The sequence below is a fragment of the Streptomyces sp. NPDC006430 genome (genome assembly GCF_040612395.1).
Taxonomy (GTDB): Bacteria; Actinomycetota; Actinomycetes; order Streptomycetales; family Streptomycetaceae; genus Streptomyces.
In genome coordinates this window covers 56,730-112,339 of sequence record NZ_JBEXQA010000015.1, presented here as the reverse complement: position 1 = coordinate 112,339, position 55,610 = coordinate 56,730, and the positions used below count along the sequence as shown (strand labels likewise).

Below are 55,610 nucleotides of genomic sequence, written 5' to 3'. Positions count from 1 at the left end.
TTTCGAGTCGGGACGACAGGATTTGAACCTGCGACCCCTTGACCCCCAGTCAAGTGCGCTACCAAGCTGCGCCACGTCCCGATGCCCGCTGACCTGGGGTTTCCCCTGGTTGAACGCGCAGGAGAACAATACCGCACTTCGCGGGGTGGCCGCGCACCCGTTCCCCCGGCCGGGTCGCACGGCGGAGGCACTTGACCTCAACCAGGCTTGAGGTTGCACGATCGGTGCATGACACAGGCAACTACGGACACGGGGTTCCGCTACGAGGACCTGGGCCAGCTCATGGGGCTCATGACCGGGGCCGAGAAGCACGGGCCCGCCGCCACTTCCACCCTCGACGTGCTGTGGGTGCTCTACGACCGGGTGCTGCGCGTGGAGCCGGCGACCGCCGCGGACCACGGGCGGGACCGGTTCCTGCTGTCCAAGGGGCACGGGCCGATGGCGTACTACGCCGTGCTGGCCGCCAAGGGGTTCTTCCCGGTGGACTGGCTGAGCGGCTTCGGCTCGTACGAGTCGCCCCTCGGGCACCATCCGGACCGCACCCTGGTCCCGGGTGTGGAGATCGGCAGCGGCTCGCTCGGGCACGGTCTGCCGCTCGCCGTCGGCGGTGCGCTCGGGCTGCGGGCCCAGGGGCTGGACGAACCGGCGGTGTGGGTGTTGATCGGGGACGCCGAGCTCGACGAGGGCAGCAACCACGAGGCCCTCGCTTACGCCGGTTCGGTCGGGCTGGAACGGCTTCACACCGTGGTGATCGACAACGATTCCGCCACCCACGGTTGGAGCGGCGGGATCGCCTCCCGCTTCGAGGCCGCCGGCTGGTCGGCGGTGACCGTGGACGGCAGGGACCACGCGGCACTGCACGCCGCCTTCACCGCACCGCACCCGGGCCGGCCGCACGCCGTCGTCGCCCGCGTCGAGAAGAAGCAGTAGAAGAAGCCGTAGGGAAGCAGGAAGCAGGGGGAGTCATGGACACCATGCGGGAACGGTTCATTTCGGTCACGTCGCGCGAGCTCGACGAGGACCCGCGGCTGGCACTCGTGCTCGCCGAGATCACCATGGACGGGTTCCGACCCGCCCTACAGCGCCACCCGGAGCGGGTGGTCAACGTCGGGATCCGGGAGCAGCTGCTGATCGGAGTGGGCGGCGGGCTCGCCCTCACCGGCCTGCGGCCGATCATGCACACCTTCGCCAGCTTCCTGGTGGAGCGGCCGTTCGAGCAGGTCAAGCTGGACTTCGGGCACCAGGGCACCGGTGGGGTCCTGGTCAGCGCGAGCGGGAGCTACGACTGGCCGGCCGGTGGGTTCACCCACATGGCGCCGGGTGACGTGGCCCTGATGGACACCCTCGACGGCTGGACCGTCCACGTGCCGGGGCACCCGGACGAGGCCGAGGCGCTGCTGCGCCACGCGTACGCCGCGGGGGACGAGAAGGTGTACGTGCGCCTCTCGCAGCAGGCGAACGTCGCTCCGCACCCGGTGGACGGCCTGCGCGTGCGGACCGTACGGGAAGGGGGCGCGGGTGTCGTGGTCGCCGTCGGACCCCTGTTGGACCACGTCCTCGCCGCGACGCAGGGGCTGGACGTGACGGTGCTGTACGCCACCACCGTGCGCCCCTTCGACGATGCGGCCCTGCGCGCGGCCGTCGGCCGCGCGACGACCGACGTCGTCCTCGTCGAGCCGTACCTCGCCGGAACCTCTGCCGCGGCCGCCGGCCGGGCCCTCGTGGAGGTCCCCCACCGCATCCTCGGCCTCGGTGTCGGCCGGGCCGAGCTCCGCCGCTACGGGACGATGGAGGAGCACGTCGCCGCCCACGGCCTGGACCCGCACTCCCTCCGCGAGCGGATCAGCAGCTTCCTGGGGTGAGACCCGCGGAAGCGCACCGACCGTCCTCCCGCGCGTGGATGATGCCCACCAGTTCCGCCGCCAGGGTCTTGACCTTAGCCAGCCCCTCCAGGCCCCACCGGCGCGGCTCCACGTCCACGGCGCACACGGCGCCCAGAACGATCCCCCGCCGGTCGGTCAGCGGCGCACCCACGTACGAGCGCACCCCGTATTCGTCCACCACCGCGTTGCCGGCGAAGCGCGCGAAGTCCCGTACGTCCTCCAGCACCAGGGCCCGGCGCCGCACCACCACGTGCGGGCAGTACCCGTGGTCCCGGGGCAGCACCCGCGCCGGGTACCCGCTCGCCGCGGCGCCCGGGGCGTGGTGCAGCCCGGCGAAGAACTGCCTTTCCTCGCCGACGAAGTTGACCCCGGCGTACGGGGCGGCCAGTACGTCGGCGACCTGCCGGGCGAAGGCGTCGAGTTCCGTGTCCGCCCTCTCCCCCAGGCCCAGTTCGCGCAGGCGGACGGTGCGCGCGGGCGCTTCCCGGTCCACCGGCGTGAGCAGTAGGTGTCCGGTCGACTCGTAGTAGGTCATCGCGGTTCCCCCCCATTCCAAGACTTCGCTGACGTGACTGTCCTAGCCGTGAAGAGCAGGTGGTGGACCAGGGCGGCGAGCGTCCCCGTTCCGGAGCTCGTCAGCCGTGCGTCGCACCGTACGACGGGGACGTCGGGCCCGAGCCCCGCTGCCTCGCGGACCTCGTCGGCGGTGTAGCGGTGCCCCTCGTCGAACTCGTTGACGGCGACGATGAACCCGATGCCGCGTCGCTCGAAGAAGTCCACGGCCGGGAAGCAGTCGGCGAGCCGGCGGGTGTCGGCGAGCACCACCGCGCCGAGCGCGCCCGCGCACAGCTCCTCCCACAGGAACCAGAAGCGCTGCTGTCCCGGCGTGCCGAAGAGGTACAGGACGTGCCGTTCGTCCAGGGTGATCCGGCCGAAGTCCAGCGCGACGGTCGTCGACGTCTTCGTCTCCACCCCGTCGAGCGGGTCGGCCCCCTCGCCCATCCCGCTGAGCAACTCCTCCGTGGACAGCGGCTCGATCTCGCTGACCGCACCCACGAAGGTCGTCTTGCCCGCCCCGAAACCACCCGCGACCAGGATCTTCAGCGTCGCGGGCAGTACGGCGGCGGGGCGGGTGTCACAGTCGTCGGCGTAGACCATCGAGCACCGCCCGCAGCAGGGTCTGGTCGTCGGCGGCGATGCATCCGCCGCCCGGGAACCGCGGCGCCTGCGCCGTGACGGCCCCGCATTCCATCAGATCGGACAGTAGGACCTTCACCACCACCGCCGGCAGCCGCAGCTGCCCGGCCACCTCGGCGACGGTAACGGCCGCGGCGCCCGCGCACAGGCGCAGCGCCAGGGTGTGTTCCGCACCGAGGGGGGCCCGCGGCCGGTCCCCCGTCGCGGTCACCAGTGACAGCAGGTCGAGCGCCACGGCCGGCCGGGTCCGCCCGCCGCTGGCCGTGTACGGGCGCATCACCCGGCCTGCCGAGTCGTCGAGCCACGGTGTGTCGCGTGGGGCTCCGGCGCCGTACGCCGCGCGGGCTCGCATCACTTCGGGTCGCCGGCGGGCCGCCGCGGCGGGGCCGCCAGGTAGGGGCGGACACTCTTGACCAACATCGCCATCTCATAGCCGAGCACGCCCGCGTCGGCCTCCCGGTCGGCGAGGACCGCCAGGCAGGTGCCCGCCCCGGCGGCCGAAACGAACACGAGCGCGGTGTCGAGCTCGACCACCACCTGCCGGACCTCCGCACCGTTCCCGAACCGGGATCCGGCGCTCCGCCCGAGCGAGTACAGGCCGGAGGCCAGTGCCGCCAGGTGGTCGGCGCTGTCGGTGTCGAGGCCGTGCACACAGGTGACGAGGCCGTCGGCGGTGAGCAGCACTGCGCTGCGCGTGTGCGGGACCCGCTGGATCAGGCCGCTGAGCAGCCAGTCGAGGTCCGAGAGCCGGCTGGTCTCCGTCGCCGTTTCGCCGCCCATGGGGGTGCGCTCCTTGCTGAGGTGAGGGGTCGGGGTCATACCTGCTTCTCCGACTGGGCGAGGCCGAAGCCCCGTTGGAAGGCGGCCATCAGGCCCGGGTCGTGCACGGGGACGGGCTGCTCGGGTGCGTAGGCGCGCATCGGGGCGGGGGCGTCCCGCAGTTGCGGGGCGAGGTGGTGCTGGGCCCGGCGCCGGGGCAGCGGCGGTCGGTCGCTGTCGGCCCGGGCGGCCGGCACGGACACGGGCGCGGGTACGGGTACGTGCGCGCGTGCGGGTGCCGGTACAGGCGCGGGCGCGGGTGCCGGTACGGGCGCCGGTGCCGGTACGGGCGCGGGTACGGGCGCGGGCGCGGGCGCGGGCGCGGGCGCGGGCGCGGGCCTCGGGGCCGCCGCTGGGAGGGCGGGCCCGGGCGCCGCGGGTGTCCTTTCGTGCACCGCCGGCCCCGGGTTCAGGCCCAGGCCCAGGTCCAGACCGAGGTCGAGCGTCGTCTCGGCGGCCGAAACCTCCTCGGGCCGCCTGAACTCCCCGCGCTCCCCGTGCAGTCCGGGCTCCCCCTGCCCCGTGTGCTGCTCCTGCTGCTCCTGCCGCCGTTCTCCTCCGGCTTCCCCCGGCCGCGTACGCGTCTGCCCACCCGGTGCGGGCCGCGCCGCCCACGTCGGTTGTGCCCGTGGCCGCGGGGCGACCCCCTCGGGCAGCGGCACGGTCACCCGTACGGGTTCCAACGGAGGTACGCCGGCCCCGTCCCCGGTCCCCCACGAGGTGGCCCGGGACCCTCCGAGGGCATCGGCCGCGCTGGGTGCCTCCGCCCCCAGCAGTTCCTGGGGCAGGACGAGCACGGCGAGCACGCCGCCGTAGATGTTGGACTTCAGCTCGACGGCGATCCCGTGCCGGCGGGCCAGCGCCGAGACCACGAACAGGCCGATCCGCCCGTCCGCCAGTAGGTGCCGGACGCTGATCTGGTCGGGATCGGCCAGCAGGCCGTTCATCCGGTGCTGCTCCGCGGCCGGCATGCCGAGCCCGCGGTCCTCCACCTCGACGGCGATGCCCGCGGTGACCCGTTCGGCGCGGACCACCACATCGGTGTCGGGAGCGGAGAACACCGTGGCGTTCTCGACCAGTTCGGCCAGCAGGTGCACGACGTCGGCGACGGCGTGGCCGCGGACGGTGCCGCCCGCCGGGGGCACGACCTTCACCCGCGTGTACTGCTCGACCTCCGCAACGGAGGAGCGCAGTACCTCGCTCAGGTCGATGGGCCTGGTCCACTGGCGCCTGGAGGCGGCACCGCCGAGGACCGCCAGGTTCTCGGCGTGACGGCGGATCCGGGTGGCGAGGTGGTCTACGTGGAAGAGCTCCTTGAGGAGGTCGGGGTCCTCGACCGTGTCCTCCAGCCCGTCGAGCAGGGAGATCTCGCGGTGCACGAGGGACTGGAGCCGGCGGGCGAGGTTGACGAAGACCTCGACCTTGCGGTCGCTGTCCGACGGGGCGGCTGGTCCGGCCATCCGCACGAGGGTCGCGTGCGCCTGTTCGCGGGCGCCGCGCAGCTCCTGGGAGAGCAGCCAGAACTCGTCCACCCGGGCCGGGTCGGTGCCGGGCGGCGGTGCGGTCGGACCGCCGCGGAGCGGGCGGGCCGGCGGTTCGCCACGCTCCAGCCGCTCGGCGGCGGTCCGCAGCTCCTGACGACCGCGCACGCTGGAGCGGCGCAGGGCTTCGCAGCGGTCGCGGACGGTCTTGGCGGCGCGCTGTGCCCCGAGCAGGGCGGCGGCCAGCGCGCCCGCGAAGAGCAGGGAGCAACCGGCCAGGACCGGCCACAGCCGGGCGTCCCGCTCCCCCGCACCCCCGCCCAGCTGCAGGGTGAAGATCACCGCGGCTGCGCCGCTGAGCCCGGCGGCGAGCGTGGGCAGCAGGGCGGCACGTACCAACTGGGGTCGTACCTGCCGGCCGGGACCGGGAGCGGCGTGTCTCGACGGGGCGTGGCGGGCGGCGCGGAGTCCGAACATCGGCGTCCTCTACGTGGGGCCCGGGTCCCCGGGGATTTCGGGGCCCGGTGTTGATCACCGGATACCCACGCTAGACCGCACTCTCACGCCCCTGACGGCCAGTTGGGGAACTTCACCGGGGTGCTTCCCGCTCCCGGTGGAGCGCTCGTACGAGAGCCCGAATCCGCCGGGGGCGCACGTTCACCACGGCCGCGCGCGACGCACGACCCCCCGGTCACGGGCCCGCAACTACGAGCCGACGGCCTCCGGTTCCTCGTGGGCCGCGGTCGGCGGGCGCCCGGTCGCCGCCGGGCGGCCCGCGGTGAGCGGCGCGGGCGGGGCCGCGGCCAAAAAGGGACGCCACCACGGCCTGCTGGCCGCGTCGGCGTCGCCCGGCTCGAACGGTTGGCCGGGGATGCTCACGTTGCTGCTGGGCGTAGAGCAGCGCCGCTGCGGGGCGCTGCTCGGACGGTCGTCGGCCGCGGCGCGCAGCCAGCGGGCGAAGGTCCTGCGCGCAGTTGCCGAAGGCCGCCACCCTTTGGCGGCCGGTCAACGTGGTCCGTGCAGTGTGGAGATGCGACTTCCCTGCGACCCGACCTGGAACCTGCAGTGACGCACGCAGCGAGCCGTCCGCAGCCAGCAGCCGCCGGGCCGGTAGGGGCCCTTGACCGCTGAGCGCCGCCCCACCCGCCCAGGGCAGGCGACCGCGGCGCAATTCACAGCGGTAGCCGTCTCACCTACTGTCGGCGATCGAGCCGGAGACCCTGGAGAGGTGAGACTTGGCGGGTGTTCCGCGGCTGGGCCATGCGATGGGGTCAACCGCGAGAAACGGCTCGCTGGCCACGGTCGCGGGGGTTTCCCCGGTGAACTCCATGACGTCTCGATGCAGGTGGGACTGGTCGGCGTAGCCGGCGTCGGCCGCGACTCGGGCCGCGCCTTCACCGGCGACCAGGCGGTGGGCGGCATGGTCGAAGCGGACCAGCTTCACGGCGCGCTTGGGCGGCAGACCGAGCTGCGACCGGAACCGGGACCACAGCCGCTTACGGCTCCACCCAACCTCGGCCGCGAGTCCGTCAACCCGCGCCACACCACGGCTGCCGACGATCCGGTTCCAGGCCCAGGCCACCTCCGGGTCCACCGGCGACCCCGCCCCGTACCGGCGGGCGAGCAACGCGTCCACGAACGCGAAGCGATCCTGCCACGACGAGACATCGCCCAATTGCTCGCAGATCTGGGACGCCTCCCGGCCCCACAGGTCGGCCAGGGACACGACGGTGCCGTCGAGGTCGGCGGGGGAGGCGCCCAGAACCGCGCGTGCGATCACCGGGGACAGGCGCACCTGCACGCACTCGACGTTCTTTCCCCGCGCGCGGACCGTGCCTCCGGTCCCAAGCCCGGGCCCGGCGACGAGGCTTCCCCGCTGCTGCCGCCCGGCGGCACAGTCAAGGACGGGCGAGCCTGCGCCGAACTCCAGGAGCAGCGTCACGGCCGGGTGCGGGACCATGCGGAGCATGTCCAGGTCACGGACACGGAACCCGGCCATGGTGAGACCGGCCACGCTGCTGGGACGCTGCGGGCACGCGACGTCCCAAACAGCCGCACCGTGCATGAAAGTCCTCACCGTCCCATGCTACGGAGGTAACCAGTTTCACCGGCGCGCCGTACGCCGGGACCGACCTGGATCCCGACATCGCGGAGTGCGCAGGGCCACCCCGACGACTACCGCTGACCGGACGTGAGTGAGCGCCGCCTCCTGCTGAACACGGGCAGCGTCGCGGCGGGCGCGTGGCCCTGAGCCTCGTCCTGGTGGGCACGCCGGCCGCCGAGGGCCGCCGTCACCCGTCCCCCCGTCTCCCGTCTCCCGTCGCGAGGCCGGCCGCGGGCATCACCGCGTGAACACTTCCCGCGGCCGGTGACGGTCCGCCACATGACCGCTGACCTGCGCGCGCGGGTCGGCGGCCCGGCAAGGGGCCTGTGCCGCGCCGCGCCGGGCGGCGGATACGGTGTCATGAAATTCGGGGGCGCTTATGTCGCAGAACACAGGGTGGGGACAGCACCCGGAGCAGGCCGTGCCGCAGTGGGGAGGCAACGGCTGGACGCCTCAGTGGGGAGGCGGCGCCCGGACGCTTTCGCCGCAGCCGGGCGTCATATCCCTGCGACCGCTCACGGTGGGCGACATACTCGTTGGCGCCTTCTCGGCGCTGCGCCGCTACTGGAAGCCGCTGGCCGGCGTCATGCTCGCCGTGCAGGGCGTCGGCGTCCTGTTGGTGGCCGCCGCGATCGGGATCGCCGTCGCGTCCGTACACGACCGCTTCTCCGCCGTTTTCGGCCTCCCGCCGGGCCAGGAGCCCGCCGGCGCGGACGTGGCGGCTCTGTTCCTGGCCTTCGTACCCGCCGCTGTGCTCCTGCTGGTCACCATGACGCTGGGCGCGGCGACGGTCAGCGCCCTGTGCCCCGCCGTCGTGCAGGAGGCCGTGTTCAGCCGCCCACGACCTTCCGCGCGATGTGGCGCCGCTGCTGGTCCCGACTCCCGTCGGTGCTCGGCGCCATGATGCTCACGGTCTGATCGCGGGCGGGCCGATGCTCCTCCTGTACGCGATCTGCATCCCGCTGATCGTCACGTCCTGGGACGGTTCCCGGCCGCCGGCCGCCTTGTTCGTACTGTTCCTGGGTCTCTTCGTCTGCCTGCCCGTCTCCGTCTGGCTCGCGACGCGGTTCAGTCTCGCGCCCGCCGCCGCCGTGTGCGAGGGGCTCGGCCCCGTCGCGGCTCTGCGGCGCTCCTCCCGGCTGGTCGGAGGTAACGTGATCGCCTCCGCGGCCCCTGCCACGGCGCTCGACCAGACGTGACGCGGGCGCTGCCGCTGGGACCCGGCACAGGTGGCAGTGCGGCGCCGCCCGCACGACACCGCACCGCACGTGCAGCCCCGCGCCGCGCCGGTACGGCGTCGGTCGCACGGTTTCCAGCGGCGGGTGGGGCGCCCTGGCCCGGTGTGCGGGTGGCCGACGTATCCGTGGCCGGTGGCCAGTCAAGATCGGCGGGATGGGAGACTGGCCGAGGGTGCGGAGAACAGAAGAGGACGAACACCATCGTGCGACAGCCACATCAGCGCAGAACTCTGGCGTCCCTGGCCATGGCGGCGCTGCTGGCAGCGACGGCGACGGCCTGCGCCTCTCCGCTGCGGGACCTCGGTCCGTTGCCCCCGCGCTATTCGGGCCCGCCGCTGCCTGCCGACACGGTGGTGTCGGAGATGACGTCGGTACTGGCGGCCGAAGGCATCACGGTGGAGAGAGAACCCTCGAACGCACTGGGGATGTGCCACGAACGGCTCTCAGGGCGGCATTCGCCGGAAACGGTCGACGCCGCCCTCAAGGCGGCCTTCGCGCGCGCCCGTTCCGAGCACGGCTGGCAGAGCGGCCCCGACCTGGGCAGCCAGACGCTCAGCCTCACGAAAGGCAACTGGACGGTCATGGCCGGCTTCCCAGGCGAACCGGTACAGGGCATTCAGGCGCCGGTCGTCCTGTCGCTGATATGCATGGACGGCGGCAAGACCTCCCCCACCCCGGCGCCACCTGGCCCACCGGCGCTCACCCCCGCACCGGCATCGTCTTGAAAGCAGCCCCGCCACAGGAACCAGCCGAGATCCGTAACCTCCTGTGCGGCAACCGCCGGACACCGCATCCGCCGACGCGTGACCGCGCCGGCCTGTGAAGGCGGCGCGTGTGGCGGCCACGGTAATCCGTCGGCGGGCCGGCACAGCCATCTGCTGTTCTGGGCGGCCCGCCGGGCCGCCGGCCGCCCTCCATCACGACCGGGGACGAGCAGCACAGAGGTAAATCGGGCCTCCGGACGGCTTCACCAAGCGTTGTGACCTGAGCGGACACCGCTGCGCAGGCCACCGGCCTCGCGTGATGGCGCGCCATCATGGTGCGCGGGTCTGCGCTGGTCACAGCGACTGTCCACGACCAGGGGACGGCCCCGGTCAGACCCGGGGCGGGAGCGCGGACGGGCCCGGACTGTCCCGGACGCCCGAAGACCTGGCGAGACACCCCGGAGCCGAAACAGCCTCCGTGCAGGCCGTGAAAGTCCCGGCCTCCGAGGAGGTTGTGATGTCCCAGCAGTCCCTGCTCAAGCCTTCGCGGCAGATACCGCGGAAGACGTGTTGAGCCGGCCGAGGGAACATTTGTCCAATCCACCGGCACGGGCCAGCGGCGACAGTGGGCTCATGACTGTTTCTGATGGCGGACCGTACGTGAACGGCGGCTCCGAGGCCACCGAAAGTTCCTCGCTGTCGCTGGACGACGGCGACATCCACGTGTGCCAGGACGGCCCCCGCGACGCCCCCGCACTCCTGCTCATCCACGGGTCCGCTTCCTCGACCCGCTCGTGGGACCCGCTGGTTGCGCTGCTGACCGGAGCTCACCGCGTCATCCGGATCGACCTGCTCGGGCACGGCCGGTCGGCCAAACCGGCCGACCGCAGCTACGCGCTCCCGGACCAGGCACGCCGGGCCGGGGTGGCACTGGACCGGCTCGGCGTCGAGCACGCCGTGGTCGTGGGTCATTCCAGCGGCGGGGCGGTCGCCACCGCCCTCGCCGAACAGCGACCCGACCTGGTGACCGCGCTCGCACTCATCAACACCGGACCCAGCCTGGACGCCTTCATCGCACCGCAGTCCGCCACGACCGGACTCTCGCAGTGGCCGCCGACCGATGAGCAGCTCCGCCGGTTCGCGAGCACCGCCTTCAGCCGTGCGGGCTATCGGATCCCACCGGAGCTCCTGGACGAGGTGCGCTGTATGACCCCCCACACGCTCACCGCGACGATGCAGGCAACCCGCGACTACCTGGAGCAGCAGGCGCTCCCGGACCGGCTGGCGGCCCTCGGCAAGCCGCTCCTGGTGGTCTTCGGCGAGGACGACCGCAGGTGGCGATCCTCATCCGCCGCCGACTACCGCGCCGTTCCGGGCGCGAAAGTCGAGTTGCTGCCCGGTCTCGGACACTCACCCCTACTCGAGGACCCCCCGCGGACCGCCACCCCCCTGCTGGCCTTCACCACGATCCACGCCGTACGCGTGGACTGAACGACAAGGAGGGTTGCCATGCGGATTCTCGTCTCCGGCGCCAGTATCGCCGGTCCGGTGCTGGCGTACTGGCTCACCAGGCACGGCTTCTCTGTCACCGTCGTCGAGCGCGCGCCGACTCCGCGCAAGACCGGCGGTCACGCGGTCGACCTGTTCCGGCCCGCGATGAACATCTCGGAGAAGATGGGCGTGCTCCCCCGCATCGAGGAGCGGGCCACCGGGACCCACCGGATGACCGTCCGCCAGGAGGGCGCACGGCGTCCCGTCCGGGTGGACCTCTCCAAGATCTTCAGCGCCACCTCCGACCGGCACGTCGAGATCATGCGCGACGACCTGAGCGAGATCTACTACGACGCCGCACGCGACGACGTCGAGTACATCTTCGGCGACTCGATCACCGCGATCTCGCCCGACGGCGAGGTGCGGTTCGAGAACGCCGCACCTTGCCGCTTCGACCTCGTCGTCGGCGCGGACGGGCTGCACTCCAACGTGCGCCGCCTCGTCTTCGGCGACGAGTTCCACTTCAGCGCCTTCACCGGGGCCTACCTCGGGGTGCTGACCCTGCCGAACGTCTCCGGGCTCGACGGCGAGCTCCTCATCCATGTCGGCGTCGGCCGCACCGCCGGCATGTACAGTGCGCGGCACCTCGGTGACGCGCGGGCGTTGTTCCTCTTCCGGAGCGAGCGCGAGCTCGACTACCACCACCATGACATACCCCGTCAGAAGGAGCTGTTGCGCGGTGCGTTCGACGGCATGCACCCTGACGTGGACCGCTGGCTGAACGAGCTCGACCGCACCCCCGCGTTCTACTTCGACTCGATCACCCAGCTCCACATGGACACCTGGTCGCGGGGGCGGGTGACGCTCGTAGGCGACGCGGGCTACTGCCCCGGCCCGGCCGTCGGCGGCAGCACCAGCCTGGCCGTGGTGGGAGCGTACGTCCTCGCCGGGGAGCTGGCGCGGGCGGGCGGTGACCACGAGCGCGCCTTCCCCGCTTACGAGCGCGCGATGGCGGAGCACGTGCGTGGCAGCCGCGCGGCCGCGCTCAGCGCGGCGAAGACCCTGATCCCCACCTCACGCCTCGGCGTGCGGGGACTGGCCCAGGGCGCCCGCCTGATCTCCGCCCTGCCCGCGGGGCCCAGCCGAGCCCTCCTCCGCCTCACAGCCAAGAGCGCACGCCTCTACAACTCCATGACCGTCGACGACTACCCGCCGTCGTCCACCGCATCGCGAGGCCGGGTCGGCCTCGTGGGCGACCCGGGAGGCGGGCTCGGGGTGGAGTGAACGCCGCACCGCGATTTTCCGGGCTTCGAGGAAGCTCCACCGGCCCGCGACGTCACTTACACGCTGATCTCCCCTGCGCTGGAATGCCGCGCAGCAGCCACCTGCTGTTGGCCTTGGCCACGACACCCGACCGCCCGGCTGGGATCCGGGCCAGATCGGCGGCCATGCCTCGACAACGTCGTGACCAGGGCGAACGCCGCCTGACCTCAACCGAGACCGGCATCCTCACCACAGATGCAGGAAGCTCCGGGCGTCGTCAAAGCCGTCAAGAGCCCGGCCGTCCACATCCGACGGATCCGCCTCGGCGCGGGCCGCGAGCGACTCTGCGAGCGTAAGCGCCTCGTCACTGAGGTGTCCGAAGCGCCGGGCGGTATGTCCGAGGCAGAGGCCGGCCAGGCCGAGCAAAGGACTGCCCGGCGCTGCCCGCGTCCCGACCTGCACACACCAGTGCTCGACGAACTCCCGGTCGTCATCGTTCAACGCACTCCCGACCAGGACACGCGCCGCCTCGCCCTCCTGCGAGCGGTCGCGAAGCGCCCACTCCAGCGTTTCGACCACCACCTCATGTGGCAGATGCGGCAGCGCGGGCGGGTCCTCGAAGGGTAGATGGGAGTGCATTCGCAGAGAGTACGCGCCCGCATCTGCCGCTCCGCGCGAGCGGGCCCGTCAATGACGCGTACGACCCGCTCGCGCTTCGTGGCTCAGCCGGCTCCATGAATGAGCGACCCGCCTCGGATCCGCATCTGGGGTCACCGCTCGCCCGCCAGGTCCAGATCACCGCCCCGAGGCTCACTCGGCTCCGGTTCCATCGGCTTCGGGCGACGCCACGGGTGGGCAATCGGATGGGAGACCGGGCGCCACCAGGGATCCACGGGCAGCGTTCCGGCAGGCTCGAAAGGCTCGCCCGGGCGCGGGAGCGCCACCGGCTGGCCCACCTCCTCAGCAGCGTCGGCGGTCCACTCCCCCGGCTCCGCCCAGGCATGCAGCGAGAGGTTGAATGTGCCCCAGTGGATCGGGAGCATCACCCCGTGCGGCTTGGATCCTTGCAGGTCAAGGTGTGCCTGGACGCCCTGCTGGGGGGTCATGTGAATGTCCGGCCAGCCCCCGGGCAGCGGGGTGTAGTCCGTATGGTCCTTGGGCCAGTACTCGGAGTACGCCCCGATCTGAATCATCGTGGCGTCGAAGGGCCCGTGCTCGGCGCCGATCTCCCCGAAGCCGGGGAAGTAGCCCGTGTCGCCGCTGTGAAAGATCCGGTGCTCGTCGCCCGCGACCACCCAGGAAGCCCACAGGGTGTGCTGCTGGTTGCGCAGGCCGCGTCCGCAGAAGTGCCTCGCCGGAGTCGCCGTCAGGGACAGTCCCGCGATCTTGGTTCCCTCGTTCCAGTCCAGCTCGCGCAACCGGTCCGGCGAAACCCCCCAGCGTTCCAGGTGGGCGCCGACGCCGAGCGGGACGGCGAAGACCGTGTCCGTACCCGCCAGCTCCTTGATGGTCGGCAGGTCGAGGTGGTCGTAGTGGTCGTGCGAGATCACCACGGCGTCCACCGGCCCCAGCGCGGCCAACGGCACCGGTACGGGGTGCAGCCGCTTGGGCCCGGCGAAGGGGAAGGGAGAACACCGCTCTCCCCAGACCGGATCGAACAGCACGCGGCGTCCGTCGATCTCCGCAAGTACCCCGGAGTGCCCCATCCAGGTCAGCCGCAAGCCGCTGACCGGCGGATTCGCCAGCTCGGCCAGCGTCGTGGGGTAGACCGGGATCGAGCTGCCGGGGCTGCGCCGGATCCGCTGCTCCTTGTGGAAGTAGAGCTTGGCGAACTCCAGCATGGAGCCGGACGGCCGGGTCCGCGCCCCGACGGGGTTCTGGAAGACGCCGTCGGCGAAGTTCGGCGAGCGGCGGATCCGCTCCAGCCGTGCGCCGGACGGATCCGCGCCGAAGGCTTCTGACCGCAGGGCGCGCAGCCGTGGACGCAGGGGACGGGAGCCGGTCAAAGCGCCTCCTGGGAGGGTGGGGCGGGATGGACGGGAGAAGCCGTACTGGATACCGGTCTACCACCATGCCAACGCGCACCGGCCCCGAAGGATTCCGCCGCGCCCCCGTCCTCCTGCTCGGGGTTACAGCGGCAGCAGGTCGGGCCGCTTCGCCTCCACGTGGTCCCCGGAGGACTCCCCGCGCAGCCGCCGCCCGATCCAGGGCACCAGGTGCTCCCGTGCCCACTGGATGTTGTCCCGGGTCACGTCCACCGAGCCGCGCGGCTGTTGCGGCGGCCACGGCTGGTCGGGGTCGGCCGGCACCTGAAGCCCGAGCACCTGGGCGGCGCGCAGCGCGACCCGGGTGTGCCCCTCGGGCGAGAGGTGCAGCCGGTCGTCGTCCCAAGCCCGCCGGTCCTGTACGGATTTCAGCGACCAGAGGTCGAGCACCGGGCAGTCGTACCGGTCGGCGATGGCGCGCACGTGCGCGCTGTACGTCGCCACCTTGCCGCGCAGGTGCTTGAGGACCGGCACGCCCCGGGTGTCGAAGCCGGTGGTGATCATGACCTGGCCGACGGCTCCGGTGAGGTCGGCGACCGCCGCCTCGAACCGTTCCGCCACGTCGTCCGGGTCGCTGCCGGGCCGGATGATGTCGTTGCCCCCGGCACAGAAGCTCACCAGGTCCGGTGCCAGCTCCTTGGCGCGGGGGACCTGTTCGGCCACGATCTGGTCGAGGAGCCGTCCCCGCACGGCCAGGTTCGCGTACCGGAATTCGTCTTCCTCGCGCTGATCGGCCAGGAGTACGGCCAGTCGGTCCGCCCAGCCGAGAAAGGTCCCCCCGGGTCCCGGGTCCCCCACACCCTCGGTGAAGCTGTCCCCGATCGCCGCGTACGAGCCGATGGTCTTGAGTGTCGTCGTCGTCGCTGCCACGGGACCATATCCTTCACCCCGGCACGTGACCTACGCCACCGTAGGAAGGGGTTGACGGTCCGTGATCTATACCACCTGGTCGGTACGGAATAACGACGCGTGAGGCCGGGACCCCCCTCGGGTCCCGGCCTCACGGGTCCGGCGCCTCTCCGACGGCGGGAGCCGTCAGATGCTCACACCCTTGGAGCGGAGGTAGGCCAGCGGGTCGATGTCCGAGCCGTAGGACGGGCCGGTGCGGATCTCGAAGTGCAGGTGCGGGCCGGTCGAATTGCCGGTGGAGCCGGACAGGCCGATGGTCTGGCCGGCGCTGACGCTCTGGCCGACCGACACGGACAGCTGGGACAGGTGAGCGTACTGGGAGTACTTGCCGTCCGCGTGCCGGATGATGACCTCGTTGCCGTACGCGCCTCCCCAGCCTGCCGAGACCACGGTGCCCGCGCCGACCGCCCTGACGGTGGTGCCGGAGCTCGCGATGAAGTCGACGCCGGTGTGGTAACCGCTGGACCACATGGCACCGGGGGTCTTGTACTGGGTGGAGATCCCACCGCCGACGGGTGCGACGAAGCCGGCGGAGGTGACCGCACCCGCGGCGGACGTGCCACCGGCGCTCTTCTTGACGGGCGCGGGCGCAGGGGCGGGCGCGGCCCCGGTCGTGGGCGCCGCGGACTTCTTCTTCGGTGCGGGGGCCCGCTCCGGCGCCGGAGCCTGCGGGGCCGTCTCGCCCTTCGCCCCGAGGGTCAGCTTCAGACCGGGGTGGATCAGCGACGGGTTGGCGCCAACGGCCTCGCGGTTGTCGGCGTAGAGCTGCTGCCAGCCGCCGGAGAGGTGACGGTCCTCGGCGATCTTGGAGAGGTAGTCGCCCGGCACCACCGTGTAGACGGTCGGCGCGGCCTGCGCGGCGGCGGGAGCGGTCTGCGGCGCGGCCGGAACCTGGGCGACCTGCACGGGGGCCGTGGCGGGAGCGGCGGCCGGGGCGCCGGCCGCGTGGGCGCCCGAGGCGCCCATCAGCGGCAGCGCGAGGGCCGCGCCGCCGGTGCCTGCGACGGCGAACCCGCGGGCCACGGAGCGGGACTTGGGACGGCGGTGCTTACCTCGTGCAGGCATGGCGATTTCCTCTCCGTCGCCTGCGAGGTGAGCTGTCGGGTTCGGACTGGAGATGTCCGGCCGCACATGAACGGAACAGAACATGTACGGCTTCACCCCGAGCTGTCCCGGTACGAAGATCGGGAACAGCGGCCTACCTGGTTCCCCCGCTCCTGCCGCGCATGTGAATAGTCGAGTGCGGTTTCCGGACGGCGGCAGGATTCGGCGGTCCATCCGGATCGATCGCGAAGGTAATCGAGTTGAGCCACACGGAACAAGCCACGAATTTCCCGACGCATTCACAGGAGTGGGAGTTCGACGGAATTCCCGTCACCCTCCGTCCATTCCCCACCGCCAACGACCGCCCCGGCCGGGCCATTCGACTTTGACGATCAGGCACTCACGGTCACCGTATGATCTGGCTCACGGGGCTGCGCGCGATCTCGCCTCCGGTTATGGCAAGTTGGCCCCAAGTAGTGTAATTCGGACACCCCACCACGATACGGAGGAGTTCCCGTGACTCAGCAGATACCCCCGTCCCCGCTGACGGACCCGACGCCTGAGCCGGAGCTGGCCGGAGTGCGCAACTTCCGTGACGTGGGCGGCCTGCCGACCATCGACGGGCGGAGGGTCAAGACGGGACGACTGTTCCGTAGCGGACATCTGGCACATGCCACCGAAACCGATACAGAGTTCCTCGCGTCGCTCGGCCTCCACACCATCTTCGACTTCCGCAACGAAGCCGACCACGCCCTGGAGGGACCCGACGTCGCACTCCCCGGCGTACGGAACGTCAACATCCCGCTGTCGGACCCCGCCGACGGCAAGGAGTTCTGGACGATGGTCCGCGACGGCGACCTCGGCCAGCTGCGCCAGATCCTCGGCGACGGGAAGGCCGCAGCCCGGATGACCCACTCGTACCGCTCGATGATCAGGGAACGCACCGCCGAGCACAGCCGGGTCGTGCACTCACTCGCCGAGGACAGCGTTCCGGCGCTCATGCACTGCGCGGCCGGCAAGGACCGGGCCGGTCTGTCGATCGCCGTCACCCTGCTCGCGCTGGACGTCGAGCGCGGGGCGATCGTGACCGACTACCTGGAATCCAACGCCCCGCACCGTCGCTACCGGGTACGCCGCGGCAGCGACGCGGCCGAGGCCCGCTCCCCCGAGGTGATGGAGCTGCTCGCCCCGCTCTTCGACGCCCGTGCCGAGTACCTGAGCGCCGCCTTCGACACGATCGACGAGCACTGGGGCGGGGTCGAGCGCTACCTTGCCGTGGGTCTCGGGCTCACGCCCGAGACCCTCGACCGACTGCGGGACCGACTGCTCGACTGAGCCGGCCCGGGACGGGTGGAGCAGGTGGTCAGCGGTTGCCGACGGCCTGCTTCACCAGCGTCCTGCCGAAGTCCCACATCAGCCCGCCCCCGCCGTGCGCCTCGTCCATGACCTCGCGGAAGGCGGCCACGAAACGGTCGACGTCCCGCTCGTCCACGACCAGCGGCGGGATGAGCTTGATCACCTCCAGGTGGTCGCCGGAGACCTGGGTGAGGATCCGGTGCTTCTGGAGCAGCGGCACCACGACCATCTGCGCGAAGAGCCCCTTGCGGGCCGCCTGGAGCATCGCCCACCGGCTGCGCAGCCCCAGCGAGGACGGCCTGCCGAATTCGATGCCGATCATCAGACCGCGCCCGCGCACCTCGTGGAGCAGCTCGTACTCGTCCACCAGGGCCGCGAGCCGGCCGCGCAGCAGGTCCCCCGTCGCGCGGGCACGGGCGACCAGCGATTCGTCGTCCATGACGGAGAGCACCGCCAGTCCGGCCGCCATCGCCTGAGCGTTGGAGCCGAAACTGGCGGAATGCACCAGCACCCGGTCCATGGACGAGTAGACCTTCTTGAAGATCCAGTCCTTGCCGAGGGTCGCGCCGACCGGGACGTAGCCGCCGGACAGTGCCTTGGCCACGCACACCAGGTCCGGTTCCACGCCCGGCTCGTGCTGGTAGGCGTAGAAATCACCGGTTCGTCCGAGGCCCGTCTGCACCTCGTCCGCGATCAGCAGCGCCTTGTGCTGGTGCAACAGCTCCTGCGCCGCGAGTAGGAATCCGGGCGGGGCCGCGAGCACGCCCTTGCCCTGGATCGGCTCGACGACGAGGGCGGCGACGTCCCCGCGTTCGAGTTCCCGTTCCAGGGCGGCCAGATCACCGAGCCCGATCTTCGTGTCGGGCAGCAGGGGCCCGAAGCCGTCCCGAAAACCGCCCTCCCCGTTGACCGAGAGGGAGCCCGCGGTCAGGCCGTGGAAGGCGTGGTCGCAGTAGAGGACCCTGGGCCGCCCGGTGGCGTACCGGGCGAACTTCAGGGCGGTCTCCACCGCCTCGGTGCCGCTGTTGCCGAAGAAGACCCGGTCCAGGTGCGGGCTGTACGACAACAGCTTCTCGGCCAGTAGTCCGGGCAACGGCTGGCAGTCGAAGCGGGTGAGGTCGGCGAGCTGGGCATCGAGGACGTCGTGCAGGGCCTGGCGGACGACCGGATGGTGGCGCCCCAGGCCCATCACCCCGAACCCGGCGAGCATGTCGAGGTAGTCGTTGCCCTCGGCGTCCCAGAAGTGGGCCCCTTCGGCCCGTACGTAGACCTTGTCGAAGCCGATCGTGTGCAGCATCCGGGGCAGCTGGTGGTTGAGGTGCCGCGCGTGCAGCTCGTAGCGCTCCGCGCCGCGCTCGGCCAGCAGGGCGCCGAGGTCGAAGCCCTTGCGCGCGCCCGCGCCCGCTCCGGCCCCGGCTCCTACGCCTGTTTCGGCTCCTGGTGCGGGGCTCATGCCGAGGTGTCCCGGTTGCCGCCGATCGTCTCCCGGGCCGCGCGCAGCGACTCCTTGAGGGAGCCCATGGTGGCGAGGACGGCGGTGGGCTCGTACCCGCAGTGCGCCATGCAATTCGCGCACCGCGGGTCCTTTCCGCGACCGTACTTGCTCCAGTCCGTGTCGTTGATCAGTTCCCGGTACGTCGGCACGTATCCGTCGCTCATCAGATAGCAGGGGCGCTGCCAGCCGAAGAGGGAGTAATTCGGAATGGCCCAGGCGGTGCAGGGGAAATCGGCCTTGCCCTCCAGGAAGTCGAGGAAGAGCGGAGAGTGGTTGAGCCGCCAGCGGCGCCGGTTCCCGCCCGCGAAGGCCTTCCTGAAGAGTTCCCTGGTCTGTTCGACGCCCAGGAAATGCTCCTGGTCGGGGGCCTTTTCGTAGGCGTAGGCGGGCGAGATCATCATCTCGTCGACCTTGAGGTCGTCATTGAGGTAGTTGAGCACCTCGATGATCGTCTGCGGGGTGTCGGTGTTGAAGAAGGTGGAGTTGGTGGTCACCCGGAACCCGCGCCGCTTCGCCTCCTTGATGGCCGCGACCGCCTCGTCGAAGACGCCTTCCTTGGCCACCGACTCGTCGTGCCGCTCGCGCAGGCCGTCGATGTGCACGGCGAAGGCGAAGTACGGGGACGGGGTGAACTTCTCGATCTTCTTGCGCAGCAGCATCGCGTTGGTGCAGAGGAATACGTACTTCCGCTTGGCCACCAACTGCCGCACGATCTCGTCGATCTGCGGATGCATCAGCGGCTCGCCGCCCGCGATGGACACCATGGGCGCACCGGACTCCAGGACGGCACCCACCGCCTGGGCCACCGGCATGCGCTGCTTGAGCACGCCGGCCGGGTGCTGGATCTTCCCGCACCCCTCGCAGGCCAGATTGCAGGCGTAGAGCGGTTCCAGCTCGACGATCAGCGGGAACTTCTCACGCTTGCGGAGCTTCTGTTCGAGAAGATACGTCCCGACCCTGATGGTCTGTCGCAGTGGCATGGCCATCTGGCTCACCTCCTGGGGAGCAGCAAAGAACGGTGCCAGTCATAAAACGCGGGCAGTACGGCACGCAATACGCGGAAGGCCGATATTCCACCGCGGACCGTGCCGATGCGGACGAGCTCGTGCTCCGGAGCGTCCACGATCACCCGGACGGCCGCAACCGGACGTCCCGCGCCGGGCGCGCCGTCCCGCGAGGCCGTCCAGAGCGTGGCCGCGGACTCCATGTCGACCGCGATCGCGCCGGTGGCACGCAGTTCAGCGCGCTCCTGGCCGCGGACGACGTGATCGGATCCGGTCAGTACGCCGGTGTGCACGGTCCGGCCGGGGGCGGCCCGGGCCAGTGCCTCGGCGAGCAGGGCGGTGCCGGCGCACGCGACGGTACCCCGCGGGTCCCGGGTGGCCTCGGCGACGACCAGATCGCCGGGGCTCATACCGGGGGTCAGCCCGGCGCAGAAGCCGGTGGCCAGGACGGCGGCCCGGCGCAACCCCGGCTCGGCGAGCGCCCGCCCGACGGCCCGGTCCGCGGCACGCGGTCCCATGCCGGTGCGCAGGAGGGCGTAGCCCGGTCCGGGGCGTACGGCGCCCCGGTCGCCGCCGCTGCGCAGGGCCGCCTGCTCGATGCGCAGGGCGCAGGCGACCAGCAGCGGCGAGGCCGGCTCGGGTCCGCCGGACCCGGCGGTGGCCATCAGGCCTCCCCGGGCGCGAAGGGGTCCCCGTACAGGTAGCGGCCGAGCGCCGTGAGCGGGAACACCAGCCGGTAGAGGTGGTAGTTGATGGAGAAGTCCCAGGGGAATCCGGTGCCGGTGAAATGGGGTTCGTCCCAGGAGCCGTCCTCCCGCTGGGTCCCGACGAGGTACGCGATGCCCCGTTCGACGGCTTTGCCGTCGCGCTCGCCCGCCGAGAGCAGGGCCATCAGCGCCCACGCCGTCTGTGACGCGGTCGACTCCCCCTTCCCCGCCCAGGACGGGTCCTTGTAGGAGCGCTGGTCCTCGCCCCATCCGCCGTCCTCGTTCTGTACGGACTCCAGCCAGTGCACGGCCCGCCGGATCGCGGGATGCGCCGCAGCGATGCCCGCGGCCGTGAGCGCCGGGACCACTGATCCGGTGCCGTAGACGTAGTTGGTGCCCCAGCGGCCGAACCAGGCGCCGCTCGGCTCCTGTTCGGCGAGCAGCCAGCCGATTCCGCGGCGGGCGCGCGGGTCGCCGGCCTTGCCCTCGACGGCGAGCATCTCCACCACGTGGGCGGTGACGTCGGCCGACGGCGGGTCGATGACCTCGCCGAAGTCGCAGAACGGCAGCCGGTTGGGCAAGGGGCTGGTGTTGTCGGCGTCGAAGGCGCCCCAGGCCCCGTTCTTCGACTGCATGCCGAGGGTCCAGGACATCCCGCGGGCGATGGCCGCCTCGACCTTCGCCGGCTCCGGGTGCGCGATCCGGCGCAGGGCGAGGATCACCTCGGCTGTGTCGTCGATGTCGGGGTAGGTGTCGTTGTGGAACTCGAACGCCCAACCCCCGGGGGTGAGTCCGGGCCGCTGCACCGCCCAGTCGCCGGTACGGACGATCTCCTCGTCGAGCATCCAGTCGGCAGCCTTCACCAGGGCCGGGTGGTCGCGCGGCAGGCCCGCGTCGGCCAGGGCGATGGCAGCGAGGCAGGTGTCCCAGACCGGCGACTGGCAGGCCTCGATCATCCGGGTGGGGGCGCCGCCCGAGCCCTCGGGCCCGGCAGCGCCGTCCTCGCGCCACACCGCGAACCGATCCAGGGACTCCAGGCCGGCCCGCATGACCGGGTGGCGCAGGTCGTACCCGAGCAGGTGCAGGGCGATGACCGAGTACACGGCGGGCGGCTGGATCCCGCCCCAGCAGCCGTCGTTCTCCTGCCGTTCGATGATCCAGCGGGCGGCGCTGTCCATGGCGGCCTTGCGCAACCGGCGCGGGGCGAAGCGGCGGTAGACGTGCAGGGCCCTGTCCATCCGCTGGAAGGCGCCTTCCCAGGTCGTCAGCGGGGCCTGGCGGCGGGCGGGGTACGGGCACCGCGCGTCGGTGTGCAGCTCGTCGAGGACGAAGGGGGCCGGGCGGACGGGCCGCTTCGCCGAGACCACGGTCAGCGGAACGATGGTCTGGCGGGCCCAGCAGCCGAAGTCGTAGATGTTCAACGGCACCCAGGGTGGCAGGAAGACCAGCTCGGGCGGCAGTTCGGGCAGGTGGTCCCAGCTCCACCAGCCGAAGAGGGCCAGCCAGATCCGGGTGAACACGCGGGCGGCGGCGATGCCTCCGTGGGCCCGGATCCAGGCCGACGCCCGGGCCATGTGCGGGGCGTCGGGTGCATCACCGGCGAGCCGCAGGGCGACGTACGCCTCGATGGTGGCGGAGAGGTCGGGCGGGCCGCCGTGGAACGTGGCCCAGGTGCCGTCCTCGGCCTGTTCGCCCCGGATGAAGCGGGCGGCTGCCTGGGTCGTGTGCTCGTCCCGGATGCCGAGGAACTGCCGCAGCAGCAGGTCTTCGGCATCCATGGTGACGTTGGTCTCCAGGTCGCCCTTCCACCACCCGGCCGGATCCTGTCGCGCGAGCAGGTGCCGGGTCGCCCGCGCGGCGGCGTCCTGCGCCCCCTGCACCGCGTGCGCCGCGCCGCGCGCCGCGGGTCCTTCGCCGGGGCCCTGCCCTGGCAGGGCAGCGGCCTGCCCGGCAGGTCCGCCGGGCGGGCCGGGCCGCGGGTCCGGCGTGGTGTCGTCCGGGTCGGTGCCACGGGCACCGGCGCCGTCGGTCGTCGCTGTCATGGCTTCCCCTTACGTGGCAGTGTCCTCTGCTGTGCTGGGGTTCGCCGTCGGCCGGCGCGCGCCTAGGCATGGCCCGGGCGGGTGGCGCCGGCCGGCGACTCGCGAGTCATATCCCGGCTCGGGTGGCGATCACCTCTTGCGCACGACAACGAAGTCGGCGAGGGCGACGAGCTGTTCGCGCACCCGCTGCGGCATGTCGACGTCGTCCAACGCCCGGATCGCCACGGCGTGCTGGCGACGCGCCTCCTCGGCGGTCCATTCGCGCCCGCCCGCCGCCTCGATGAGCGCGGCGCGGGCGGCGAACTCCGCTTCCGAGAAGTTCTCGAAGTCGTTGCTCTTGGCGTCGGCCGCGAGCAGCTCCGCCAGCTCCTCGCACGCGGGCCCGCCCGCCGCGAGGGCGGCGACGACCGGCAGGGACTTCTTGCGCTGGCGCAGGTCGCTCCAGGTCTGCTTGCCGGTGGACTCCGGGTCGCCCCAGATGCCGAGCAGGTCGTCGACGGCCTGGAAGGCGAGGCCCAGGTGGTAGCCGTACTCCTCCAGCTTGTCGGCCGTACGGTCGTCCGCGCCGCCGAGGACGGCGCCGATGGAGACCGCGCAGGCGAGCAGGGCGCCGGTCTTGTTGCCCTCCATCTCCAGGCACTCCTCGACGCTGACGCGCTCGCGGTGCTCGTAGGAGATGTCCTGGGCCTGACCGTCGATCAGCTTGCGGGTGGCGGTGGTCAGTCGGCGGGCCGCACGGCCGGCCTCGACCGTGCCGAGCTCCAGCAGCACCTCGTTGGCGAGGGCGAAGAGCGCGTCGCCCACCAGGATGGCCTGCGCCGGCCCGTGCACCTTCCACACCGTGTCGCGGTGGCGGCGCTGCTCGTCGCCGTCCATCAGGTCGTCGTGGAGCAGCGAGAAGTTGTGGACGAGTTCCACGGCGACGGCGCCGGGGATGCCGACCTCGGCGGCGGCACCCGCGGCCTCGGCGGAGAGCAGCGCGAGGGCGGGGCGGACGGCCTTGCCGCCGTCGCCGTCCGCCGGGTTGCCGTGGGCGTCGATCCAGCCGAAGTGGTAGGCGGCGACGGTGTCCATGGGCGCCGCCAGCCGGTCGACTGCGGCGCGGAGCACGGGAGTCGACAGCGTGCGACCACGCTCCAGGAGGGCGAGCGTGTCCGCCTTCTCCCCACCGGCCGCGCCCATACCGGCATCCGTGTTCTCGACAGCCGGATTCCCCGGGTTCACTGGCTCTCCTCTGTTTCCTGTACGTGCTGTGCCGGATGTGCTGATGATCGTCATGCCGCCTCCTGCAGGGGGTGCTCGCGGTGGCGGCCGAGTGCGGCGAGTGCGACGTGCGCCGCGCTCAGGCCGCTCCGGACGGCGCTCTCCATGGTCGCGGGCCAACCGGTGGCGGTCCACGCACCGGCGAGATAGAGGCCCGGCGTGTCGGTCCGCGCCCCCGGGCGCAGCCGGCCGACGCCGGGGGTGGGGGCGAACGTGGCCGTCCGCTCCCGGGTGACGAAGAAGTCGCGTACCTTGGCGCCCCGGGCGGCCGGCAGCAGCCGTTCCAGCTCGGGCAGGTACTTGGTGCGCAGCACCGAGACGGGCTCGTCGATGTCGCCCTGGGCGACCGACTGGGACAGGGCCAGGTACTGCCCGCCGTCGGTGAGCCCGGAGGCGTCGGTGCGGTCGAAGACCCACTGCACCGGAGAACCGAGCGCCGCGAAGAAGGGCTGCTTGAGCACCTTGCGGTCGTAGACGACGTGGACGTTGAGGATCGGCGCGGTGCCGATGTCGAGGAGCTTGTCCGGGTCGGCGAGCGCCCCTGGCGGGAGCAGGCCGTGCGCCTCGCGCTGCGGGACGGCGAGCACGACGGTGCCCGCGTCGAAGAACTCGCCCTCGGTGTCGACCCGCCAGTTCCCGTCCTGCGTACGGGAGATGGAGGTGGCGCGGGTGCGCAGTTCGGTCCGTACACCGGCCGCGTCGAGCGCCTTGCGGACGAGGGTGTCGTGCAGGTCGCCGAGCGGGACCCTGGACCAGCCGATGTCGGCGGCGCCGTTCTCGGAGAGCAGCCCGGTCTTGAACACCATGGCGGCCAGGCCCAGCGACGACTGCTCCGCGGTGGCGTTGAGGGTGGCGATGCCGACGAGGTCCCACAGTGCCTCGATGGTGCGCGGGCTCTGGCCGTAGCGGCCGAGCCAGGTCGCGAAGTCCAGGCCGTCCAGCGCCGGGTCGGCGGGGTCGAGCCGGCGCAGCGCGAGGGCGGCGCGCCCGACGCCCGCCCGTTCGGCGAGGGAAAGGTGCGGGTAGCGGGCCAGGGAGGCCGCCAGGTGCAGCGGTACGGGCAGGGCGCTGCGGCGCAGCCGGCCCAGGCGCGGTCCGCGCGGGTGGGCGACGTCGAGGACGGGGACGTCGAGCCGGTCCTGGAGGGGAGCGAGGGCGGCGCCGTCGACGCGTTCGAGGAACCAGCGGTAGGCGGTGCAGCAACGCAGGTAGACGTGCTGGCCGTTGTCCACGGTGAGTTCGCCGCGCTTGAAGGAGAAGGCGAGGCCGCCGAGCCGGGGCCGACCCTCGATCAGGGTGACCTCGACTCCGGCGTCGGCGAGTTCGAGGGCGGTGGTGGTTCCGGCGAGGCCGCCGCCGATGACGACGGCGCGGTGCTCGCTGCCGCTCATGAGCCCTCCCCGGTAACGCGGATGCCGGCCGGGGTGGTGCTCCTGCCCCCGGGGGACGGCTTGCCGCCGCCCGTCTGCACGGACGCGGTGGAGCGTGCGCCGGTTGCCCGGACGGCGCTGCGGCCGGGGGTGCGCTCCGTGGCCGCGTCCGCGGCGGTCGCTCCGCGATCCGCGCGCAGGGCCGGGGACGCCCAGGCGGCCCGGCGCGGCGCGGTGTCCGCGGGCGGACCGGCCGGGCGACGGGCCGAGGTGGTCCTCCTCGCGCTCATCAGGTCCGCCTCCGCGTGCTCTGGCGCGAGATGGTCCGCGTGTCGAGGCCGGACAGGCCGCGCACGGCGACGTACGCCTTCTCGTGCGTGGGCAGCGAGACCCGGCCGCGGAGCACGGCCTCGGGCTCGCGCTCGATGCGGTCCAGGAGGCGCCGGTAGATCCCGGCCATGGCCGCGACGCAGGCGCCGCTGCGCCGGTCGAGCAGGGGCAGCAGCCGGTAGCCCTCGACGAACAGGGCGCGGGCGCGCCGGACTTCGTGGTGGACGAGGCCGGCGAAGTCGGCGCCCGCGGGGGCCCGGTCGCCGTGGAAGCCTGCCGAGCAGCCGAACTTGGCGAGGTCCTCGGCGGGCAGGTAGGTGCGCCCGTTGCCGGCGTCCTCGCGGACGTCGCGCAGGATGTTGGTGAGTTGGAGGGCGAGTCCGAGCGTGTCGGCGTACTCACCGGCGTGTTCGGCGTCGGGTGCGCCGGGGGCGGTGCCGAACACGCCGAGCGAGAGTCGCCCGATGGCTCCGGCCACGCAGCGGCAGTAGGTCTTCAGGTCGTCCCAGGTCTCGTAGCTCTCGCCGCGGACGTCCATCAGTACGCCGTCGATGAGCTCGTCGAGGCCCCCGAGGGGGATGGGGAAGCGGCGGGCCGCGTGGGCGAGGGCGACGGCGACCGGGTCGGTGTCGTCCTCCTCGATCCCGCCGGCCCTGATCCGGCCGAGCAGGGCGCGGGTCTCCTCCAGCCGGGCCAGCTTGGTCGCGGGCGCCAACGGGCCGTCACCGATGTCGTCCACGCGCCGGGAGAAGGCGTACAGCGCGGACATCGCCTGCCGTTTGTCGGTGGGCAGCAGCCGGATGCCGTACGCGAAGTTGCGCGCCTGCGCGCCGGTGACGGCCTCGCAGTAGCTGTAGGCGGCCAGCACCGGTGCGGACATGTGTGCGGAACCCTCCACGGTCGGGCTCACCCCTTTCTCGGCGCTGTGCGCAGGACGGTGGCCACCTCGCGGAGCAGGCCGCTCCTGGTGGGCTTGGGCGGACCGGGGAGTACGTCGAAGCCGGCGGCGGTGACGGCTCGCAGGGCGGCTCGCCCGCCTCCCACGAAGCCCGCGAGCAGGAGCCGGAGCCTGCCGTGCACGCTACCCACGAGCGGGGTGCCCTCATTCAGGAGGTCCCGGGCGCGTTCGACTTCGAAGGCGATCAGGGAGCGTACGGAAGCGTTCGCGCGGGGGGCCTTGAGGTCGGTCTCGCTCACGTGGAAGCGGCGCATGTCCTCGGCCGGGAGGTAGATCCGGTTGCGACCGAGGTCCTCGGTGACGTCCTGCACGTGTTCGATGATCTGCAGGGCGGTGCACACGGCGTCGGAACGGCGGACCCGCTCGGGGGTGACGGTGCCGGTGAGGGACAGCACGAGTCGGCCGACGGGGTTCGCGGAGAGCTCGCAGTACGCGAGGAGGTCGCCGTACGTCTCGTAGCGCGTGACGTGCTGGTCCTGGCGGTTGGCTTCGATGAGCCTGAGGAAGGGCTCGGGGGTGAGCCCGTGGGCGCGGACCACGGGCTGGAGGGCCAGCAGGAGGGGGTGGCGGGGCGGGCCGTCGGCGGAGCCGAAGACGCGCTTGAGGTCCGCCTCGAAGGCGTCGAGCATGGCGGGCCGGTCGTCCACCGCCGCGGGGTCGAGACCGAGGAGTACGGCGTCGTGCCCGCCGGGGGCGAGGTCGCCGTCGCCGATGTCGTCGACCAGGCGGGCGTACCCGTACACCGCCGTCAGGCCGTCGCGCCAGGCACGGGGGAGGAAGGCCGGGGCGACGGGGAAGTTCTCCGCCCGCGCCTTGCCGAGCGTGGCGCGGGCGTGGGCGTCTGGGGCCGCGTGGGGGCGGGGACGGATGCCGTGCCCCGGGGTCACCGCCCGCCGCCTGCGGCGGGGACGGCCGTAATGCCTGGGGGCCGGAGAATTCCCGTAGCCATTGCCGTCACATCTCCCGTTCTACACTGCCGACCCAATACATCCTATTTCGGACACGCCGCCGGGCTTTCCCCGGGGTTACCCCAGGCCGTTCACCTGCGGGGAATCGTCCCCTCTTGCCGCGATTCAGGACCGCTCCAGCTTACGCTGTACAACGCCGCGGAAGCCTCTGGGGTATTCGCTCCGCTACCGAATGTCGGCGGCGGACCTCCCGTACACGTCGAAGCCCCCGCCGCGCGAGGCGACGGGGGCCGGCGGTGTCCACGGTTCAGTGGCTGGTCGCCTTCTCGTAGGCCGAGACGACTTCCTCGGTGGGCCCGTCCATCAGCAGCTCGCCCTTCTCCAGCCACAGCACGCGGCTGCAGGTGTCGCGGATCGAGTTGTTGTTGTGGCTCACCAGGAATACGGTTCCGGCCTGTTTGCGCAGTTCGCGGATGCGGGCTTCGGAACGCACCTGGAACTTCCGGTCACCGGTGGCCAGGGCCTCGTCGATCATCAGGACGTCGTGGTCCTTAGCCGCCGCGATGGAGAAACGCAGGCGCGCCGCCATACCGGAGGAGTACGTGCGCATCGGCAGGGAGATGAAATCACCCTTCTCGTTGATGCCCGAGAAGTCGACGATGTCCTGGTAGCGCTCCCGGATCTGCTCGCGGCTCATTCCCATCGCGAGACCGCCGAGGACCACGTTGCGCTCACCGGTGAGGTCGTTCATCAGCGCGGCGTTGACACCCAGCAGCGAGGGCTGGCCGTCCGTGTAGACCTTGCCGGCCTCGCAGGGCAGCAGGCCAGCGATGGCGCGCAGCAGGGTGGACTTGCCGGAGCCGTTGGAGCCGATGAGGCCGATGGCCTCGCCCCGGTAGGCGGTGAAGGAGACGCCGCGCACGGCGTGGACCCGGCGGACGCCCGGCGCGTCGCCCTTGCCCCGGCGGACTATCTTGCTCAGCGCCGCGGTGGCGCTGCCCTTGCCGGAGCTGCCGGTGTTGACGCGGTAGACGATGTGCACGTCGTCGGCGATGACGGTGGGGACGTCGCCCCGGTAGTTCTCAGCCACGGCCGTAACGCTCCTCAGCCTTCCAGAAGTACACGAAACCGCCGAGGCCGATCACGACGGCCCAGCCGACGGCGAAGGCCCAGACGTGCGGCGGCAGGTTCCCCGGGCCGTAGTCGTCGATCAGCGCGAACCGGACCAGGTCCATGTAGATCGCAGCCGGGTTCCACTGGAGCACGTCCGCGATCCACGCGGGCTTGTCCTTGAGCATCTCGTTGATCGAGAACATGACGCCCGAGGCGTACATCCACGTACGCGTGAGGAACGGCATGAGCTGCGCGAGGTCGGGGGTCTTGGACCCCATCCGCCCGAAGATCAGCGCGAGGCCGGTGTTGAAGACGAACTGCAGCGCCAGCGTCGGGATCACCAGCAGCCAGGACAGCCTCGGGTAGTTGCCGAAGGCGACCGCGACGACGACCACGACGATCATCGAGTACATCAGCTGCTGGAGCTGCTGCATCGAGAAGGAGATCGGCAGGGAGGCGCGCGGGAAGTGCAGGGCGCGGACCAGGCCGAGGTTGCCGGGGATGGCCCGGACGCCCGCCATCAGCGAGCTCTGGGTGAAGGTGAAGACGAAGATGCCCATCACCAGGAAGGGGATGTAGACCCCCTTCTCCATGCCCCGGCCCGCGTCCAGGATCAGGCCGAAGATCAGGTAGTAGACCAGCGCGTTGAGCAGGGGGGTCGCCACCTGCCAGATCTGGCCGAGCTTCGCCTGGCTGTACTGGGCCACGAGCTTGGCCCGCGAGAACGCCATGATGAAGTGGCGCCGGTCCCAGAGCTGCCGCACGTACTCGGTCAGGCTCGGCCGGGCACCGCTGACGGACAGGCCGTACTTCCTGGCGAGCTCCGCGGGGGTCAACCCCGCGTCTTCGGACGGCGGCTTGCTCGTGGCGAGGGCGCCATCCTGGGTTGTGTCACTCACAAGTTGAAACTTTCCGTCTTCAAGATGCGGCAGAAGGTGGCATCGGGCCTGGACCGCTCGACCCGTGACCGCGCCATGTTCTCAGACGCGAGCGTGTCAGATGACAGGCGGTCGGCCCAGCCGGGTCAGCCGCCAGACCGTACGCCACTTCATGGGGCGCCGGGGACCGCAGGGGGTGGTCCATCCCTCCTTGAACCCACCGAACCAAGCCTTCAACGCCGGCGCGGAGGGTCTGCGCAGCAGCGTCAGCAGGAGCCAGACGCCCACGTAGACCGGCACCAGTGGAGCGGGCAGGTTACGGCGGGCGAGCCACACCCGGTTACGGGCAACCATACGGTGGTAGACCGCGTGCCGGGAGGGGGCGGTCGTCGGATGCAGCAGCACCATGTCCGCCCGGTAGTCGATCAGCCACCCCGCGTCGAGCGCCCGCCAGGCCAGATCGGTTTCCTCGTGCGCGTAGAAGAACTCCCCCGGCAGCGGTCCGACCTGCCCGAACACGGCCGTGCGGACGGCGTTGGCGCCCCCCAGGAACGTGGTCACGCGGGAGGAGCGCATGGGGTCCGAGGCGCGCAGCCGGGGCACGTGCCGACGCTGGGTCTCGCCGGATTCCGGATCGGCGATCCGGAAGCTGATGATCCCGAGCTTCGGGTCCTCGGCGAAGGCCTGCCGGCACAGCTCAGCGGTGTCGGTGCGCTCCAGCAGCCCGTCGTCGTCGAGGAAGAGCAGAGCGTCCACTTCGCTGCCGCCGGGCCCGAAGGACTCGATGCCGATGTTGCGCCCGCCGGGGATGCCCAGGTTCTCGGGCAGGGTGACGGTGCGCACACCTTCGGGGAGGCCGGTCACCTCCACCCCCTGCCCGACGACGACGACCTCGATGGGGTCACCGTCCTGGCGGGCCACGGAATCGAGCAGCGCCTTCAGCTCGTCGGGGCGGTTGCCCATGGTGATGATCACGGCGCCCAGCCGCATCGGCGTCGTCACTTGAGCCTGCTCGACGCCAGGATCGACACCAGGTGCAGCACCGTCTGGAGCAGCGCTATGCCGGCCAGGACGGCGACACCGACCCGCGAGTAGAACAGGTCGCCGCGGACCTGGTCCGCGATGGCCAGCACCAGGATGAGCAGGGACGCCTCGATGCCGAGGACGAGGCGGTGGAACTTCAGCGCGGCGGCGGCCCGACGGGCGAGCGCCATGCCGGAGGAACGCGGTTCGGCCGCCGACTCCTTGACGGGCGGCAGGCCGCCCTGGTGGCGGGCGACGCCGACCAGGTCGGTCTCGGCCTTGATGAGGATCGCGCCGAGCGCCGCAAGGGTGCCCAGGAAGGCCCACAGCCAGTCGATGCGCCCGCTGCCCCACAGGTCCGAGGCGCGCAGGCCGAAGCCCACCAGGACCGCCGCGTCGCACAGGTAGGCGCCGACGCGGTCCAGGTACACCCCGGACAGCGAGAACTGCTTGTTCCAGCGGGCGACCTCGCCGTCCACACAGTCGAGCAGCAGGTAGAGCTGGACCATCACGACGCCGAGGACGGCACCCCAGATGCCCGGCACCAGCAGGGCCGGGGCGGCGAGGACGCCGGCGAGGGTCATCAGGTAGGTCAGCTGGTTGGGCGTGACCTTGGTGTTGACCAGGACGCGGGTGATGCGCAGGGAGATCTCGCGCATGTACAGGCGGCCGCCCCAGTGTTCGCCGCTGCGCCGGTCCTTGACGCCCGCCGGGTGAACGACGGGCCGGAGTTCAGCTACGGATGGTCTTGGCATAGTCGGCGTAAGCGTCCCTGATCTCGGCTGCGGACAGATTGAGGTGCTCCAGGATCGTGAAGCGTCCCGGACGGGTCTGGGGGGCGTACTCGACGGCCGCGACGAACTCGTCCACGCTGAACCCGATCTCCGTGGGCAGCACGGGCATCCCGTGGCGGCGCAGCACCTGGGCGAACAGCCCGGACTGCTCCTCGGCGCCGCGCAGGTGCATGGCGAAGGCGGCCCCGAGGCCGACCTGCTCGCCGTGGAGCGCGGAGCGCCCGGGGTGCAGCAGGTCGAAGGCGTGGCTGATCTCGTGGCAGGCGCCGGAGGCGGGGCGGGTGTCCCCGCTGATCGACATGGCGATGCCGGTGAGGACCAGGGACTCGGCGAGGACGGTGAGGAACTCGTCGTCGCCGCAGCCGCCGGGGTGGCGCAGCACGGCTTCGCCGGCCGTACGGGCCATGGCGGCGGCCAGGCCGTCGACCGTTTCCCCGGTGTGGTCCCGCGAGAGCTCCCAGTCGGCGATGGCCGAGATGTTCGAGAGCGCGTCGCCGATGCCGGCGCGGACGAACCGGACCGGCGCCTCCTTGATCACGTCGAGGTCGACGACCATCGCGATCGGCGTGGGCACGCCGTAGGAGCCGCGGCCGTTGTCGTTGTCGAGGGTCGCGACGGGCGAGCAGATGCCGTCGTGCGAGAGGTTGGTGGCGACGGCCACCATGGGCAGGCCGACCCGCGCCGCGGCGTACTTCGCCACGTCGATGATCTTGCCACCGCCCAGGCCCACGACGGCGTCGTAGCGGCGGCCCTTTATGTCGTCGGCCAGTTTGACGGCGGAGTCGATGGTGCCGTCGACGACCGGGTACCAGTCGGCGTGCGGCAGGACGGGCTCCAGCTTGGCGCGCAGCACCTGGCCGGAGCCCCCGCTGATCGCGATCGCCAGCTTGCCGGAGGCCGAGACGCGCTGGTCGGCCAGGAGGCCGGCCAGGTCGTCCATGGCGCCGCGGCTGATGTCGACGACGACCGGGGAGGGGATGAGCCTCGTCAGTACTGGCATGCGATCGTCCGGCCCTTGGCGAGGTCGTCGTGGTTGTCGATCTCGACCCACTTGACGTCACCGATGGGGGCCACGTCGATGACGAAGCCTTCGTTGACGAGGTGCTGGTAGCCGTCCTCGTAGTAGAGGTCGGGGTCGCGCTCGAAGGTGCTCTTCAGCGCGTCGGCCAGGGCCTCGGCGGCGGCGGGCTCGATGAGAGTGACGCCGATGTACTCGCCGGTGGCGTCGGACGGCTCCATGAGCTTGGTGATCTTCTGGACGCCCCGTGCGCCGTCCACGACGACCTTCATCTCCTCGTCGGCCAGGCTCTTGACCGTGTCCAGCGCGAGGATGATCTTCTGGCCGTTGCCGCGGGCGTCGAGCAGGGTCCGCTCGACGGAGACCGGGTGGACGGTGTCGCCGTTGGCGAGGATCACACCCTGCTTCAGGACCTCACGGGCGCACCAGAGGGAGTAGGCGTTGTTCCACTCCTCGGCCTTGTCGTTGTCGATCAGCGTGATCTTGACGCCGTACTTGGCCTCCAGGGCCTCCCGGCGCTCGTAGACGGCCTCCTTGCGGTAGCCGACGACGATCGCGACCTCGGTGAGGCCGACCGCGGCGAAGTTGCCGAGGGTGAGGTCCAGGACCGTCAGGCTCTCCTCGTCGCCTTCGGGGCCGACGGGCACGAGGGCCTTGGGCAGGGTGTCGGTGTAGGGACGCAGGCGGCGTCCGGCACCGGCAGCGAGTACAAGGCCGATCATGCTGGTTCTCCTTCGTCATGTACGGCGGGTGCCCCGGAGGAGACCCAGAAGCGGATGCTCTCCACAAGCACCACGAGTGCCACGAACACGGCCAGGGCCGTGAGCGCGACGGGGTAGTCCGTAGCGCGCGTCGCCAGGACGGAGGCCAGGACCGCGGTCAGCAGTACCCGGCCTTCGTGACCGCCGATCGTCCGCACCAGCCAGTGCGGGGGCGCGCCGGTGCCACCGCGGATGCGGTACACCGTGTCGTAGTGATGGTAGGCGACCGCCGCGACCAGTCCGAATGCCGCCGGAAGGGCCCCGGGGACGTCCGCCTTGACGGCCAGGACCAGCACGGTGGTGTACTCGGCCGCCCGGAAGACCGGCGGAACCAACCAGTCGAGGGCTCCCTTGAGGGGACGGGCGACGGCCGCTCCGGCGAGCAGTGCGTAGAAGACGGCGGCGACGATCACCTGGGGGGCACCGAACCCGTACGCACCCGCCGTCCACAGCAGGGCCACCGAGCCGATCACGGCCGCGGCGATCCCGGCGCCGGGGGCCAGCCGGCCCAGGAGGCGGCCCGCGACCTCGGCCAGCGGTCCCGAGTCGGCGAGGTCGGCCAGGGCGCGGGCGGCACGGTCGGTCCGCTCGGCCTTGCGGGTCAGCGAGCGCAGCACCCTTCCGGCGGTGGTGTAGAGCGCGCCGAAGGCGCAGCCGATGAGGAGGGCGTAGAAGACGATCCGGGGGTTGGTCGTGGCGGTCAGCACCGCGATCATGGCCCAGCGCTCACCGATCGGCAGGATGATCATCCGCCGGACCCAGACCGTCCATCCGACACTGTCGAGCTTGTCGGAGAGGGCGGCCGTGGGGCTGGTGTTGGCGGTCGCGTCGTGGTTGGCCTCGTTGAAGGAGAAGTCCACGACGTGGCGACAGGTCATCAAGATCATGGCGCCGAGGGCCAGGCCCCACACGTCGTCGCCGTTGCGGGCGGCGCCGAGGGCGAGGCCCGCGTAGAAGGAGTACTCCTTCGCACGGTCGAAGGTCGCGTCGAGCCAGGCACCCATCGTGGAGTACTGGAGCGAGTAGCGGGCGAGCTGCCCGTCGGTGCAGTCCAGTACGAAGGAGACGAGGAGGAGCACTCCGGCGGCGACGTAGCCCCAGCGCTCACCGGTGGCGGCGCAGCCGGCCGCGATCAGCGCGGTGACCAGCGAGGCGGTGGTGACCTGGTTGGGGGTCAGGCCGCGGCGCGCACACCAGCGTGCGATGTAGCGCGAGTACGGGCTGATGAAGAAGGTCGTGAAGAAGCCGTCGCGGGACTTCACCGCGGTGCGCAGGCGCACGGCCTCGTCGTCCACGGCGGCGACGGCTGCGGTCGCGGCCTCGCGCTCCGCACCATCGGCGGGGACGGCCGCGACCAGGGTGCCGAGCTCGGGCCGCTGGACCGTGGTCCCGGCGGCCTCGACGGCGGCGGCGAGCCGGTCCGGGTACGGGCCGGCTCCCTGGACCGGGAGCGCGGCGGCTTGATCGAGGGCGGCGCGGGCGGCCGGCTGGACGGCGAAGGCACCGGTGACGGCGCACGCGTCGAAGCGCGGGTCGGTCAGCGCGAGCCGCAGCGCGTGGACGTGCCCGACGAAGGCGCTGTCGACGACGGCGACCCGCTGGTCGGCGGGCACGCCGGCCAGCACCGCGGCGGCGTCTTCAGCCCCGGAGGCGGAGCGGACGTCGAAGCCGAGGGAGCGCAGCTCGTCCGTGAGCGGTGATCCGGGGACCGGCAGGCCGGTGAGGATGACGGTCGACAGACGAACTCACTCCTTGCAGCGAACGCGGGACGGGCGCCGCGTGGGGCGGCGGCACGTCGGCAGAGGCTATCGGATGGATGGAAGCCGGGGTTCACCAGCCGTTTGCTCCCCGATGAGCCGAATACTCCGGGGCTTCGGGCCCTGGCGCGATCATCATTGACGATCACGCGGGGTACCACAAACCACCTGGATGTTAAGGTGAAACGCCGTACCGAACCGTCGGAACTGTTGAGCGAGCAGGAGGTGGGTTGATGACCGTCGCAGTGGTCGCTGCCGAGCGCGGCGAACTCCGGTCCATCCCCACCTTCCTCCGGGCGTCCGGCCGGGCCTGAACACACCGATCCGCCCCAGCCACCGCTGGGTGCCCCGGGATCGGCCGGCGCCCCCGTTCCAAGGGTTCACGTTGACCGACATCACTGGTGAGACCGACAACAACGGCGCCACCGACGACACCGGCACCACCGACCTCACCCGCGCCGACTTCGTCGACGCCTTCTTCACGCTGCACCGCGGCCTGCCCCGGCAGTCCCCCGGCTCCGACGCGAGCACCCGCCACCTGCTGTCCCTGTGCGGACCGCTGCCCGAGCGGCCGCGCGCCCTCGACCTGGGCTGCGGCCCCGGCCGCAGCGCACTGCTGCTCGCCGCGGAGGCGGGCGCGCACGGCGCCGAGGTGACCGCCGTCGACCTGTACGACGGCTTCCTCGACGAGCTCCGCTCGGCCGCCGCGGCCCGCGGTCTCACCGACCGCGTCCACCCCGTCAGGGCGGACATGGGCGCGCTCCCCTACGAGGACGGTTCCTTCGACCTCGTCTGGGCGGAGGGCTCGGCCTACTGCATCGGCTTCGACACCGCGCTCGCGCAGTGGAAGAGGCTCCTCGCGCCCGGCGGCACACTCGTGCTCACCGAATGCGAGTGGACCGTCGCGGAGCCGTCCGCCGGGGCCCGCGCCTTCTGGGACCCGCAGTACGCGCTGCGCACCACCGCCCGCAACCTCGCGGCGGCCCAGGCCGCCGGGTACCGGGTGCTGGGCGTGCACCACCAGCCGGACTCCGACTGGGCCGCGTACTACGGCCCGCTCGGCGAGCGGGTGGCCCAAGCAGCCCCGGCCGATCCCGGGTCCGCGGCTGCGGCCGCGCTGGCTTCCGTACGCGAGGAACTCGACGTACGGGCGCGGCACGGACACGAGTACGGGTACACGGGCTACGTCCTGCAGCCCGTGACCGCCGGCGACGACGGCCGGTGGCCGACCCGGCCCGAGACCGCGGCCGACGGGTCCGCCGTACGGGACGTCAACCTCGCGGCGTTCGGGACCGCGCTGGAGGCGGACCTCGTGGACGCCCTGCGCACGGACGCCTCCTGGCTGCCGGGGTTGTCGTACGTGGCCGAGGGCCCGGACGGGACGGTGGCGGCGCACGCCCTGCTGACCCGGTGCACGGTCGACGGGGTCCCGGCACTCGCCCTGGCCCCGGTGGCGGCCCGGCCCGCGCTCCACCGCTCGGGCGCCGGCAGTTCGGTCGTACGGGCGCTGCTCGCGGCGGCCCGTGCACAGGGGGAGGCGCTGGTACTGGTCCTCGGGCATCCGGCGTACTACCCGCGCTTCGGCTTCGTTGCGGCCTCGCGGTTCGGTATCCGGGCACCCTTCGAGGTACCCGACGAGGCGCTGATGGCGCTGGTGCTGGACGATTCGGTACCCGTTCCGCGGGGCACGATCACGTATCCGGCCCCCTTCGGGGTCTGATCCGGGTCCGCCGGCGCACTTGGTCTGCCCCGCACCGCCTATCACGCGGTGCGGGGCAGACATGCGCGGATCACCGAAGTGGGGACAAGCCTCTTTTGTACGGCAGACTGAAGGCCGAAGTCCGAAGCGAAGGATGGGTATGCCGACCACACCAGCCACCGCCGCGAACAGTGCGTCCCCCGGCACCGGCACTCAAGAACCGATCATGCTCGAACTGGTCGACGAGTCCGGCAACACCATCGGTACGGCGGAGAAGCTCTCCGCCCATCAGGCGCCCGGTCTGTTGCACCGGGCCTTCTCCGTGTTCCTCTTCGACGAGCAGGGCCGCCTGTTGCTCCAGCGGCGGGCCCTGGGGAAGTACCACTCCCCCGGCGTCTGGTCGAACACCTGCTGCGGCCACCCCTACCCCGGGGAGTCGCCGTTCGCGGCGGCGGCCCGACGGACCCACGAGGAGCTGGGTCTGTCGCCCTCGCTGCTCGCGGAGGCCGGGACCGTCCGTTACAACCACCCCGACCCCGCGTCGGGTCTGGTGGAGCAGGAGTACAACCACCTGTTCGTGGGACTCGCACAGGCGCGGCTGCGGCCGGATCCGGAGGAGGTCGGCGACACCGCCTTCGTCACCGCCGAGGAGCTGGCCAAGCGGCACGCCGAGGCGCCGTTCTCGGCCTGGTTCATGACCGTGCTGGACGCGGCCCGGCCCGCGATCCGCGAGCTGACCGGTGACGCCGCGGGCTGGTAGCCCGTACGAGCCCGTACGCCGTTCAGGACGCGGGGGTCGGCGCCGTGGGTGCGGTGAGCGGCAGGGCCGCCCAGATGACCTTGCCGCCCGTCGAGGTGTGCTCGACGTCGCAGACCCCGCCTGACTCCCGGGTGATCTCGCGCACCAGCAGCAGGCCCCGGCCGCCGGTCTGGCCGAAGTCCGCCTCCAACGCCTTGGGCCGGTACGGGTGGTTGTCCTCGACGGCCACCCGTACCCAGGCGCGGCCGATGGCGACCTCGACCGCGACCTCCGGCGAGAGCAGGGCCGCGTGCCGGACCGAGTTCGTCACCAGCTCGGAGACGATCAGGAGCAGGGAGTACACGAGGTCCCGGTGTGCCGGGACGCCCTGGCGACCGAGTAGGTCGCGGACGGCCCGGCGGGCCTGCGGAACGGATTCTTCTACAGCGGGAACGGTGAACCGCCACACGCCTTCGTACGCGAGGGGGTCGGCCGGAGCCTCCGGCTCGCCCTCCTTGGCAGGCGGGACGCTCCCGCTGAGATCCATCTTCCGGCCCCCGTCTTCACGCTCGATCGTCTCCACGCGACAAGAGTGGGGAACGGGCCGATCCGGACCGGACCGCTGACCAGAAATCAGCGCCAATCAGACGCTTTCCGACCGCTGGCGTATGCCGGCGTCAGTTGTGCGACTGTTCCTGGTCTTCTGCAGGTCGTTTCGCGGCGGTCGGGCGCGCACCGCCCGCGACGACCGGGCCCTCCTGCGGCCCGTCTTGCCTGACCAAGCCCGCAATGCGCCGGCCCTACGAGGAACCGGACTCCACCGATCATCGGATCGGCCGACCGGGATAGCATCCGACGCATGGACGCAGCCCAGGAACCGGCCCTCCTGCACACCGTCGCCGACGGGGTCGCCACGGTCGTCATCTCGCACCCCGCCAAGCGCAACGCCATGACGGCGCCGATGTGGCGCGCCCTCCCGGACCTGCTGGCCGGCCTGGCGGCCGACCCGACCGTCCGGGTGCTCGTCCTCACCGGGGCCGGACCGACCTTCTGCGCGGGGGCCGACATCTCCTCGCTGGGCGGGGACGAGGACCTGCGGGCGTTGTCCGTCACGGCGGAGGAGGCCGTGGCCGCCTTCCCGAAGCCGACCCTCGCGGCGATCCGCGGGTTCTGCGTCGGCGGGGGCAGCCAGCTCGCGGCGGCCTGCGACCTGCGCTTCGCGGAGGAGGGGGCGTCGTTCGGGGTGACCCCGGCCAAGCTGGGCATCGTCTACTCCGCTTCGTCGACGCGCCGGTTGACCACCCTGGTCGGCCCGGCCGTTGCCAAGTACCTCCTCTTCTCGGCAGAGTTGATCGACACGGAGCACGCACTGCGGGCGGGCTTCCTGAACGAGCTGCTGCCGGCCGGACAACTGGACAAGCGCGTGGCGGACTTCGCCCGGATCCTCGCGAGCCGCTCGCAGCTGACGCAGGCGGCGGCGAAGGAGTTCGCGGACGGGCGGACCGACCGTGACGCGCACTGGGCCGAGCAGGCGGCCGGCAGCGGCGACGCCGCGGAGGGAGTCGCCGCGTTCCTGGAACGCCGTACGCCGTCGTTCACCTGGACGGCGCAGGGTTGAGCGCGCGCAGGCGCGCGACGATGTCCGCCGGGGCCTTGTCCGGCGAACCGGCATCGTAGGGCGGCTGGGGGTCGTACTCGGTCATCAGCTGGACGGTTTGTGCGTACGCGTCACCCGCGATGCGACCGAGCAGGCCGAGCCCCATGTCGATGCCGGAGGACACCCCCGCAGCAGTGACGTACTTCCCGTCGAACACCACCCGCTCACCGGTGGGCTCGGCGCCGAAGGCGGGCAGCCGGTCCAGGTAGAGCCAGTGCCCGGCGGACCGCCGCCCCTTCAGCAACCCGGCGGCGGCCAACAGGAGCGAGCCGGTGCAGACCGACGTCGTCCAGGTGGTGGTGGCGTCCACGGACCGGAGCCAGTCGAGGACGGCGGGATTCTCCATCTCCACCTCGGGGTGGGGCCCACCGGGCACGAGGACGATGTCGGGCCGGGTCACCTCGTCGAGCGCCTTGTCGGCGACGAGGGCGAGCGAGCCGTTGTCGGTCCGTACCGGGCCGGGGCGCTCCGCGACGAACACGGTCTCGGCGTCCGGGAGCCGGCCGAGGGTGTCGAACGGGCCGATGGCGTCGAGGGCGGTGAAGCGGTCGTAGAGCAGGACGGCGATCTGCATGTTTCCTCCGGAGTGGTGGTGTGGTGCGTGGCACCGCCCCGCGGACGGGACGGCACGTCGGTGGTCACGGCCCGCACGGATTCCCTGCGGCGCCGGTCCGTGGCGGGGTCGGCCGGTCCCGCCGGGGCGAGGCGGGGCGGGGTCGGCCGTCATGGATGGCTCCGCTCTCGGGGTCGCGGTGTCCGGCGTCGGTGGTGCGGCAGGGCTCAAGGACGTTCTTGGCCGAAGCGGCGGCGGTATTCGGCCGGTGGTTGGCCCAGGGTCTTCACGAAGGCCCGCCGCAGGGCCTCCGGGGTGCCGTAGCCGCAGGCGCGGGAGATCTGGGCCACGCCCTGCGGTGTGTCCTCCAGCATCCGCCGGGCGTGCTCCACCCGCACCCGCTCCACGTAGCGCCCGGGCGTCACTCCCGTCTCCGCCTGGAATGCACGTGCGAAGTGCCGGGGCGAGAGCCGGGCCCTGGCCGCCAGGGACTCCACGCTCAGGTCGGCGTCCGGGTGCTCCGTGATCCACTGCTGCACCTCCCGCAAGGGATCCCGCTGCGCCGTCTGCGCCGCCAGTTGCGCACTGAACTGCGCCTGGTTCCCCGGCCTGCGCAGGAACACCACCAGATGGCGTGCGATGGTCAGCGCCACCTCCCGCCCGTGGTCCTCCTCCACCAGCGCCAGCGCGAGGTCGATCCCCGCGGTGACCCCGGCCGAGGTGGCCACCCGGCCGTCCCGTACGTAGATCGGATCCGGTTCGACCGTCACCTTCGGGTAGTCCCTGGCCATCTGGTCGCACACGTACCAGTGCGTGGTGGCCCGCCGCCCGTCCAGCAGCCCGGCCTCGGCCAGCAGCAGCCCGCCCGAGCACACGGACACCAGTCGCTCCGCGCCACCCCCGTGTGCCCGGAGCCATTCGACGAGCGGCGGATCGAAGTCCGCCGTGTACCGGCCGCCGGGGACCAGCAAGGTGGTGCCCGCCCCCGGCCTCGCGCTCTCCAGGTCCCCGTCCGGTACCAGGGTGAGCCCGCTGCTGGTCCGGACGGGCGCTCCGCCCGGGGAGACCGTACGGAGCACGTACCCGGAACCCGACCGTCCGCGGCAGCGGTCGACGCCGGCGAACACTTCCACCGGCCCGGTCACGTCCAGGCTCTGCACGCCGTCGTAGAGGACGACGAGCACGTTTCGCAACGACATGACCCCATGGTGTGACGCTGGGGCAATGACCGCAATGACGTCCATCCCACCTTTACGGCCATCACCTGCCGCGCGGCTAGGATCGACGGACCATGACTGCAACCCTCGTCGCCAAGAACCTCACCGCCGCGCACGGTGAGCGCACGCTCTTCGCCGATCTCGACCTCGTCGTCGCGCCCGGCGACGTCATCGGCCTGGTCGGCGTCAACGGCGCCGGGAAGTCCACGCTGCTGCGGCTGCTCGCCGGCCTGGACACGCCCGAGACCGGTGAGCTGCGGCTCTCCCCGCCCACCGCCGCCGTCGGCCACCTGCCGCAGGAGCCGCGCGGCACCCACGCAGGCACCGACCGGACGGAGCCCGGGGGAGAGTCCGTGCGGGAGTTCCTGGCTCGGCGCACGGGAGTCGCCGCCGCCCAGGCGGCGCTGGACGCGGCGACCCAGGGCCTGGTGGACGGAACTCCGGGCGCGGACGACGCGTACGCGACGACGCTGGACCAGTGGCTGAACCTCGGCGGCGCCGACCTCGACGAGCGGGCCCAGGAGGTCGCCGACGAACTCGGGCTCACCGTCAGCCTCGACCTGCCCATGACCGCGCTGTCCGGTGGCCAGGCGGCCCGCGCGGGCCTCGCCTCGCTGCTGCTCTCCCGCTACGACGTCTTCCTGCTCGACGAGCCGACCAATGACCTGGACCTGGCGGGTCTGGAGCGGCTGGAGCAGTTCGTCAAGGGCCTGCGCGCGGGCACGGTCGTGATCAGCCACGACCGGGAGTTCCTGACGCGGACCGTCACCAAGGTCCTCGAACTCGACCTGGCCCAGCAGCAGATCAACCTCTACGGCGGTGGCTACGAGGCCTACCTGGAGGAGCGCGAGCGGGCCCGTACGCACGCCCGCGAGGAGTACGACGAGTACGCCGACAAGCGGGCGGCGCTCGAAGGCCGGGCCCAGATGCAGCGCGGCTGGATGGACAAGGGCGTCAAGAACGCCCGCCGCAAGGCGACGGACAACGACAAGATCGGCAAGAAGTTCCGCAGCGAGGCGAGCGAGAAGCAGGCCTCCAAGGCCCGCCAGACGCAGCGCGCCATCGAGCGGCTCGACGTGGTGGACGAGCCCCGCAAGGAGTGGGAGCTGCGCATGGAGATCGCGGCGGCCCCGCGCTCCGGCTCGGTGGTCGCCACCCTCCGCGAGGCGACCGTCCGGCGCGGGGACTTCGACTTCGGCCCGGCCAGCCTCCAGATCGACTGGGCGGACCGGGTGGCGATCACCGGTGCCAACGGCGCCGGAAAGTCCACCCTGCTCGCCGTGCTGCTCGGCCGGCTGGCACCGGACTCCGGCACGGCCACGCTCGGTTCGGGCGTGCTGGTCGGCGAAGTGGATCAGGCGCGCGGCCTCTTCCTCGGCGGCGAGCCGCTGCTCGATGCCTTCTGCTCGGCGGTCCCGGACACCGAGCCGGCCGAAGTGCGCACCCTGCTGGCCAAGTTCGGCCTGAAGGCGGCCCACGTACTGCGCCCGGCGGCCACCCTGTCGCCCGGCGAGCGCACCCGGGCGGCCCTGGCGCTGCTCCAGGGCCGCGGGGTGAACCTGCTGGTGCTCGACGAGCCCACGAACCACCTGGACCTTCCGGCGATCGAGCAGCTGGAATCGGCCCTGGAGGCGTACGAGGGGACCCTGCTGCTGGTCACGCATGACCGCCGGATGCTGGACGCCGTGCACGTGACCCGCCGCCTGGAGGTCGCGGACGGCAAGGTCACCGAGCTGTAGCGGGCGTCGGGGTCACGGCGCGGGATCGCGGCGCGGGATCGCCGGGCCGGGTCACTGTGCGGGCGCGCGGCGCTTGCGGGGCATCCTGCGGGCCACGAAGTCCCGCGGCAGGTGCCTCGCGGCGAGCGCGTACGCCCGGTAGCGCCCGCCGGTGATGCTGATCGGCCGGCGAAGGGCCAGGTCCCGCAGGGCCTTGGCCACCACGGCCGACGGCTCCAGCCACACCGCCTCACGCAGGGCGCTGACATCCATCCCGGCCCGTGCCTGGAACTCGGTGCGGGTGAATCCGGGTACCACGGCCAGCACCCGGACCCCGTACGGTGCCATGTCCACCCGCAGGGACTCGCTGAACGCGGTGACCCAGGCCTTGGCGGCCCCGTACGTCCCGGTCGGCAGCAGTCCGGCCACCGAGGAGACGTTCACCACCGCGCCCCGGCGGCGTTCGCGCAGTCCCGGCAGCACGGCGTGGGTGAGTCGCAGCGGGACCTTGACCAGCAGGTCGAGCATCCGTTCCTCGTCCTCGACCGGGGCGTACGGGAACGGCGCGGGGAGTCCGAAGCCCGCGTTGTTGACCAGGATGTCCACGGGCCGGTCCCGGTCGGCGAGCCGCTCGGCGACGGCCGCGCAGTCCTCCTCGTCCAGCAGGTCGGCGGGCAGTACCTCGCAGCCGGTACCGAACTCCCGGCCGAGCTCGTGGGCCACGGCTTCGAGGCGCTGCTTGTCGCGGGCGACGAGGACGAGGTCGCAGCCCTTGGCCGCGAAGCCGCGCGCGAAGGCAGCGCCGAGTCCGGCGCTGGCCCCGGTGATCAGAACGGTGGTCAAGAGGGGTTCACTTCCTACGGGTCGTTCGGGCGTTGCAGGGTGAAGTCCGTGGTCGCCTGCGATCCGTAGGCCTGGGCCACGTCGACCAGGAACCTGGCCTCGTCGTCCAGGTCGCCGCCCTCGGCGGAGGTCTGCATGGCGGCCGGCAGTTCCCATTCCGCGGCCTCCCCCGTCCAACCGGGCGCCCCGGCGAGCTTCGCCTGCCGTGCCTCCTTCAGTACGCAGGCCAGCGCGGCGGCGATGCGCCGCTGCTCGGGGACCCCGCTCACGGTGACGTGGCTGCGGGCGAGTTCCGGCACGCCCGGGGCGACGTACTCGCCGAGGATCAGGATCGCGTCGCGGGTCTCGATGACCTTGCGGTACACCAGCAGGTTGCGCGGGACCGGCGGCCACAGCAGCTCCACGACCCGGCCCGCCCGCGGCTTGGTCAGGGCGACGTGCGGAACGGCCTGGACCAGGTCGTGCCAGAGCGGCCACAACCGCCAGGCGGTGGCGATGTCGGCAGTGGACCGGCGCACGGTGAACAGGGTCGGCACGAGGATCGCCGCGGCGCGCAGCAGCCCGTGCAGGTTCATCATCAGCGGCAGCGCGGGCATCGCCCAGGTGCTGCCGAAGAGGGCCTTGAGCAGGTAAACGAACCAGAACAGGCCGGCGAGCGCGGTACCGAGGCCGAACAGCCGCAGTCCGGCGGCGAGGCCGCGGCTGTCGGTGCGGCGGCTGTAGCGCCAACACAGCGAGACGCAGGTGACGTTGGCGAGGAGGTGCGCGGAGATGAGAAACAGCCAGTACGCGAGGGAGGGCACCGGATCGCCGTGCGGCGGGATGGTGTGCGCGCCGTGCCCGGGTACGGCCATGTCCAGCACCAGGAGGATGGTCAGCCAGGCCGCCGTCCCCGTCCAGGCGGCGAGTTGGAGGGTGCGGCCGCGGGTGGCGGCTGCCACGAAGTAGAGCACGGTGCCCGCGGACAGTACGCCGATGAGGTTGCGGACGAGGGCGACGGCGTGCGCGTAGTCCGGGTCGCGCGTCGCGTACGTGACGACGTCGGGGAGGTTGAGGGTCATGGCGGCGGCAGCGGTGGCGACGGCCAGCCACAGGCCGCGCTGCTGCGGGGAGCGCAGGGCGGCCGGGGCGCGCAGCAGGACCGCGATCCACAGGCAGACCACGCTGGGCACGGCGAGCCAGTCGCCGACCGCGGTGAGCTCAGTGGCCATGACCGCCACGCCTGTAGCCCATGGCGGACTCCAGCCAGGCAAGGGTGCCGCGGGGCGCGGTGGCCGACTGCGGGCAGCTGCTCGACGTGCGGATGCGGATCATGCTGGCGAGCATCTCCGCCTCCTGCTCCTGGCTGGTGGTGTAGTTGGTGCGTCCGAGGACGACCGGGGCGTGCCCGTCGGTGTCCTCGCCCTCCAGCGAGTGGTGGCCGAACAGGATGTGGCCGAGCTCGTGGAGCACGATGTGCTCGCGGTGGAGCGGGGTGGTCTGGGCCTCGTAGAAGACGTAGTCGACGGTGGCGGTGCCCACCCACAGGCCGCAGACCCCGGACTCCGCCGCTTCCTTGGGGAGCGGGTGGAGGCGGATGGGCCGGCCGCGCTGATCGGCGATCCGGTTGCACAACCCATCGAGGGAGAACGGATGGGTCAGATCCAGATGGCCGAGAATCTTCTCGCACCTTTTACGGAGGCTGAGTTGCGAGTGGAGCATGTGATCCCTCTTCGGACCCTTTCGCGGGCAGCGTCGATAGGCGTGAGCGGGCATGGGCATGACGTCCTGTGCCTTCAAGGCGGCCTCTGGGAGTGCGGTCCTGAGGGGAAGCGGAAGCCCGCTCGCCAGCTGACGAACGGGCGTTCCACCATGCCTACAGATCTTGTACGGGAATCCGCAAGGCAAGTCCCCGCGCGCGGTACCTATTCGGCCAACCCGAACACACCCCGGCATATGCCGGTGGCTACAAGCCACCCCCGGACCCCTCGACGCTACGGCCGCTCCCGGCTCCCCGCCCCGGCGGGAACCGGATCTGACGACCCGCATTGGAATCGGCGGCTCCCCACGGCCGGCGCCGAGGGAGCCGCCTCCTCGCGGCCTACCGCTTGCGGCGTTCCTCGGGGCCACCGGTGAGACCGGCCCGGCGCAAGGCGTCCGCCATCGCACTGTTGGCCGGGGCCTGGCCACCGCTGCCGCCCTGGCCGCCCTGGCGCCGGCCACCGCCGCCCTGGCCCCGGCTCTGAGCGCCCTGACCGCTCTGACCGCTCTGAGCAGCCTGACCGCTCTGGCCGCCTCCGCGCTGCTGCGGGGGACGGCCGCCGCGCCGGTCCTGCCGCTCCTCGCGCTGCCTGGGCGCGCCCGCCGAACGGTCGGCCTCGTCCTCCAGCCGCAGGGTCAACGAGATCCGCTTGCGCGGGATGTCCACGTCCATGACCTTCACGCGGACGATGTCGCCCGGCTTGACCACGTCCCGCGGGTCCTTGACGAAGTTCTTGGACAGCGCGGAGACGTGGGCCAGCCCGTCCTGGTGGACGCCGATGTCGATGAAGGCGCCGAAGGCGGCCACGTTGGTGACCACACCCTCCAGGATCATCCCGGGGGTCAGGTCGGCGATCTTCTCGACGCCCTCCTTGAAGGTGGCCGTCTTGAAGGCGGGCCGCGGGTCGCGGCCCGGCTTCTCCAGCTCGCGCAGGATGTCCGTCACGGTCGGTAGGCCGAAGGCCTCGGTGACGAACTGCTCCGGCCGCAGCGAGCGCAGCACCGCGGTGTTGCCGATCAGGGAGGCCACCTCGCTGCCGGCCGTCTTGGCCATGCCCCGGACCACCGGGTAGGCCTCGGGGTGCACGCTGGAGAAGTCCAGCGGGTCGTCCCCGCCGCGGATCCGCAGGAAGCCCGCGCACTGCTCGTACGCCTTCGGACCCAGCCGGGACACGTCCTTGAGCGCCTTGCGGCTGCGGAACGGGCCGTTGGCGTCGCGGTGGGCCACGATGTTCTCGGCGAGGCCCCCGCTGATGCCCGACACGCGCGAGAGCAGCGGCGCGGAGGCGGTGTTGACGTCCACCCCGACGCCGTTCACACAGTCCTCGACCACCGCGTCCAACGAACGGGAGAGCTTCACCTCGGACAGGTCGTGCTGGTACTGGCCCACGCCGATCGACTTGGGGTCGATCTTGACGAGTTCGGCGAGCGGGTCCTGAAGGCGGCGGGCGATGGAGACCGCGCCGCGCAACGACACGTCCATGTCGGGGAGTTCCTGCGAGGCGAAGGCGGAGGCCGAGTACACGGAGGCGCCCGCCTCGGACACCATAACCTTGGTGAGCTTCAGCTCGGGGTGGCGGGTGATCAGGTCGCCGGCGAGCTTGTCCGTCTCGCGCGAGGCCGTGCCGTTGCCGATGGCGATCAGCTCGACGGCGTGCTCCTTCGCGAGGCGGGCCAGCTTGGCCAGGGCCTCGTCCCACCGGTTGGCCGGGACGTGCGGGTAGATCACGTCCGTGGCCACGACCTTGCCGGTGGCGTCCACGACGGCCACCTTCACACCGGTGCGGAAGCCCGGGTCGAGGCCGAGCGTGGCCCGGGTGCCGGCCGGGGCCGCGAGCAGCAGATCGCGCAGGTTGGCGGCGAAGACCCGTACCGCCTCGTCCTCCGCGGCGGCGCGCAGCCGCATCCGCAGGTCGATCCCCAGGTGCACCTGGATCTTCGTGCGCCACGCCCAGCGGACCGTGTCCGCCAGCCACTTGTCGCCGGGGCGGCTGTGCGCCGAGGGGCCCGTGATCCCGAAGCGGCGCGCGATGGTGCCCTCGTACGAGGACGGCCCGGGCACCTCGGAGGGCTCCTCCGGCTCCAGGGTGAGGTCGAGGACGTCCTCCTTCTCGCCGCGCAGCATCGCCAGCACGCGGTGGGAGGGCAGGGCGGTGAACGGCTCGGCGAAGTCGAAGTAGTCGGCGAACTTGGCGCCCGACTCCTCCTGGCCCGGGCGGACCTTCGCGGCCAGTCGGCCGCGGCCCCACATGCGCTCGCGCAGTTCGCCGATCAGGTCGGCGTCCTCAGCGAACCGCTCAGTGAGGATGGCGCGGGCGCCCTCCAGGGCGGCAGCCGGGTCGGCGACGCCTTTGTCGGCGTCCACGAACGCAGCCGCGGCGACGGCCGGTTCCACCGACGGATCCGCCAGCAGGCCGTCGGCGAGCGGCTCCAGACCGGCCTCGCGGGCGATCTGCGCCTTGGTGCGCCGCTTGGGCTTGAACGGGAGGTAGATGTCCTCCAGTCGGGCCTTGGTGTCGGCCGCGTTGATCCGGGCCTCCAACTCGGCGTCGAGCTTGCCCTGCTCCCGTACGGAGTCCAGGATCGCCGCGCGCCGATCCTCCAGCTCACGCAGATAGCGCAGCCGCTCCTCCAGGGTGCGCAGCTGGGCGTCGTCGAGCATCTCGGTCGCTTCCTTGCGGTAGCGCGCGATGAACGGCACGGTGGAGCCGCCGTCGAGCAGCTCGACGGCGGCCTTGACCTGCCGCTCCCGTACGCCGAGCTCCTCGGCGATCCTGCCTTCGATGGACATCGTCACGATCGGGTCCCGCCTGCCTTCGTTTGCACTGGAAGGCTGCCAATTGTGGCAGGTGGCGGTGACGGGGGGCGGGAGCCCCGCGCTCGGGCCCCCGCCCGGGTCCTACGCCTTGCCGAAGGCGTCGGCCGGGAAGGCGCCGGCGCCGATGGCGGTGGTGACGAATCCGCCGCCGAGTTCGGCGAGCCGTTCCAGGCCCTTCGCGCCCAGGTGCTCGTACGGGGCCGCGTCGAGGCGGTCGGTGTCGTCCTCCAGGCGCTCGCGGACGGCCTTGCCCTCCTCGGTGAGCTCGCCGTCGGCGTCGAGTATCCCGCGCTCGCGCAGCCGGTCGGCGGCGGCGTCCAGGTCGGACTGCTCCCAGCCGCGGACGGCCTTGATCCACTTCGAGGACATGCCGCGGCCGGTGGCGGAGTGGCTGACCAGCGCCTCCAGGGGGTCCAGTCCGGCCAGGAGCAGCGCGGCGAGGTGACCGTCGCCGCGGTGCTCGCGCAGCAGGGTGGTCGCGTACCACAGACGCAGGTGCGGCTCGTCGGGTACGGGGAGGTCGGCGTGCGCGGCGTAGAGGGTCCGGGCGTGCCGGGTGCAGGCCTCGGTGGCCCGCATGGCCAGGTCGGCGGCCTCGGCGAGCTCGGGCGACTCGATGGTCTCGGCGCCGAGCAGCCGGCGCAGCGTGCTGTCGACGGCCCGCAGCCGGGCCTCCACGGCCTGCGCGGGGGTGATCTGCTCCCAGACGGCGGGCAGGTGGCGGGCTATGAAGTCGTAGCGGTAGTTGTAGAAGGTGGCGGTGACCGTGCCGGCCCCGACGGCGCCCAGGGCGGCGGACCGGGAGGCGAGGTTGGCGGCCGATCGGTCGGTGACACCGAAGGGGGCGAACTCCTTGACCAGGTCGGGCGAGAAGTAGACGGTTGCGTGCAGCGGGTTGATCGCTGCATGCCAACAACGACGGGCGGCGAGCTGGGGAATCGTCATGCCGACCAGGTTACCGACTGCTCAGTATGCCGGGTAGGCCCGACCGCCACAACGCTCCCCGCCCGGCACGATGCGATTCGGCCACCTCTCCCGGCCCGACCGCCGGGGCGGGGCGCCGCTTCCCCGTGCCCCGCCGGGGCGACCCCGTTCTTTCAGGCCTTTCTTCGGCAGGTCGTCAGCCCGGACGCGGGCGACCCCGACATCCCGGCGCGGCCCCTCCGGGCGGCCCCCCTCACCCTCGGGCCTCGGGTCGCGCCCGCGCCGACGGGGCGGTGAGCCGCTGGTTGCGCCGGGGTCCACGGGCCTGCGCCGGCGGTGCCCGCGGTGCCGGTGGCCGGACGGGGCGCGCCCCGCGCCAGCCGCGCGCCGTGCCCCGCGCACCGGACCATGACGGCCGAATGGCGATCGTGTGACAGCCGGGGTGATGGACATGACGTGGGAGTCCGGGCGTGAATACGGTCGACCGACGAGGCCTCGAACGGAACTGTCTCCCCTACCACTTGGAGCTCTTCGTGCAGCGCAAAGTCATCGCCCCGAGCGTGCTCGCCGCTTCCCTCCTGCTGGTGATCCCGGCGTCGGCGGCGAGTTCGGTCCAGGGGGCCCCGGGCATCGGCGATCCCTACTACCCGGCCAGCGGCAACGGCGGATATGACGTGTCCCACTACGACCTGCGTCTGCAGTACCAGCCGAAGACGGACCTGCTGGAGGGCACGGCGACCCTGCTGACCACCGCCAAACAGGACCTGTCCCGCTTCAACCTGGACTTCGGTCTGAAGGTCAGCGAGGTCCGGGTCAACGGCGCCAAGGCGAAGTTCGCCACGTCCGGGGACCACGAGTTGGAGGTGACCCCCGCCCAGCCGTTGCAGAAGGACAGGCCGGCGACCGTCGTCGTCAAGTACGCGGGAAAGCCCTCGGAGTTCAAGATCGACGGCTGGTCCGCCTGGCAGCGCACCCCGGACGGCGGCGTGGCGGCGCAGGAGCCCGACTCGTCCGTCTGGTGGTTCCCGAGCAACGACCACCCGCTCGACAAGGCCACCTTCGACGTCTCGATCAACGTGCCGGACGGCACGCAGGCCATCAGCAACGGCGTGCTCCAATCGCAGACGTCCAAGCTCGGCTGGACCCGGTACAACTGGCGCTCGAACAAGCCGCAGGCCACGTACTTGGCCACGCTCGCCATCGGCAAGTTCGACGTCACCACCGACAAGACCGCGAGCGGGCTGCCGATCCTCAACGCCTACAGCAAGGACCTCGGCGACAACGCGGGCGCGGCGCGCGCGAGCGTGGAGCGGACCGGCGAGGTCGCCGAGTGGCTGGAGGGGCTCTTCGGCCCGTACCCCTTCAACGCGCTGGGCGGCTACGTGCCGAACGTGCCGTCGGGCTTCGCGCTGGAGACCCAGACCCGGCCGTTCTACAGTCCGCGGCAGTTCGCCAACGGCGCGAACGTCTCGGTGGTCGTGCACGAGCTGGCACACCAGTGGTACGGCGACAGCGTGTCCGTCGACGGCTGGAAGGACATCTGGATCAACGAGGGCTTCGCCCGCTACAGCCAGTGGCTGTGGTCGGAGAAGGAGGGCGAGGGCACCGCTCAGGAGCTCGCCGACTGGGCGTACCAGCAGCACCCCGCCGAAGACCCGTTCTGGCAGGTCAAGCCCGGTGACCCGGGCCCGGACAACCAGTTCCACGGCGCCGTCTACGACCGCGGCGGCATCGCCCTCCAGGCGCTGCGCAACGAGATCGGCGATGAGCAGTTCTTCCGGATCCTCAAGGGGTGGCCCACCGAGCGGGCCTACGGCAACGCCAAGGTCGGGGACTTCGTCCGCTACGCGGAGAAGGTGTCGAACAAGCCACTGGCCCAGCTGTTCGAGACCTGGCTCTACACCCCGGGCAGGCCGGCGTTCGCCCCGCCGACCGATGCGTCCGCGACGGCGCCCGCGACCGCCCGGTCCCGTACGGCCCCTGCCGCCCAGCCGGTGGAGCCGAAGTCATGGAAGAAGATCGCGGCGACGAACTCGATCCACGAGCACTGAGCCCGGTCGGGGTGCCCCGTACGGGGCACCCGCGCCGGCGCCGCCCGTCACAGGGCGCCGGCGCGCCACCGGGCCCGTGCCTCGCGCGCGAGGGGCAGGTACCGCAGCCGCTCCGGCAGCAGCGGAACCAGGAGCCGTACGACCGTGCTCAACCGCCGGAGCCGGCGCTCCTGGGCCGGAGTCCACTCCAGCCCGATGGCGGCGCGGGCATCGGGTGGCATGTACCCGACCGTGACGAAGGCCCGGAAGCGGAGGAAGCCCGCCCGCAGGGCCGGCCAGGTGAGCCGGAGCAGCAGCCTCACCCGCAGGGAGCCGCCCTCGGGCCGGGGCAGCGGCACGTCCGTGGCGACCAGCTCACGCGCGACCTTGGTGGGCTCGATCTCCTCGGCCAGCATCCGACGGTAGTACGGCCAGAACTCCTCGATGCTCTGCGGCATGTCCCGGTCACGGATGCCGAGGATCCGGCCGACCTGGAGCCACTCCCGGTACAGCTGTCGTTCCTGGGCGGGGGTGAAGCGGCGCAACAGGTAGCGCCCGGCGTACAGGTAGACCGGGAAGCCGGTGGCGTGCACCCACGAGTAGCAGGCGGGATCGAGGGAGTGGTAGCGCCGCCCGCGGGTGTCGATGCCCTTGATCTCCTTGTGGAGCCGGCGCACCCGTCGCCCCTCCTCGGCGGCCTCCTCCCCTCCGTACACCCACAGTTGTACGGAGCGCAGCGAGCGCTCGCCCCGCCCCCAGGGATCGGTGCGGAAGACCGAGTGCTCATCGACCCCGGCCCCGATCGCGGGGTGGGCGACCTGCATGGTGAAGGCCGCGGGCAGCATCAGCAGGGCCCGGACGTCGCCGGCGATGGTCCAGAGCACCCCGCCGGGCGCCGGTGGGGTGGGGTCGGACCGGTGGCCGCCCGTCCGCCGCGCGCTCCGCTCTGCCGGCTGCTCCGTGGTGCTCATGCCCGTGCCCCCAGGATTTCGTGCTCCGTCCATCCAGTATGACCGGGAGGTCGTACCCGGCAGGGCTCCCGGGACCTCCCGTGCGGAAACCGGGTGCGGACGCGATCGCCGCGAGCCGGACAGAAAGTTTTGTCGCGGGTGTTACCCAGAGGTAACCGCGGCTGCTTGGATGACGGAGTCGATCTCCCCCCGCAGGAATGATGGAGACCTCATGCTGCACACCAAGCACAGCCGCAACCGCGCCGCTGCCACGGCCGTCGCGGCGATAGCCGTCGGTGCGCTGGCCGCCGCCACCGCGCCGGCCGCCACGGCCGCGGAGAGCGTCGCGGCCCCCCGGCTCAGCGTGCTGACGTACAACACCTTTCTGATGAGCAAGAACCTCTACCCCAACTGGGGTCAGGACCACCGGGCCACGGAGATCCCCAAGGCCTCCTTCTTCCAGGGCCACGACGTGGTCGTGCTCCAGGAGGCCTTCGACAACGGGGCCTCGGACGCACTGAAGTCGAACGCCGCGACGCAGTACCCGTACCAGACCCCGGTCGTCGGCCGCAGCAAGAGCGGCTGGGACGCCACGGGCGGCTCGTACTCCTCCACCACCCCCGAGGACGGCGGCGTCACGATCCTGAGCAAGTGGCCGATCGTCCGCAAGGAGCAGGTCGTCTACAAGGACGCCTGCGGCGCCGACTGGTGGTCCAACAAGGGCTTCGCCTACGTCGTGCTGAACGTCAACGGCACCAAGGTCCACGTGGTCGGCACCCACGCCCAGTCCACCGACCCGGGCTGCGGCGCGGGCGAGGCGGCGCAGATGCGCGCCCGCCAGTTCAAGGCGATGGACGCGTTCCTGGACGGCAAGAACATCCCTGCGAACGAGCAGGTGATCGTCGCGGGCGACATGAACGTCGACTCCCGCACCCCGGAGTTCGCGTCGATGCTCACCGACGCCGACCTGGCCGACTCGGACACGCGCACGGGCCACCCGTACTCCTTCGACACCGCGCTGAACTCGATCGCGAACTACCGCTACCCGACGGACCCGCGCGAGGACCTGGACTACGTCCTGTACCGCAAGGGCAACGCCCGCCCGGCCAACTGGGAGAACAACGTGGTCAAGGAGGAGTCGGCCCCCTGGACGGTCTCCAGTTGGGGCACCTCCTACACCTACACCAACCTCTCCGACCACTACCCGCTGATCGGTCGCTAGTGCTGTGACCGCTCTCCCGTGGGTGCCCGTCGTACGGCGGGCACCCGCGGGACCGGTCGCGTGCGGGATCGTTCCGGGCGGGGGCGGACCGCCCCGGGGGTTACGGCGCCTCGTGCGTGCCTTCGTGCGCGGCGTCGTGCGCGGCGCCGGTCGGCTCGCCGTACGGCTCCTCGTACAGTCCGTCGATCAGTGCGCCGTACTTCTCCCGGACCACCCGGCGGCGCAACTTCAGCGACGGGGTGAGCTCGCCCGACTCGGGTCCCCACTCCTCGGCCAGCAGCCGGTACCGCTTGATCTGCTCGGTGCGGTTGAGCCGGGCGTTGGCCGCCTCGACCGCGCGGGCGACCTCCTCCCGGACGGCCGGGTGCGCGGCCAGCCCGGCGAGCGAGCCGGCCTCGATGCCCCGGGCCGCGGCCCACGCCGGGGCCAGCTCCTGGTCGAGCACCAGCAGGGCGACGAGGTAGGAGCGGCCGTCGCCGTGCACCAGGGCCTGGCCGATCAGCGGGTGCTCCTTCACCGTGTTCTCCACCAGGGCGGGCGAGACGTTCTTGCCGTTCGAGGTGATGATCAGTTCCTTCTTGCGGTCGGTCAGCCAGAGGAACCCGTCCTCGTCCAGCCGGCCTATGTCCCCCGTCGGGAACCAGCCCTCGGCGTCGTGCGCGCGCTCCACCGACCCGTCGGGCCGCAGGTAGCCGTCGAAGACGGTCGCTCCGCGCGTGAGGATCTCCCCGTCCTCGGCGAGCCGCAGCTCCAGCCCCTCGATCGGACGCCCCACCGAACCCAGCCGGAAACCGTCCGGGCTGTTGACCGTGCACACCCCCGAGGTCTCGGTGAGTCCCCAAGCGTCCATGATGGTGATGCCCCAGCCCGCCCAGAACCGCACCACGTCGATCGGCATCGGCGCGGTGGCGCTGGCCGTCCACTGCAGCCGGTCGAGGCCGGCCAGGCCCAGCAGCGGGTCCAGCACCAGCTCCTTCGCGCGGGCGTACGAGGCTTCGAGGGCGGCGGGGATCGCCTCGCCGCGCTCCCTGTGACTTGCCCGGGCCCGGGCGAGGTCGTTCGCGGCCTCGATGGACTTCCGTTGCGCGTCGGGGAGTTGGGCGAGTACGGCCCGTACGGACGCGGCGAGCTTCTCCCACACCCGGGGCACCCCGAAGAACTGCACCGGGTGCAGTTCGCGGACGGCGACGGCCACGGCGGTCGGGTCGGCGACGAGCCGGACGTGCGCGGCCCGCAGCAACGGTAGGTAGATCCCGAGGATCCGTTCGGCGATGTGGGCGAAGGGCAGGTAGCAGAGGTGCTCGGCGTGCTCGGGCAGGTCCACCCGCCGGTCGAGACGGACGGCCTGGAGCATGATGTTGCGGTGGGTCAGCCGAACGCCCTTGGGATCGCCGGTGGTGCCGGAGGTGTAGACGACGGTGAGCGGGTCCTCGGGGTGGCTCTCCCGCCAGGCCTTCTCGAAGGCGTCGGGACGGTGCAGCCGGGCGCCGCTCGCGTGCAGGGAGCCGTACGTGCGGTGCGTTCCCGCGTCCGCCGCCTCGGCCACCACCAGCCGCTCCAGCGGCACGGTGTCGTCTGCGAGCAGGGGCTCCCACCGGGCGAGCTCGCGGCCCCCCTCGACGAGGGCGACCCGGGCCCGGCTGTGGCGGGCGATGTGGGCGATCTGCTCGGGTGCGGAGGTGCCGTACACGGTGACGGGGACGGCACCGAGGTGGACGAGGGCGAGGTCGCTGAGCCAGTGCTCGGGACGGTTGCCCATCATGATCAGGACGTGGTCGCCGCGTTCGATGCCGAGGGCGGCGTATCCGGCGGCGAGGACGGCCACCGTGCGGCGGACCTCGCTCCAGTCGAGGGTCGTCCACTCGGCGCCGGTGGGGCCGGAGCGCCACGAGAGGGCGGGCAGGTCGCCGTGTTCGGCGGCGTTGCGGGCCAGCAGGGCGGGGAGGGTGATCTCTTCGGGTCGTCCGGGCAGTCGCAGGTTCGTGGTCATGGGCAGCTCCTGGCCGTTTCACATCGTTGGTGCGACAGCAATACTGTTGAACCCAAGCTGTGGAGCAGAGAGCGAGGCGCAGACGATGGCCGACCAGGCACCCGAGCCGACGCTCACCGTCGACGAGCTGGCGGCCCGGGCGGGCGTCACCGTGCGTACCGTACGGTTCTACAGCACGCGCGGCCTTTTGCCCCCTCCCGTGATCGGACCCCGTCGGGTGGGCCACTACGGTCCCGAGCACCTGTCCCGGCTGGCGCTCATCGAGGAGCTCCAGCACCAGGGCATGACCCTGTCCGCCATCGAACGGTACCTGGACGCGCTGCCCGCCGATCTGAGCGAGCACGATTTGGCGATCCACCGTGCTCTGGTGGCCAGTTGGGCGCCGGACGCGGAGCAGGAGATCTCACGGGAAGAGCTGGAGCGGCGGGCGGGGCGGACCCTGTCGGACACCGATGTGCGGCGGCTCGCGGCGATGAACGTGCTCGCGGAGTCGGCCGACGGGTTCCGGGTGGACCTGGGACTGCTGCGGCTGGGGGTGGCGCTGCTCGACGTCCC

General features: G+C 71.9%; 51 protein-coding genes, 1 tRNA gene and 1 riboswitch (1 of these 53 only partly in view). Of the genes, 15 read left to right on the top strand and 37 right to left on the bottom strand.

Features of this window, described 5'->3' with window-relative positions:
- Positions 1–7: 7 nt before the first annotated feature.
- Positions 8–81: transfer RNA gene (locus ABZZ20_RS22140), tRNA-Pro, on the bottom strand.
- A 147-nt stretch (positions 82–228) separates the two neighbouring features.
- Between ABZZ20_RS22140 and ABZZ20_RS22135 the strand changes: the two genes are divergently transcribed.
- A complete protein-coding gene (locus ABZZ20_RS22135; RefSeq protein WP_356872054.1) occupies positions 229–930 on the top strand; it encodes a transketolase in 702 nt (233 codons plus the stop codon).
- A gap of 35 nt (positions 931–965) precedes the next feature.
- Complete coding sequence (locus ABZZ20_RS22130) at positions 966–1,862, top strand: transketolase (protein ID WP_356872052.1); 897 nt, start codon at positions 966–968, stop codon at positions 1,860–1,862.
- Here ABZZ20_RS22130 and ABZZ20_RS22125 read toward each other — a convergent pair.
- The 6 genes from ABZZ20_RS22125 to ABZZ20_RS22100 form a co-directional block, all read right to left on the bottom strand.
- Positions 1,843–2,418, bottom strand: coding sequence for a GAF domain-containing protein (locus ABZZ20_RS22125; protein ID WP_356872051.1), 576 nt, complete (start codon positions 2,416–2,418; stop codon positions 1,843–1,845). The two genes, ABZZ20_RS22130 and ABZZ20_RS22125, sit on opposite strands and share 20 nt — an antisense overlap.
- Positions 2,415–3,041 (bottom strand): ATP/GTP-binding protein, encoded by a 627-nt coding sequence (locus ABZZ20_RS22120; RefSeq protein ID WP_356872049.1) that lies wholly within the window; start codon positions 3,039–3,041, stop codon positions 2,415–2,417. The genes ABZZ20_RS22125 and ABZZ20_RS22120 overlap by 4 nt, the downstream gene beginning before the upstream one ends.
- Entirely contained in the window at positions 3,019–3,432 is a 414-nt protein-coding gene (locus ABZZ20_RS22115; RefSeq protein ID WP_356872047.1) for a DUF742 domain-containing protein, read from the bottom strand. Before ABZZ20_RS22115 ends, ABZZ20_RS22120 begins: the two co-directional genes overlap by 23 nt.
- Positions 3,432–3,860: a roadblock/LC7 domain-containing protein gene (locus ABZZ20_RS22110; RefSeq protein ID WP_356872145.1), complete on the bottom strand. Its 429-nt coding sequence runs from the start codon at positions 3,858–3,860 to the stop codon at positions 3,432–3,434. Before ABZZ20_RS22110 ends, ABZZ20_RS22115 begins: the two co-directional genes overlap by 1 nt.
- Positions 3,861–3,895: 35 nt before the next feature.
- Entirely contained in the window at positions 3,896–5,857 is a 1,962-nt protein-coding gene (locus tag ABZZ20_RS22105; RefSeq protein WP_356872045.1) for an ATP-binding protein, read from the bottom strand.
- A 712-nt stretch (positions 5,858–6,569) separates the two neighbouring features.
- Positions 6,570–7,457 carry a helix-turn-helix domain-containing protein gene (locus ABZZ20_RS22100; protein WP_356872043.1) on the bottom strand — a complete coding sequence of 296 codons (888 nt, stop codon included), beginning with the start codon at positions 7,455–7,457 and terminating at the stop codon, positions 6,570–6,572.
- A gap of 406 nt (positions 7,458–7,863) precedes the next feature.
- On the opposite strand from ABZZ20_RS22100, the gene ABZZ20_RS22095 reads away from it, so the two are divergent.
- From ABZZ20_RS22095 to ABZZ20_RS22075, 5 genes are all read left to right on the top strand, one after another.
- A complete protein-coding gene (locus tag ABZZ20_RS22095; RefSeq protein ID WP_356872041.1) occupies positions 7,864–8,388 on the top strand; it encodes a hypothetical protein in 525 nt (174 codons plus the stop codon).
- A 28-nt stretch (positions 8,389–8,416) separates the two neighbouring features.
- Positions 8,417–8,683, top strand: coding sequence for a hypothetical protein (locus ABZZ20_RS22090; protein ID WP_356872039.1), 267 nt, complete (start codon positions 8,417–8,419; stop codon positions 8,681–8,683).
- 284 nt (positions 8,684–8,967) lie between these two features.
- Entirely contained in the window at positions 8,968–9,447 is a 480-nt protein-coding gene (locus ABZZ20_RS22085) for a hypothetical protein (RefSeq protein ID WP_356872038.1), read from the top strand.
- A 612-nt stretch (positions 9,448–10,059) separates the two neighbouring features.
- Positions 10,060–10,917 carry an alpha/beta fold hydrolase gene (locus ABZZ20_RS22080; protein ID WP_356872037.1) on the top strand — a complete coding sequence of 286 codons (858 nt, stop codon included), beginning with the start codon at positions 10,060–10,062 and terminating at the stop codon, positions 10,915–10,917.
- An 18-nt stretch (positions 10,918–10,935) separates the two neighbouring features.
- A complete protein-coding gene (locus ABZZ20_RS22075) occupies positions 10,936–12,201 on the top strand; it encodes an FAD-dependent monooxygenase (RefSeq protein WP_356872035.1) in 1,266 nt (421 codons plus the stop codon).
- 225 nt (positions 12,202–12,426) lie between these two features.
- On the opposite strand, the gene ABZZ20_RS22070 is transcribed toward ABZZ20_RS22075, so the two are convergent.
- The 4 genes from ABZZ20_RS22070 to ABZZ20_RS22055 all read right to left on the bottom strand — a co-directional run bounded on the left by ABZZ20_RS22070 (position 12,427) and on the right by ABZZ20_RS22055 (position 16,199).
- Positions 12,427–12,819, bottom strand: a complete 393-nt coding sequence (locus ABZZ20_RS22070) for a hypothetical protein (RefSeq protein WP_356872033.1) — start codon at positions 12,817–12,819, stop codon at positions 12,427–12,429.
- Positions 12,820–12,950: 131 nt separating this feature from the next.
- Positions 12,951–14,186, bottom strand: coding sequence for an MBL fold metallo-hydrolase (locus ABZZ20_RS22065; RefSeq protein WP_356872031.1), 1,236 nt, complete (start codon positions 14,184–14,186; stop codon positions 12,951–12,953).
- A 123-nt stretch (positions 14,187–14,309) separates the two neighbouring features.
- Entirely contained in the window at positions 14,310–15,095 is a 786-nt protein-coding gene (locus ABZZ20_RS22060; RefSeq protein WP_356872029.1) for an SGNH/GDSL hydrolase family protein, read from the bottom strand.
- A 165-nt stretch (positions 15,096–15,260) separates the two neighbouring features.
- Entirely contained in the window at positions 15,261–16,199 is a 939-nt protein-coding gene (locus tag ABZZ20_RS22055) for a LysM peptidoglycan-binding domain-containing M23 family metallopeptidase (protein WP_356872027.1), read from the bottom strand.
- Positions 16,200–16,201: 2 nt separating this feature from the next.
- A riboswitch (cyclic di-AMP (ydaO/yuaA leader) is annotated at positions 16,202–16,383 on the bottom strand.
- 311 nt (positions 16,384–16,694) lie between these two features.
- Here ABZZ20_RS22055 and ABZZ20_RS22050 point away from each other — a divergent pair.
- Positions 16,695–17,513, top strand: a complete 819-nt coding sequence (locus ABZZ20_RS22050; RefSeq protein ID WP_356872025.1) for a tyrosine-protein phosphatase — start codon at positions 16,695–16,697, stop codon at positions 17,511–17,513.
- A 28-nt stretch (positions 17,514–17,541) separates the two neighbouring features.
- On the opposite strand, the gene ABZZ20_RS22045 is transcribed toward ABZZ20_RS22050, so the two are convergent.
- The 16 genes from ABZZ20_RS22045 to ABZZ20_RS21970 all read right to left on the bottom strand — a co-directional run bounded on the left by ABZZ20_RS22045 (position 17,542) and on the right by ABZZ20_RS21970 (position 34,937).
- Entirely contained in the window at positions 17,542–18,987 is a 1,446-nt protein-coding gene (locus ABZZ20_RS22045; protein ID WP_356872023.1) for an aspartate aminotransferase family protein, read from the bottom strand.
- Positions 18,984–20,015 carry an adenosyl-hopene transferase HpnH gene (gene hpnH, locus ABZZ20_RS22040; RefSeq protein ID WP_356872021.1) on the bottom strand — a complete coding sequence of 344 codons (1,032 nt, stop codon included), beginning with the start codon at positions 20,013–20,015 and terminating at the stop codon, positions 18,984–18,986. Before hpnH ends, ABZZ20_RS22045 begins: the two co-directional genes overlap by 4 nt.
- Before the next feature lie 5 nt (positions 20,016–20,020).
- Positions 20,021–20,698, bottom strand: coding sequence for a 1-hydroxy-2-methyl-2-butenyl 4-diphosphate reductase (locus tag ABZZ20_RS22035; RefSeq protein ID WP_356872019.1), 678 nt, complete (start codon positions 20,696–20,698; stop codon positions 20,021–20,023).
- Positions 20,698–22,782: a squalene--hopene cyclase gene (shc, locus tag ABZZ20_RS22030; protein WP_356872017.1), complete on the bottom strand. Its 2,085-nt coding sequence runs from the start codon at positions 22,780–22,782 to the stop codon at positions 20,698–20,700. Before shc ends, ABZZ20_RS22035 begins: the two co-directional genes overlap by 1 nt.
- Positions 22,783–22,911: 129 nt before the next feature.
- Positions 22,912–23,964, bottom strand: coding sequence for a polyprenyl synthetase family protein (locus ABZZ20_RS22025; RefSeq protein WP_356872143.1), 1,053 nt, complete (start codon positions 23,962–23,964; stop codon positions 22,912–22,914).
- A 92-nt stretch (positions 23,965–24,056) separates the two neighbouring features.
- Positions 24,057–25,436: a hydroxysqualene dehydroxylase HpnE gene (gene hpnE, locus ABZZ20_RS22020; protein WP_356872015.1), complete on the bottom strand. Its 1,380-nt coding sequence runs from the start codon at positions 25,434–25,436 to the stop codon at positions 24,057–24,059.
- Positions 25,433–25,705 carry a hypothetical protein gene (locus tag ABZZ20_RS22015; protein WP_356872013.1) on the bottom strand — a complete coding sequence of 91 codons (273 nt, stop codon included), beginning with the start codon at positions 25,703–25,705 and terminating at the stop codon, positions 25,433–25,435. The genes hpnE and ABZZ20_RS22015 overlap by 4 nt, the downstream gene beginning before the upstream one ends.
- Positions 25,705–26,655, bottom strand: coding sequence for a presqualene diphosphate synthase HpnD (gene hpnD, locus ABZZ20_RS22010; RefSeq protein WP_356872011.1), 951 nt, complete (start codon positions 26,653–26,655; stop codon positions 25,705–25,707). The genes ABZZ20_RS22015 and hpnD overlap by 1 nt, the downstream gene beginning before the upstream one ends.
- The gene (gene hpnC / locus ABZZ20_RS22005; protein WP_356872141.1) at positions 26,652–27,572 is read right to left on the bottom strand and encodes a squalene synthase HpnC; all 921 of its coding nucleotides are present in this window, start codon (positions 27,570–27,572) and stop codon (positions 26,652–26,654) included. The genes hpnD and hpnC overlap by 4 nt, the downstream gene beginning before the upstream one ends.
- 346 nt (positions 27,573–27,918) lie before the next feature.
- Positions 27,919–28,701: an ABC transporter ATP-binding protein gene (locus ABZZ20_RS22000; RefSeq protein ID WP_356872009.1), complete on the bottom strand. Its 783-nt coding sequence runs from the start codon at positions 28,699–28,701 to the stop codon at positions 27,919–27,921.
- Entirely contained in the window at positions 28,694–29,623 is a 930-nt protein-coding gene (locus tag ABZZ20_RS21995; RefSeq protein WP_356872007.1) for an ABC transporter permease, read from the bottom strand. Before ABZZ20_RS21995 ends, ABZZ20_RS22000 begins: the two co-directional genes overlap by 8 nt.
- 96 nt (positions 29,624–29,719) lie before the next feature.
- A complete protein-coding gene (locus tag ABZZ20_RS21990; RefSeq protein WP_356872005.1) occupies positions 29,720–30,604 on the bottom strand; it encodes a glycosyltransferase in 885 nt (294 codons plus the stop codon).
- Positions 30,601–31,380 (bottom strand): CDP-alcohol phosphatidyltransferase family protein, encoded by a 780-nt coding sequence (locus ABZZ20_RS21985; protein WP_356872003.1) that lies wholly within the window; start codon positions 31,378–31,380, stop codon positions 30,601–30,603. The genes ABZZ20_RS21990 and ABZZ20_RS21985 overlap by 4 nt, the downstream gene beginning before the upstream one ends.
- Positions 31,358–32,419 (bottom strand): iron-containing alcohol dehydrogenase family protein, encoded by a 1,062-nt coding sequence (locus ABZZ20_RS21980; RefSeq protein ID WP_356872001.1) that lies wholly within the window; start codon positions 32,417–32,419, stop codon positions 31,358–31,360. The genes ABZZ20_RS21985 and ABZZ20_RS21980 overlap by 23 nt, the downstream gene beginning before the upstream one ends.
- Entirely contained in the window at positions 32,407–33,159 is a 753-nt protein-coding gene (locus tag ABZZ20_RS21975) for a phosphocholine cytidylyltransferase family protein (protein WP_356871999.1), read from the bottom strand. Before ABZZ20_RS21975 ends, ABZZ20_RS21980 begins: the two co-directional genes overlap by 13 nt.
- Positions 33,156–34,937 (bottom strand): DUF5941 domain-containing protein, encoded by a 1,782-nt coding sequence (locus tag ABZZ20_RS21970; protein ID WP_356872139.1) that lies wholly within the window; start codon positions 34,935–34,937, stop codon positions 33,156–33,158. Before ABZZ20_RS21970 ends, ABZZ20_RS21975 begins: the two co-directional genes overlap by 4 nt.
- A gap of 502 nt (positions 34,938–35,439) precedes the next feature.
- Between ABZZ20_RS21970 and ABZZ20_RS21965 the strand changes: the two genes are divergently transcribed.
- Together ABZZ20_RS21965 and idi are read left to right on the top strand one after the other, a co-directional pair.
- Complete coding sequence (locus ABZZ20_RS21965) at positions 35,440–36,675, top strand: bifunctional class I SAM-dependent methyltransferase/N-acetyltransferase (RefSeq protein WP_356872137.1); 1,236 nt, start codon at positions 35,440–35,442, stop codon at positions 36,673–36,675.
- Positions 36,676–36,814: 139 nt separating this feature from the next.
- Positions 36,815–37,414, top strand: a complete 600-nt coding sequence (idi, locus tag ABZZ20_RS21960) for an isopentenyl-diphosphate Delta-isomerase (protein WP_356871997.1) — start codon at positions 36,815–36,817, stop codon at positions 37,412–37,414.
- A 22-nt stretch (positions 37,415–37,436) separates the two neighbouring features.
- Here idi and ABZZ20_RS21955 read toward each other — a convergent pair whose 3' ends face one another.
- Complete coding sequence (locus tag ABZZ20_RS21955; protein ID WP_356872135.1) at positions 37,437–37,940, bottom strand: ATP-binding protein; 504 nt, start codon at positions 37,938–37,940, stop codon at positions 37,437–37,439.
- A gap of 312 nt (positions 37,941–38,252) precedes the next feature.
- Here ABZZ20_RS21955 and ABZZ20_RS21950 point away from each other — a divergent pair, with 312 nt between their 5' ends.
- Positions 38,253–39,011 carry an enoyl-CoA hydratase-related protein gene (locus ABZZ20_RS21950; RefSeq protein ID WP_356871995.1) on the top strand — a complete coding sequence of 253 codons (759 nt, stop codon included), beginning with the start codon at positions 38,253–38,255 and terminating at the stop codon, positions 39,009–39,011.
- Here ABZZ20_RS21950 and ABZZ20_RS21945 read toward each other — a convergent pair.
- A complete protein-coding gene (locus ABZZ20_RS21945; protein ID WP_356871993.1) occupies positions 38,989–39,624 on the bottom strand; it encodes a DJ-1/PfpI family protein in 636 nt (211 codons plus the stop codon). The genes ABZZ20_RS21950 and ABZZ20_RS21945 overlap by 23 nt on opposite strands.
- A gap of 206 nt (positions 39,625–39,830) precedes the next feature.
- Positions 39,831–40,802, bottom strand: coding sequence for a GlxA family transcriptional regulator (locus ABZZ20_RS21940; RefSeq protein WP_356871991.1), 972 nt, complete (start codon positions 40,800–40,802; stop codon positions 39,831–39,833).
- A gap of 92 nt (positions 40,803–40,894) precedes the next feature.
- On the opposite strand from ABZZ20_RS21940, the gene ABZZ20_RS21935 reads away from it, so the two are divergent.
- A complete protein-coding gene (locus ABZZ20_RS21935) occupies positions 40,895–42,559 on the top strand; it encodes an ABC-F family ATP-binding cassette domain-containing protein (protein ID WP_356871989.1) in 1,665 nt (554 codons plus the stop codon).
- Between the two features lie 51 nt (positions 42,560–42,610).
- Here the strand turns inward: ABZZ20_RS21935 and ABZZ20_RS21930 are convergent, their stop codons facing one another.
- The 5 genes from ABZZ20_RS21930 to ABZZ20_RS21910 all read right to left on the bottom strand — a co-directional run bounded on the left by ABZZ20_RS21930 (position 42,611) and on the right by ABZZ20_RS21910 (position 48,884).
- Positions 42,611–43,381 (bottom strand): SDR family oxidoreductase, encoded by a 771-nt coding sequence (locus tag ABZZ20_RS21930; RefSeq protein ID WP_356871987.1) that lies wholly within the window; start codon positions 43,379–43,381, stop codon positions 42,611–42,613.
- Between the two features lie 14 nt (positions 43,382–43,395).
- Entirely contained in the window at positions 43,396–44,592 is a 1,197-nt protein-coding gene (locus ABZZ20_RS21925; RefSeq protein ID WP_356871985.1) for an MAB_1171c family putative transporter, read from the bottom strand.
- On the bottom strand, positions 44,582–45,082 hold the full coding sequence (locus ABZZ20_RS21920; RefSeq protein WP_356871983.1) for a hypothetical protein: 501 nt from the start codon (positions 45,080–45,082) through the stop codon (positions 44,582–44,584). The genes ABZZ20_RS21925 and ABZZ20_RS21920 overlap by 11 nt, the downstream gene beginning before the upstream one ends.
- 379 nt (positions 45,083–45,461) lie before the next feature.
- Entirely contained in the window at positions 45,462–47,918 is a 2,457-nt protein-coding gene (locus ABZZ20_RS21915) for a Tex family protein (RefSeq protein WP_356871981.1), read from the bottom strand.
- Between the two features lie 102 nt (positions 47,919–48,020).
- Positions 48,021–48,884, bottom strand: coding sequence for a hypothetical protein (locus ABZZ20_RS21910; protein ID WP_356871979.1), 864 nt, complete (start codon positions 48,882–48,884; stop codon positions 48,021–48,023).
- Positions 48,885–49,396: 512 nt separating this feature from the next.
- On the opposite strand from ABZZ20_RS21910, the gene ABZZ20_RS21905 reads away from it, so the two are divergent.
- Positions 49,397–50,914: a M1 family metallopeptidase gene (locus tag ABZZ20_RS21905; protein ID WP_356871977.1), complete on the top strand. Its 1,518-nt coding sequence runs from the start codon at positions 49,397–49,399 to the stop codon at positions 50,912–50,914.
- Between the two features lie 47 nt (positions 50,915–50,961).
- Here the strand turns inward: ABZZ20_RS21905 and ABZZ20_RS21900 are convergent, their stop codons facing one another.
- Entirely contained in the window at positions 50,962–51,864 is a 903-nt protein-coding gene (locus ABZZ20_RS21900) for an oxygenase MpaB family protein (RefSeq protein ID WP_356871975.1), read from the bottom strand.
- 211 nt (positions 51,865–52,075) lie between these two features.
- Here ABZZ20_RS21900 and sph point away from each other — a divergent pair, with 211 nt between their 5' ends.
- On the top strand, positions 52,076–53,065 hold the full coding sequence (sph, locus tag ABZZ20_RS21895; RefSeq protein ID WP_356871973.1) for a sphingomyelin phosphodiesterase: 990 nt from the start codon (positions 52,076–52,078) through the stop codon (positions 53,063–53,065).
- A gap of 100 nt (positions 53,066–53,165) precedes the next feature.
- Here sph and ABZZ20_RS21890 read toward each other — a convergent pair whose 3' ends face one another.
- The gene (locus ABZZ20_RS21890; protein ID WP_356871971.1) at positions 53,166–55,055 is read right to left on the bottom strand and encodes an AMP-dependent synthetase/ligase; all 1,890 of its coding nucleotides are present in this window, start codon (positions 55,053–55,055) and stop codon (positions 53,166–53,168) included.
- An 85-nt stretch (positions 55,056–55,140) separates the two neighbouring features.
- Between ABZZ20_RS21890 and ABZZ20_RS21885 the strand changes: the two genes are divergently transcribed.
- Positions 55,141–55,610, top strand: the 5' portion of a protein-coding gene (locus ABZZ20_RS21885; RefSeq protein ID WP_356871969.1) for a MerR family transcriptional regulator. Its footprint extends 259 nt past the window's final position; only the first 470 of its 729 coding nucleotides appear in the window; it begins with the start codon at positions 55,141–55,143; the stop codon falls past the right edge of the window.

What these genes read in the sequence shown, in the direction of transcription:
- ABZZ20_RS22135 (WP_356872054.1), top strand. Translation starts at nt 229, where the DNA reads ATGACACAGGCAACTACGGACACGGGGTTCCGCTACGAGGACCTGGGC.
- ABZZ20_RS22130 (WP_356872052.1), top strand. Translation starts at nt 966, where the DNA reads ATGGACACCATGCGGGAACGGTTCATTTCGGTCACGTCGCGCGAGCTC.
- ABZZ20_RS22125 (WP_356872051.1), bottom strand. Translation starts at nt 2,418, where the DNA reads ATGACCTACTACGAGTCGACCGGACACCTACTGCTCACGCCGGTGGAC.
- ABZZ20_RS22120 (WP_356872049.1), bottom strand. Translation starts at nt 3,041, where the DNA reads ATGGTCTACGCCGACGACTGTGACACCCGCCCCGCCGCCGTACTGCCC.
- ABZZ20_RS22115 (WP_356872047.1), bottom strand. Translation starts at nt 3,432, where the DNA reads ATGCGAGCCCGCGCGGCGTACGGCGCCGGAGCCCCACGCGACACACCG.
- ABZZ20_RS22110 (WP_356872145.1), bottom strand. Translation starts at nt 3,860, where the DNA reads ATGGGCGGCGAAACGGCGACGGAGACCAGCCGGCTCTCGGACCTCGAC.
- ABZZ20_RS22105 (WP_356872045.1), bottom strand. Translation starts at nt 5,857, where the DNA reads ATGTTCGGACTCCGCGCCGCCCGCCACGCCCCGTCGAGACACGCCGCT.
- ABZZ20_RS22095 (WP_356872041.1), top strand. Translation starts at nt 7,864, where the DNA reads ATGTCGCAGAACACAGGGTGGGGACAGCACCCGGAGCAGGCCGTGCCG.
- ABZZ20_RS22090 (WP_356872039.1), top strand. Translation starts at nt 8,417, where the DNA reads ATGCTCCTCCTGTACGCGATCTGCATCCCGCTGATCGTCACGTCCTGG.
- ABZZ20_RS22085 (WP_356872038.1), top strand. Translation starts at nt 8,968, where the DNA reads ATGGCGGCGCTGCTGGCAGCGACGGCGACGGCCTGCGCCTCTCCGCTG.
- ABZZ20_RS22080 (WP_356872037.1), top strand. Translation starts at nt 10,060, where the DNA reads ATGACTGTTTCTGATGGCGGACCGTACGTGAACGGCGGCTCCGAGGCC.
- ABZZ20_RS22075 (WP_356872035.1), top strand. Translation starts at nt 10,936, where the DNA reads ATGCGGATTCTCGTCTCCGGCGCCAGTATCGCCGGTCCGGTGCTGGCG.
- ABZZ20_RS22070 (WP_356872033.1), bottom strand. Translation starts at nt 12,819, where the DNA reads ATGCACTCCCATCTACCCTTCGAGGACCCGCCCGCGCTGCCGCATCTG.
- ABZZ20_RS22055 (WP_356872027.1), bottom strand. Translation starts at nt 16,199, where the DNA reads ATGCCTGCACGAGGTAAGCACCGCCGTCCCAAGTCCCGCTCCGTGGCC.
- ABZZ20_RS22045 (WP_356872023.1), bottom strand. Translation starts at nt 18,987, where the DNA reads ATGAGCCCCGCACCAGGAGCCGAAACAGGCGTAGGAGCCGGGGCCGGA.
- hpnH (WP_356872021.1), bottom strand. Translation starts at nt 20,015, where the DNA reads ATGGCCATGCCACTGCGACAGACCATCAGGGTCGGGACGTATCTTCTC.
- ABZZ20_RS22035 (WP_356872019.1), bottom strand. Translation starts at nt 20,698, where the DNA reads ATGGCCACCGCCGGGTCCGGCGGACCCGAGCCGGCCTCGCCGCTGCTG.
- shc (WP_356872017.1), bottom strand. Translation starts at nt 22,782, where the DNA reads ATGACAGCGACGACCGACGGCGCCGGTGCCCGTGGCACCGACCCGGAC.
- ABZZ20_RS22025 (WP_356872143.1), bottom strand. Translation starts at nt 23,964, where the DNA reads ATGGGCGCGGCCGGTGGGGAGAAGGCGGACACGCTCGCCCTCCTGGAG.
- hpnE (WP_356872015.1), bottom strand. Translation starts at nt 25,436, where the DNA reads ATGAGCGGCAGCGAGCACCGCGCCGTCGTCATCGGCGGCGGCCTCGCC.
- ABZZ20_RS22015 (WP_356872013.1), bottom strand. Translation starts at nt 25,705, where the DNA reads ATGAGCGCGAGGAGGACCACCTCGGCCCGTCGCCCGGCCGGTCCGCCC.
- ABZZ20_RS21985 (WP_356872003.1), bottom strand. Translation starts at nt 31,380, where the DNA reads ATGCCAAGACCATCCGTAGCTGAACTCCGGCCCGTCGTTCACCCGGCG.
- ABZZ20_RS21980 (WP_356872001.1), bottom strand. Translation starts at nt 32,419, where the DNA reads ATGCCAGTACTGACGAGGCTCATCCCCTCCCCGGTCGTCGTCGACATC.
- ABZZ20_RS21975 (WP_356871999.1), bottom strand. Translation starts at nt 33,159, where the DNA reads ATGATCGGCCTTGTACTCGCTGCCGGTGCCGGACGCCGCCTGCGTCCC.
- idi (WP_356871997.1), top strand. Translation starts at nt 36,815, where the DNA reads ATGCCGACCACACCAGCCACCGCCGCGAACAGTGCGTCCCCCGGCACC.
- ABZZ20_RS21955 (WP_356872135.1), bottom strand. Translation starts at nt 37,940, where the DNA reads ATGGATCTCAGCGGGAGCGTCCCGCCTGCCAAGGAGGGCGAGCCGGAG.
- ABZZ20_RS21950 (WP_356871995.1), top strand. Translation starts at nt 38,253, where the DNA reads ATGGACGCAGCCCAGGAACCGGCCCTCCTGCACACCGTCGCCGACGGG.
- ABZZ20_RS21945 (WP_356871993.1), bottom strand. Translation starts at nt 39,624, where the DNA reads ATGCAGATCGCCGTCCTGCTCTACGACCGCTTCACCGCCCTCGACGCC.
- ABZZ20_RS21940 (WP_356871991.1), bottom strand. Translation starts at nt 40,802, where the DNA reads ATGTCGTTGCGAAACGTGCTCGTCGTCCTCTACGACGGCGTGCAGAGC.
- ABZZ20_RS21935 (WP_356871989.1), top strand. Translation starts at nt 40,895, where the DNA reads ATGACTGCAACCCTCGTCGCCAAGAACCTCACCGCCGCGCACGGTGAG.
- ABZZ20_RS21925 (WP_356871985.1), bottom strand. Translation starts at nt 44,592, where the DNA reads ATGGCCACTGAGCTCACCGCGGTCGGCGACTGGCTCGCCGTGCCCAGC.
- ABZZ20_RS21920 (WP_356871983.1), bottom strand. Translation starts at nt 45,082, where the DNA reads ATGCTCCACTCGCAACTCAGCCTCCGTAAAAGGTGCGAGAAGATTCTC.
- ABZZ20_RS21910 (WP_356871979.1), bottom strand. Translation starts at nt 48,884, where the DNA reads ATGACGATTCCCCAGCTCGCCGCCCGTCGTTGTTGGCATGCAGCGATC.
- ABZZ20_RS21900 (WP_356871975.1), bottom strand. Translation starts at nt 51,864, where the DNA reads ATGAGCACCACGGAGCAGCCGGCAGAGCGGAGCGCGCGGCGGACGGGC.
- sph (WP_356871973.1), top strand. Translation starts at nt 52,076, where the DNA reads ATGCTGCACACCAAGCACAGCCGCAACCGCGCCGCTGCCACGGCCGTC.
- ABZZ20_RS21890 (WP_356871971.1), bottom strand. Translation starts at nt 55,055, where the DNA reads ATGACCACGAACCTGCGACTGCCCGGACGACCCGAAGAGATCACCCTC.